At 39.1% G+C, this 57,671-nt stretch carries 49 protein-coding genes (1 of these 49 running past the window's edge); 21 read left to right on the top strand and 28 right to left on the bottom strand.

All coding sequences use genetic code 11. The annotated features are described in order from the left end of the window. The 3 genes from alaS to XEN7305_RS19335 form a co-directional block, all read right to left on the bottom strand. Positions 1–264 carry the 5' end (the start) of an alanine--tRNA ligase gene (alaS, locus tag XEN7305_RS19345; protein ID WP_006511192.1) on the bottom strand. It extends 2,370 nt beyond the left edge of the window, so the window shows 264 of its 2,634 coding nt (coding positions 1–264); the start codon lies at positions 262–264; the stop codon falls past the left edge of the window. 155 nt (positions 265–419) lie between these two features. Continuing rightward, positions 420–869 carry a transposase gene (locus tag XEN7305_RS19340; protein ID WP_006511191.1) on the bottom strand — a complete coding sequence of 150 codons (450 nt, stop codon included), beginning with the start codon at positions 867–869 and terminating at the stop codon, positions 420–422. 175 nt (positions 870–1,044) lie between these two features. Further along, positions 1,045–2,250 carry a glycosyltransferase family 4 protein gene (locus XEN7305_RS19335; protein ID WP_006511190.1) on the bottom strand — a complete coding sequence of 402 codons (1,206 nt, stop codon included), beginning with the start codon at positions 2,248–2,250 and terminating at the stop codon, positions 1,045–1,047. 150 nt (positions 2,251–2,400) lie between these two features. Here XEN7305_RS19335 and XEN7305_RS19330 point away from each other — a divergent pair, with 150 nt between their 5' ends. Beyond that, positions 2,401–2,739 carry a P-II family nitrogen regulator gene (locus tag XEN7305_RS19330; RefSeq protein ID WP_006511189.1) on the top strand — a complete coding sequence of 113 codons (339 nt, stop codon included), beginning with the start codon at positions 2,401–2,403 and terminating at the stop codon, positions 2,737–2,739. A gap of 286 nt (positions 2,740–3,025) precedes the next feature. Here the strand turns inward: XEN7305_RS19330 and XEN7305_RS19325 are convergent, their stop codons facing one another. Then, positions 3,026–3,754 carry an SIMPL domain-containing protein gene (locus XEN7305_RS19325; protein ID WP_158500424.1) on the bottom strand — a complete coding sequence of 243 codons (729 nt, stop codon included), beginning with the start codon at positions 3,752–3,754 and terminating at the stop codon, positions 3,026–3,028. 298 nt (positions 3,755–4,052) lie between these two features. Here XEN7305_RS19325 and XEN7305_RS19320 point away from each other — a divergent pair, with 298 nt between their 5' ends. Beyond that, positions 4,053–7,883, top strand: a complete 3,831-nt coding sequence (locus XEN7305_RS19320; protein ID WP_006511187.1) for a DUF4347 domain-containing protein — start codon at positions 4,053–4,055, stop codon at positions 7,881–7,883. Between the two features lie 126 nt (positions 7,884–8,009). Here the strand turns inward: XEN7305_RS19320 and XEN7305_RS19315 are convergent, their stop codons facing one another. Continuing rightward, a complete protein-coding gene (locus tag XEN7305_RS19315) occupies positions 8,010–9,170 on the bottom strand; it encodes an MltA domain-containing protein (protein WP_040898679.1) in 1,161 nt (386 codons plus the stop codon). 200 nt (positions 9,171–9,370) lie between these two features. On the opposite strand from XEN7305_RS19315, the gene XEN7305_RS19310 reads away from it, so the two are divergent. Next, the gene (locus tag XEN7305_RS19310; RefSeq protein WP_006511185.1) at positions 9,371–10,153 is read left to right on the top strand and encodes a hypothetical protein; all 783 of its coding nucleotides are present in this window, start codon (positions 9,371–9,373) and stop codon (positions 10,151–10,153) included. A 77-nt stretch (positions 10,154–10,230) separates the two neighbouring features. Here the strand turns inward: XEN7305_RS19310 and XEN7305_RS19305 are convergent, their stop codons facing one another. After that, entirely contained in the window at positions 10,231–11,193 is a 963-nt protein-coding gene (locus XEN7305_RS19305; protein ID WP_006511184.1) for a zinc metalloprotease, read from the bottom strand. A gap of 421 nt (positions 11,194–11,614) precedes the next feature. Here XEN7305_RS19305 and XEN7305_RS19300 point away from each other — a divergent pair, with 421 nt between their 5' ends. After that, positions 11,615–11,929, top strand: a complete 315-nt coding sequence (locus XEN7305_RS19300) for a hypothetical protein (RefSeq protein WP_006511183.1) — start codon at positions 11,615–11,617, stop codon at positions 11,927–11,929. A gap of 74 nt (positions 11,930–12,003) precedes the next feature. Here the strand turns inward: XEN7305_RS19300 and glmU are convergent, their stop codons facing one another. The 4 genes from glmU to XEN7305_RS19280 all read right to left on the bottom strand — a co-directional run bounded on the left by glmU (position 12,004) and on the right by XEN7305_RS19280 (position 16,202). After that, positions 12,004–13,353, bottom strand: coding sequence for a bifunctional UDP-N-acetylglucosamine diphosphorylase/glucosamine-1-phosphate N-acetyltransferase GlmU (gene glmU, locus XEN7305_RS19295; protein WP_006511182.1), 1,350 nt, complete (start codon positions 13,351–13,353; stop codon positions 12,004–12,006). 155 nt (positions 13,354–13,508) lie between these two features. Next, positions 13,509–14,540, bottom strand: coding sequence for an HD-GYP domain-containing protein (locus tag XEN7305_RS19290; protein ID WP_006511181.1), 1,032 nt, complete (start codon positions 14,538–14,540; stop codon positions 13,509–13,511). Between the two features lie 306 nt (positions 14,541–14,846). Next, the gene (locus XEN7305_RS19285) at positions 14,847–15,713 is read right to left on the bottom strand and encodes a tRNA (5-methylaminomethyl-2-thiouridine)(34)-methyltransferase MnmD (RefSeq protein ID WP_006511180.1); all 867 of its coding nucleotides are present in this window, start codon (positions 15,711–15,713) and stop codon (positions 14,847–14,849) included. 51 nt (positions 15,714–15,764) lie between these two features. Then, entirely contained in the window at positions 15,765–16,202 is a 438-nt protein-coding gene (locus tag XEN7305_RS19280; protein WP_238569011.1) for a hypothetical protein, read from the bottom strand. Between the two features lie 196 nt (positions 16,203–16,398). Between XEN7305_RS19280 and XEN7305_RS19275 the strand changes: the two genes are divergently transcribed. The 3 genes from XEN7305_RS19275 (at position 16,399) to XEN7305_RS19265 (ending at position 19,289) form a co-directional block, all read left to right on the top strand. Then, positions 16,399–17,478, top strand: a complete 1,080-nt coding sequence (locus XEN7305_RS19275) for a 2OG-Fe(II) oxygenase (RefSeq protein WP_006511178.1) — start codon at positions 16,399–16,401, stop codon at positions 17,476–17,478. 149 nt (positions 17,479–17,627) lie between these two features. Then, on the top strand, positions 17,628–17,918 hold the full coding sequence (locus XEN7305_RS19270) for a hypothetical protein (protein WP_006511177.1): 291 nt from the start codon (positions 17,628–17,630) through the stop codon (positions 17,916–17,918). A gap of 477 nt (positions 17,919–18,395) precedes the next feature. Next, entirely contained in the window at positions 18,396–19,289 is an 894-nt protein-coding gene (locus XEN7305_RS19265) for a DUF3365 domain-containing protein (protein ID WP_006511176.1), read from the top strand. Positions 19,290–19,535: 246 nt separating this feature from the next. Here XEN7305_RS19265 and XEN7305_RS19260 read toward each other — a convergent pair whose 3' ends face one another. Together XEN7305_RS19260 and XEN7305_RS19255 are read right to left on the bottom strand one after the other, a co-directional pair. After that, positions 19,536–21,065 (bottom strand): glycosyltransferase family 39 protein, encoded by a 1,530-nt coding sequence (locus XEN7305_RS19260; protein ID WP_006511175.1) that lies wholly within the window; start codon positions 21,063–21,065, stop codon positions 19,536–19,538. Positions 21,066–21,104: 39 nt separating this feature from the next. Then, the gene (locus tag XEN7305_RS19255; protein WP_006511174.1) at positions 21,105–22,337 is read right to left on the bottom strand and encodes an LL-diaminopimelate aminotransferase; all 1,233 of its coding nucleotides are present in this window, start codon (positions 22,335–22,337) and stop codon (positions 21,105–21,107) included. Positions 22,338–22,525: 188 nt separating this feature from the next. On the opposite strand from XEN7305_RS19255, the gene map reads away from it, so the two are divergent. Next, positions 22,526–23,290 (top strand): type I methionyl aminopeptidase, encoded by a 765-nt coding sequence (map, locus tag XEN7305_RS19250; protein WP_006511173.1) that lies wholly within the window; start codon positions 22,526–22,528, stop codon positions 23,288–23,290. A gap of 317 nt (positions 23,291–23,607) precedes the next feature. Next, positions 23,608–26,604: a bifunctional diguanylate cyclase/phosphodiesterase gene (locus XEN7305_RS19245; protein WP_238569010.1), complete on the top strand. Its 2,997-nt coding sequence runs from the start codon at positions 23,608–23,610 to the stop codon at positions 26,602–26,604. Positions 26,605–26,618: 14 nt separating this feature from the next. Here XEN7305_RS19245 and XEN7305_RS19240 read toward each other — a convergent pair whose 3' ends face one another. The 3 genes from XEN7305_RS19240 to XEN7305_RS19230 form a co-directional block, all read right to left on the bottom strand. Then, positions 26,619–27,140 (bottom strand): GNAT family N-acetyltransferase, encoded by a 522-nt coding sequence (locus tag XEN7305_RS19240; RefSeq protein WP_040898691.1) that lies wholly within the window; start codon positions 27,138–27,140, stop codon positions 26,619–26,621. 63 nt (positions 27,141–27,203) lie between these two features. Then, positions 27,204–29,087 carry a hypothetical protein gene (locus XEN7305_RS19235; RefSeq protein WP_006511170.1) on the bottom strand — a complete coding sequence of 628 codons (1,884 nt, stop codon included), beginning with the start codon at positions 29,085–29,087 and terminating at the stop codon, positions 27,204–27,206. Positions 29,088–29,383: 296 nt separating this feature from the next. Beyond that, positions 29,384–30,943, bottom strand: a complete 1,560-nt coding sequence (locus XEN7305_RS19230) for a DUF1045 domain-containing protein (protein ID WP_006511169.1) — start codon at positions 30,941–30,943, stop codon at positions 29,384–29,386. A 458-nt stretch (positions 30,944–31,401) separates the two neighbouring features. Here XEN7305_RS19230 and XEN7305_RS19225 point away from each other — a divergent pair, with 458 nt between their 5' ends. The 3 genes from XEN7305_RS19225 (at position 31,402) to XEN7305_RS19215 (ending at position 36,039) form a co-directional block, all read left to right on the top strand. Further along, the gene (locus XEN7305_RS19225) at positions 31,402–32,397 is read left to right on the top strand and encodes a hypothetical protein (RefSeq protein ID WP_006511167.1); all 996 of its coding nucleotides are present in this window, start codon (positions 31,402–31,404) and stop codon (positions 32,395–32,397) included. A gap of 224 nt (positions 32,398–32,621) precedes the next feature. Beyond that, positions 32,622–33,818, top strand: a complete 1,197-nt coding sequence (locus tag XEN7305_RS19220) for a hypothetical protein (RefSeq protein WP_006511166.1) — start codon at positions 32,622–32,624, stop codon at positions 33,816–33,818. 40 nt (positions 33,819–33,858) lie between these two features. Next, entirely contained in the window at positions 33,859–36,039 is a 2,181-nt protein-coding gene (locus XEN7305_RS19215) for a hypothetical protein (RefSeq protein ID WP_006511165.1), read from the top strand. A gap of 71 nt (positions 36,040–36,110) precedes the next feature. Here the strand turns inward: XEN7305_RS19215 and XEN7305_RS19210 are convergent, their stop codons facing one another. The 5 genes from XEN7305_RS19210 to XEN7305_RS19190 all read right to left on the bottom strand — a co-directional run bounded on the left by XEN7305_RS19210 (position 36,111) and on the right by XEN7305_RS19190 (position 41,080). Beyond that, positions 36,111–37,274, bottom strand: coding sequence for a GuaB3 family IMP dehydrogenase-related protein (locus XEN7305_RS19210; RefSeq protein ID WP_006511164.1), 1,164 nt, complete (start codon positions 37,272–37,274; stop codon positions 36,111–36,113). Positions 37,275–37,399: 125 nt separating this feature from the next. Then, positions 37,400–38,521 carry an RNA-guided endonuclease TnpB family protein gene (locus XEN7305_RS19205; protein ID WP_006511163.1) on the bottom strand — a complete coding sequence of 374 codons (1,122 nt, stop codon included), beginning with the start codon at positions 38,519–38,521 and terminating at the stop codon, positions 37,400–37,402. 352 nt (positions 38,522–38,873) lie between these two features. Continuing rightward, a complete protein-coding gene (locus XEN7305_RS19200; RefSeq protein WP_006511162.1) occupies positions 38,874–39,317 on the bottom strand; it encodes a type II toxin-antitoxin system VapC family toxin in 444 nt (147 codons plus the stop codon). After that, complete coding sequence (locus XEN7305_RS19195) at positions 39,314–39,613, bottom strand: hypothetical protein (RefSeq protein WP_006511161.1); 300 nt, start codon at positions 39,611–39,613, stop codon at positions 39,314–39,316. The genes XEN7305_RS19200 and XEN7305_RS19195 overlap by 4 nt, the downstream gene beginning before the upstream one ends. Before the next feature lie 132 nt (positions 39,614–39,745). After that, positions 39,746–41,080 (bottom strand): MFS transporter, encoded by a 1,335-nt coding sequence (locus XEN7305_RS19190; RefSeq protein WP_006511160.1) that lies wholly within the window; start codon positions 41,078–41,080, stop codon positions 39,746–39,748. A gap of 340 nt (positions 41,081–41,420) precedes the next feature. Here XEN7305_RS19190 and XEN7305_RS19185 point away from each other — a divergent pair, with 340 nt between their 5' ends. Then, entirely contained in the window at positions 41,421–42,374 is a 954-nt protein-coding gene (locus XEN7305_RS19185) for a tetratricopeptide repeat protein (RefSeq protein ID WP_006511159.1), read from the top strand. Between the two features lie 205 nt (positions 42,375–42,579). On the opposite strand, the gene XEN7305_RS19180 is transcribed toward XEN7305_RS19185, so the two are convergent. The 4 genes from XEN7305_RS19180 to XEN7305_RS19165 are packed head-to-tail and all read right to left on the bottom strand — an operon-like array spanning position 42,580 to position 45,120. Then, entirely contained in the window at positions 42,580–43,092 is a 513-nt protein-coding gene (locus XEN7305_RS19180) for an ankyrin repeat domain-containing protein (RefSeq protein ID WP_006511157.1), read from the bottom strand. Positions 43,093–43,134: 42 nt separating this feature from the next. Beyond that, entirely contained in the window at positions 43,135–43,584 is a 450-nt protein-coding gene (locus tag XEN7305_RS19175) for a hypothetical protein (RefSeq protein ID WP_006511156.1), read from the bottom strand. Positions 43,585–43,618: 34 nt separating this feature from the next. Next, on the bottom strand, positions 43,619–44,380 hold the full coding sequence (locus XEN7305_RS19170) for a hypothetical protein (RefSeq protein WP_006511155.1): 762 nt from the start codon (positions 44,378–44,380) through the stop codon (positions 43,619–43,621). 5 nt (positions 44,381–44,385) lie between these two features. Continuing rightward, entirely contained in the window at positions 44,386–45,120 is a 735-nt protein-coding gene (locus XEN7305_RS19165) for a hypothetical protein (protein ID WP_006511154.1), read from the bottom strand. Positions 45,121–45,332: 212 nt separating this feature from the next. On the opposite strand from XEN7305_RS19165, the gene XEN7305_RS19160 reads away from it, so the two are divergent. Continuing rightward, positions 45,333–45,608 carry an AbrB/MazE/SpoVT family DNA-binding domain-containing protein gene (locus XEN7305_RS19160; protein ID WP_006511153.1) on the top strand — a complete coding sequence of 92 codons (276 nt, stop codon included), beginning with the start codon at positions 45,333–45,335 and terminating at the stop codon, positions 45,606–45,608. After that, positions 45,609–45,992 carry a PIN domain-containing protein gene (locus tag XEN7305_RS19155; RefSeq protein WP_006511152.1) on the top strand — a complete coding sequence of 128 codons (384 nt, stop codon included), beginning with the start codon at positions 45,609–45,611 and terminating at the stop codon, positions 45,990–45,992. 44 nt (positions 45,993–46,036) lie between these two features. Here XEN7305_RS19155 and XEN7305_RS19150 read toward each other — a convergent pair whose 3' ends face one another. Beyond that, on the bottom strand, positions 46,037–46,924 hold the full coding sequence (locus XEN7305_RS19150; protein WP_006511151.1) for a glycosyltransferase family 2 protein: 888 nt from the start codon (positions 46,922–46,924) through the stop codon (positions 46,037–46,039). Between the two features lie 10 nt (positions 46,925–46,934). Next, positions 46,935–48,101: a glycosyltransferase gene (locus XEN7305_RS19145; RefSeq protein ID WP_006511150.1), complete on the bottom strand. Its 1,167-nt coding sequence runs from the start codon at positions 48,099–48,101 to the stop codon at positions 46,935–46,937. 703 nt (positions 48,102–48,804) lie between these two features. Between XEN7305_RS19145 and cobA the strand changes: the two genes are divergently transcribed. The 5 genes from cobA (at position 48,805) to hemW (ending at position 54,044) form a co-directional block, all read left to right on the top strand. Continuing rightward, positions 48,805–50,322 (top strand): uroporphyrinogen-III C-methyltransferase, encoded by a 1,518-nt coding sequence (cobA, locus tag XEN7305_RS19140; protein ID WP_006511149.1) that lies wholly within the window; start codon positions 48,805–48,807, stop codon positions 50,320–50,322. Between the two features lie 63 nt (positions 50,323–50,385). Next, the gene (locus XEN7305_RS19135) at positions 50,386–50,889 is read left to right on the top strand and encodes a hypothetical protein (RefSeq protein ID WP_006511148.1); all 504 of its coding nucleotides are present in this window, start codon (positions 50,386–50,388) and stop codon (positions 50,887–50,889) included. 129 nt (positions 50,890–51,018) lie between these two features. Next, on the top strand, positions 51,019–51,798 hold the full coding sequence (locus XEN7305_RS19130; protein ID WP_006511147.1) for a photosystem II S4 domain protein: 780 nt from the start codon (positions 51,019–51,021) through the stop codon (positions 51,796–51,798). A gap of 162 nt (positions 51,799–51,960) precedes the next feature. Beyond that, positions 51,961–52,857 (top strand): glycosyltransferase family 2 protein, encoded by an 897-nt coding sequence (locus XEN7305_RS19125; RefSeq protein WP_006511146.1) that lies wholly within the window; start codon positions 51,961–51,963, stop codon positions 52,855–52,857. Beyond that, positions 52,857–54,044, top strand: coding sequence for a radical SAM family heme chaperone HemW (gene hemW / locus XEN7305_RS19120; RefSeq protein ID WP_006511145.1), 1,188 nt, complete (start codon positions 52,857–52,859; stop codon positions 54,042–54,044). Before XEN7305_RS19125 ends, hemW begins: the two co-directional genes overlap by 1 nt. A gap of 74 nt (positions 54,045–54,118) precedes the next feature. Here the strand turns inward: hemW and gnd are convergent, their stop codons facing one another. Beyond that, positions 54,119–55,540 (bottom strand): decarboxylating NADP(+)-dependent phosphogluconate dehydrogenase, encoded by a 1,422-nt coding sequence (gnd, locus tag XEN7305_RS19115; protein ID WP_006511144.1) that lies wholly within the window; start codon positions 55,538–55,540, stop codon positions 54,119–54,121. Positions 55,541–55,834: 294 nt separating this feature from the next. On the opposite strand from gnd, the gene ggpS reads away from it, so the two are divergent. Then, on the top strand, positions 55,835–57,325 hold the full coding sequence (gene ggpS, locus XEN7305_RS19110; RefSeq protein WP_006511143.1) for a glucosylglycerol-phosphate synthase: 1,491 nt from the start codon (positions 55,835–55,837) through the stop codon (positions 57,323–57,325). A 50-nt stretch (positions 57,326–57,375) separates the two neighbouring features. Here ggpS and XEN7305_RS19105 read toward each other — a convergent pair. Beyond that, the coding region (locus XEN7305_RS19105) for a transposase (protein WP_006511142.1) at positions 57,376–57,671 on the bottom strand (296 nt) is incomplete at its 5' end.

Raw genomic sequence — 57,671 nt, 5'->3', positions numbered from 1 at the left:
ATGATGTCTGGCAGTCCGCCCTACATTTTCGATGTCGTTGGTACGGATACATTTTTGGGATGTGGTGGCGCGAGGTTGAGGTGCTTTTTCCTGTCCCAAAAAGATTGGTTTGAAGGGTAACATACCCGCGATCGTTAAGAGGACAGTGGGATCTTCGGGGACTAAGGATGCACTGGGTAGAATTTTATGTTGTCTGGTTTCAAAGAATTTGAGAAATTTATCACGGATCTCGCTTCCGCTAAGATAGGGTAGAGATTCAGCCATAGTAGTTTATGTAATGCAAATCGTTGTATGTATTCATTTTTGCATTTTTAGGGATCTATTCGTTTCGTGCAAAAACGAAAAAGTAGGGGCGATTCGCGAATCGCCCCTACAGCAATATATTAGGTCAAAATCATAATCGTAAAAAATGATCCAATTCACCATTTTGATGGATTATTAGGGTGTAATTGATCGTCTTGCCAAGATAAGGGATTATGAACAACGTATTCTCTAATTTTATTTAACGATTTTTCGTTACGGATAATATGCTCATAATAATTACGTTGCCAAACAGGCATTCCTGGCGCTTTACGAATTAAATTAATTTGTTTGGTGGAAATGGTTTTGAATACACCAATTAAACGTCCCAAGGTTTTAGGTTTCAATTCCGGGTTAATTGGTAAATTTTGTTCGGTTAAAACAACGTCTTTCCTGGTTAATGTAGGGGCGATTCGCGAATCGCCCCTACGGTGTTTATTAGATATAACCATAATTCCATGAAAATGATTAGGCATAATTATCCATTCATCTAAAATTAAATATGGGTAGCGTTGAGATAACCATTGATAAGTTTCCGCGACAATTTCACCATATTGATTAAATTGCATTATGCCATTGCTAATTTCGCCAAATAAACATTGCCTTTGGTAACAACAAAATTGTGACAAAATAAAATCCTGCTTGGGAATAATCGTATCCTTTTAATCGAATAGATCTTCTGTGATGCTTTGCTGGATTGTATTTCATGTGAAAAGGAAAACATCTAAAAATGAGATAAAATTTTCAATTCCCCTTAATCCAATCCAAATGTTGAGGTAATAACTTAGCAAGGTCATATTTATCAACAATAGTTTCTCTGGCTCTTTTCCTGATTCTCGCCATGCGATCGGGATTATCCAAGGCTTCTATAACTCTGGCTGCTATTTGTTTAGGTTTAAAGAAATCGACGAGTAAACCATTAACCCCATCTTGAATTAATTCTTTAACCGGCGGAGTGTCGGAGGCCACAATTAAACAACCAGTACATAAGGCTTCGAGCATTGACCAAGAAAGGACAAAAGGACGAGTCAAATATACATGTACAGTCGAGGCTTGCAATACCTTTAAATACTCGTCATAGGGAAGTAAACCGGTAAAATGTATCCGATTCGTATCGAGAGGAAATTTCTCTAACATGGCTTCCTTGTAGGTTTTGCCATCAGGTAGAGATTTCCCATAGGCAACACGATTTTTGCCGACAATCACAAAATGACATTTAGGTCGTTTTTTTTGCAGAATTGAAATCGTTTCAATCAATTGGGGAAACCCGCGATAGGGTTCCATTCCTCGGGCAACATAGGTGACTAATTCATCAACTCCTGATAAGTCCAAATTCATTCGCGGTAGAACTAATTTCGCATTGGGAATCGGTTGAAAATAGTCGATATCAATACCATCATGATGGACTTTGATTTTATCGTGAAATTCTTTGGGAAACTGTTGTCGTTGCCAATTAGTGGGGGATAGTCCGCGATCGCAACTGTACAAATCGATTAAAATCGGGGCATTTTTAATTCTAATTCTCGCCTCATCATCGGCATTTAGTGGATCACTCGGGTCAAAATCAGCATCTGAACCGTGAGCACGGTAAAACCATTCAAAATAGCATAAAAGCTTGGCCTTAGGAAAGATATCCTTGACGAATAAAGTAGGCCCCCAACCGGAATGACCATAGACAATATCGGGGGAAAATCTTTTTTCTCTTAAAGTTTGCGCTAAGCGATATACAGCCTGACCTTCTAAAACGGCATTTTCTAAAGGTCTTACATAATGATGAGTTTCGGCTCTGGCAGTGCGAGATTTTTCATACAGGACTTTGGTGACGCCCTCAATCTGACCTTCGCGGCGATTGGTACCAAACATCACTTGGTTTTTTTTGTTTTTACCTAAAGTAGCGGCTAAATGTCTAAATTGTGCTGGGAAGTTGGGGTGCAGAAATAAAATTCGCATATCTTTAAGTCAAAAGCCAAAATAGTGAGCATGGCAAAAAGTCAACTTAAACTAAAGTAATATTTATTTTGATGATTGCCATGAGTAGAAATACTATAGTGGTGATCAATTATAGGCCATCAATTTTTATATAATTTCGGGAGAAAAACTTTGAAGAAAGTAGAAGCTGTAATTCGTTCTCATAAATTAGAAGATGTCAAATTAGCTCTAGTAGGTGCTGGGGTAATTGGCATGACGGTCTCAGAGGTGCGGGGATTTGGCCGCCAAAAGGGGCAAACTACTCGATATCGAGGAAAAGAGTATAAGATTGATTTTTTTGCTAAGGTCAGAATTGAAGTTGTGATTGATGATGAGTTGGTGGAACAAGTTGTGCAAGAAGTTTCCTTGGCTGCCCGGAGTGGGGAAATTGGCGATGGGAAAATTTTTGTCTCCCCTGTTGATGACATTATTAGAATTAGAACAGGTGAAAAGGGAATTACGGCGATTTAAATGAGTAATTAGTAATAAGTAATGAGTAATTAGTAAGATTTAAGCCAAAGGACAGTGTGTTTTTTGCAATTGAGAAAAGAGGACAGTATTAAATAATGTTCACAACATATTATAGTAGGGGCGAATGGCCATTCGCCAGCAATTCCAAATTCAAAAATTAAGAAGTATTTGCAGAGATGAAAGGTTCTGGTTCTGCATCGCCGAGCATAAAGTCGAGGAGCCAATTAATATATATTATATTAACAAAAAGCGATCGCAATTACCAAGATTAACCATAAATAAATATCTACAACGGGGCATAATTAATATCCAGCGCAACGTTGGCAATCACTTCTTGCTCTCCACCGATGATAGGAGTAGATGCCGAAAAAGCCAGAGCATCAAACTCCAAAAAAGGAGCATTTGATGGAGGATTGCTAACCCCTAAAATATCAATATCAACAATATCAACAATTTGGAACCCAAGAGTGTCAAAGACAGAACCAGCCTGAATCTGAGCATCTTGAATTGCTAATTCCAGTGCATCAATCCGCGCTTGATTGATATCAGCCTCTGGGGCAGTAAAGCTAATATCTTGGATTAAGTTAGCGCCTGCTTGTATAGCTGCATCAATTGTCGCTCCTGCCTGCTCTGTCGGGACTTCAAACTGTAGGATATTAGTGCCAGTGAATCCAACCACTGTGCTTTGACCTTGATCAAATTGCAGATTTGGGTTTAAGCTAATCCTGATTGTTTGTAGGTCATTTACTCCCAGTTGAGTGAGCTGATCAACAACAGCTGATGACAGTTGAGCCACTTCCTGTTGAACTTCCGAGGCCGCATCCCCTTCAACTCTTATTCCCACTTGGATCACAGCTGTATTAGTGGGAACAGAAATAATTCCTTGACCAGTAACCTCCAAAGTTCCAGACGCATCTGTGGGACTTCCTGTCAGCGGATCTCCTGACCCATAAAGTAGAAAATCTTGAGTAGTAGCACCAGTAAGGGGGTCCAAATTACCTATTACTTCATTCATGAGAATTGAGAGTTGATTCAGAACTCTTAACATTGGGCTTCCCCAAATTAACTAAAACTATTGGAATTTAATCCAAGAATTAATAATTCCTTAAAGTTAGTTCAGTCTTTTAGTGGTGGTAAAGCCAAGTTTAGCGATCGCCAATAACCAAAATCAGACTATTGCATTCATTGGCAAACAAGAATCTACCGTATGTTGAGGACATGATTACATTATGTTGAGAAGATGATTACATTGTTTGGAACAAAGATAACGGTTTTGATATCTTAAATACTCTACAGTTCTATGTCTAAACGTAATGAGTAACCTACTTGTAATCATCGATCCTCATGTTACTAATCCTCACCAACTTGCCACAGGAATTGTTTCGGGAGCAAAAGTAGCAATTCTGGACGGCGATCGCGATGGGATTGCTCAAATTACCGAGATTCTACAAGCCAATCCTCACATTGATACCCTTCATCTAGTTAGTCATGGTTCCCCAGGTTGTATTTACTTAGGCAATAGCGAATTAAGTCTCGATAATCTACCCCAATACGCAACAGAACTGACAACCTGGTTTTCCCAATCTGCTAATCTTCTTCTCTATGGCTGCAATATCGCCCAAACAGATACGGGAAAAGAATTTCTGACGAAATTACAACAACTAACCCATACCCAGATCCAGGCTTCGAGCACTCCGGTCGGCAATACTGACCAAGGTGGCAACTGGGAACTAGATTTTGCCAGAGGCAAGTTTGCAAAGTCAACTCGTCCGAAAATTGCTTTTAGCTGCGCAACTCAAAATACCTATGAAGGAATATTTGCTGCTCCTGTGGCCAATGATGACCCCTTTCCCAGAGAAATCGATCTTGCGACGCTTAATGGCCGTAATGGTTTTATTCTCAATGGTATTGACGCTGACGACAATTTAAATGAAGGAACTAATGTCGGAGATATCAATGGAGATGGCATCGATGATTTGCTAGTGAGCGCCATAAATGCCGACCCCAATGGCAATAGTGGAGCAGGAGAAAGCTATATTATCTTTGGTGGTAGTAATTTAATAAGTAATTTTGGGGTTGTTGAGCTTTCTGATCTCAATGGCAGCAATGGTTTTGTGATTAACGGCATTGCCGCAGGCGATCGCTCAGGAGCCATCAGTGGTCTAGGAGATTTTAATGGCGATGGCATCGATGACCTGATTATTGGTGCTTGGGGTGCTGAACCCAATGATTATGATTCAGGGGCGAGTTATGTCATCTTTGGGGAAAATAATATCGGAATCTCTGGTAGTTTGGAGCTTTCTAATCTCAATGGCAGCAATGGTTTTGTGATTAACGGGGTCGCAGCCTTTGATAGCGCAGGATATTCTGTCAGCGATGCGGGAGATCTCAACGGTGATGGCATAGCCGATCTGATTATTGGCGCACCTGTTACCTCACCTGATAGCAATCCCGGAAAAAGTTATGTTGTCTTTGGTGGTGGCAACGTGGGGAATTCTGGAACATTAGAACTATCTGCTCTCAATGGCAGTAATGGTCTAGTGCTGAATGGTGGTGCCTCGGTTAGCAAGGGGGGTGATATCAATGGGGATGGTCTCGATGATCTAATTATTGGGGCATCTAGAGATTCCCGTGTGCCTCTAGGGTTAGCCTCAGAAACCTATGTGGTCTTTGGTGATCCTAATATCAGCAGTGTTGACACATTAGAACTATCAGAACTTGATGGCAACAATGGGTTTATCCTCAACGGCATTGATATAGAAGACAATGCAGATCGCGTTAGCAATGCAGGAGATTTCAATAATGATGGCATCGACGACCTAATTATTGGCGCACCCAATGCAGATCCTAATGGCAAGTTAGATGCAGGAGAAAGTTATCTGGTCTTTGGCAGCAACGAGATTGGTACTTCGGGTAATTTTGAGCTTTCTAATCTCAATGGCAGCAATGGTTTTATTATTAACGGCATCGATGCGGGGGATTATTCTGGGACTTCTGTAAGTAATGGGGGAGACCTTAATGGGGATGGCATTGAGGATCTGCTTATTGGCGCATCTGGGGCTGACCCCAATGGCAATTATTCCTCTTCAGGAGAAAGTTATGTCGTCTTTGGTGGTGGTAATGTTGGTACATCTGGGGTCTTTGAATTATCTGATCTCAACGGTAGCAATGGTTTAATTCTGAGCGGGATTGACGATAACGATCGCTCAGGTTCCTCGGTGAACAGTATAGGAGATCTTAATCAAGACGGCGTTGATGATCTAATTATCGGTGCACCAAACGCTGATGCTGGGGGCAATAATTCGGGAAGAAGTTATGTGGTACTAGGGGGTATAAATATTGGGAGTTCTGGCAGTTTTGAGCTATCGGGGCTTGATGGCAGCAATGGCTTTGTGATTAACGGCATTGACTTAGGCGATCGCGCGGGGATTGCCGTTAGCAATGGGGGAGATCTTAATGGAGATGGTCTTGACGACCTAATTATTGGAGCTTCTGAAGCTGCTCCAAATGGCAATAACTCAGCAGGGGAGAGTTACGTTGTTTTTGGTAGTAATACTATTAATAGTTCAAGCATATTGGAACTATCAGATCTCAATGGTAGTAATGGTTTTGTGATCAATGGCATTGACCTATTCGATCGCTCTGGAAATGCTATTAGCAATGCGGGAGATGTGAATGCAGATGGCATTGATGACCTGATTATCGGAGCATCGGTCGCAGACCCCAATGGCAATAGTTCTGGAGCAAGCTACCTGGTGTTTGGGGGGATTAATATCGGTGCGACAGGAGCATTAGAGCTATCGGAACTTAATGGTAGTAATGGCCTTGTCTTCAATGGCATCAATAACTTTGATAATTCAGGAAATTCAGTCAGTAATGCGGGAGATGTCAATGGTGATGGGATCGACGACCTAATTATTGGCGCATTTAAAGCCGATTCTAATGGCAATGGTGAAGCAGGAGTCAGTTATTTAGTTTTTGGCAGCGCGAATATAGGTAATCTGGGAAGCTTCGAACTTTCTGAGCTTAATGGAAATAATGGTTTTGTGATTAACGGCATTGTTGATGATGACAATTCAGGAATTTCCGTTGGCAATGCAGGAGATGTGAATGCGGACGGCATCGACGACTTGATTATTGGTGCTTTTAAGGCCGACCCCAACGGGAATAATTCAGCAGGGGCAAGTTATGTTGTATTTGGCAATGGTAATCTTGGCAATTCCGGAACATTAGAGTTATCTGATCTTAATGGCAGCAATGGTTTTGTGATTAATGGGGTTGATTCTTTCGATGGTTCAGGTGTTTCTGTCAGTAATGCCGGAGATTTGAATGCTGATGGCATTGAGGATCTAATTATCGGTGCCGAAGAAGCTAGTCCCAATGGGGATTTTTCGGGGGCTAGTTATGTGGTTTTTGGCGGTATTGGTCTTGGCAGTTTAGGAACATTAGAGCTATCTGATCTTAATGGCAGTAATGGTTTTGTGATTAATGGCATTAATGAAGGCGATCGCACAGGAGCTTCGGTGAGCAGTGCCGGAGATCTCAATGGTGATGGTATTGCCGATCTGATTATTATGGCTCCTGAAGCAGCCCCCAACGGTAATATTTCAGCAGGGGCTAGTTATGTCGTATTTGGCAATGGCAATCTTGGCATTTCAGGAATCTTGGAATTATCTGATCTAGATGGCAATAATGGCTTTGTTCTTAACGGTTTTGATGCCAATGATTTTTCAGGAGATTCAGCATTAGTGAGTAATGCAGGAGATCTCAATGGTGATGGTATTGCCGATATAGTTATCGGCGCACCTGGAGAAGATCTTAGTGGCAGCAATTCGGGAGAAAATTATGTTGTGTTTGGCAGAGATTTTAACACCGATGAAAATACTGCTTTTATTACCACCAATGTTCTGAGCAATGATACCGATCTTGATGGGGATACTCTCACGGTTACAGCAATTGACACCACCATTACTCTAGGGCTTGTTACCAATAATGGAGATGGTACTTTCGGCTATGATCCCAATGGACAATTTGAGACTTTAATTGCCGGGGAATCAGCTACAGATAGCTTTGGTTACACGATTACCGATGGCAATGGCGGGTTTGACACTGCGATCGCAACTATTACCATTACAGGGGTTTGACAGGCTTTGCCTTTGAATGCAGATGGCAGCGGTGCGACCCCGCGCCTTTGTAAGGCGCTAGGGAACGCGCACCAAGAGAGATGGCAGATGGATTGAAACTGTTCCCCGTTCCCTATTCCCCATTCCCTAATCTTTTAACAACAAATAATAAAGTTTTCCCGGACCATTTAATAAGCCTGCGCGATCGCCTGCGAGCTCTCCGCTCCCCAGAAAAATATCAACTCTGCCGGCACCTTTAATAGCACTTCCCGTATCTTGATCCAAAACATAGCGTGTCACCGAACTAGTTTCTAAAGTTCTGCGGGAACTTACCTGGGGAATCGGTGCTTGGATTAAAGCTAAAGCTCCAGGAGGCATCAGAGATTTATCTGTGGCAATAGAACGCTCTGCGGTTACAGGAACACTTAAACTCCCATTGGGCGGGACATCGTCCGTCTGATAAAAGAAAATAAACCGATTATTACGAGGAATATAAGTATCTAAAGCTTGAGGATTAGCCTCAAAATGTGCTAGGAGTCTCGGTAAAGTTAATTCTTCTTTGGGAAAAACCCCATCTTTGACCAATTCCCCTCCGATGCTGGTGTAGGGATAATTGGTGCTGCCCCCATAGGTGATACTCATCTGAGTGCCATCAGTCATTTGTAATTTTGCCGAGCCTTGGACTTGTACCAAAAAAGCCTCAAGGCGATCGCTTAACCAGACCAATTCATATCCAGCCAAAACATTTTTATGACCTTGCAAACCATCTTTGCCTTCTAGTTGGGCTCTGGTGGGATGGGGTTTGCGCCAATTGTCAAAGTTTGCAGGTCGGCGATACAAAGGGTAGCGATATTCAGCAGTCGGTACAGGGCTCGCTTTATAAGTAGGAACAAAATAGCCAGTAAACTCTACCGTACCCTGATTATCTTTGCCTACCGACTGATAAAATTCAAATTCCGACTCTACTGCTTGTTGCAATTGTTGGGGAGAATTGGCCGTGACGAGTAGCTGACGAAAACGAACCAAAGAACGACGCACCCGATCCAAAGAAAATGCGGTTCCTGAATAGCGACGATAATCCTTAGCTGCCTTCGGGGTTGCTAAATATTTGAGACTTTGATCAACAGCATCAATTAAAGACTGTAAATCACCAGGATTACTGAGGTTGCCCCATAATTGTTCATCGAAACCAAAATTATGTTCTTGAGTCGCATTCACTCTTTGCAACGGCAAGCTCAGAGCAACTTCTGGCCCCAAGCCGATAACTAAACTCCATCCTAAAACTAAACCTGCGATCGCTTTAAACATTGACGAGCGACCCCGCGCCGCCGACAGGCGCAAGGGAACGCGCGAGTTTAAACATTGAACATTAAACATTGAATATTTGTCAGTACTAACTTAGGTTACTGGGACAATATCACCTCAATACTCTACAAAGATCACGGTTATTTCCTAGCAGGTTTTTCATGATCAATGCATACAACATCAAATAGACAAATTTGAGCATCATGAGCACACTAGGTCTCCCGAAGATTAGCATAGGTCTAGCAACATTGGCAGTAGTTGTCGGTGCAGTTTCCTCAGCAGAGGCTTTCACCTTGACGACTTTTAACGATCGCGAATCTTGGGAGTCAGCAGTAGCAGGTGATTTCAACGAAGAGAATTTTAACTCTTTTACCATCGATAGCTCATTCAATGGTGTAAATCTCGATGTTGGTGATTTTACTCTCAATGGGACTGGCAATAGACAAAAAATTGATGCTCCAGCTATGGATGTTCCTGCATTCAGCGTTGATGGATCTCCCATGATCTTGGGGCAAACAGATAGTGATTCTTCTTTTATGGTCAAGTTTGATTTGCCAGTTACTGCTTTTGGTGCAGATTTTGATGACATCACTAGTCAAGGAGTCACTCAATTAATTGCCGATTCCGATGTTGTCGGGAGCATTCCCCTGAATGGACGATTTTTTGGATTTACGGTTGACAGCAATATTACTACCATTACATTAAATAGTGCCAATGGTGGTTTCGATGGTTTTGGGATGGATAACTTTGTTTATGTCTCCAGTAACGATATTCCAGTGAGTGAGTCCCCGACTCGGGCAATGCAAATGCCTTCTGATATTGCTAACCCATTCGTGCCTGTTGAATTTTCCCCAACACGTGGCATTCCCCTAACTTTTGAAAATATCCGAGCAACACCTTTCACCTTTTCTCCTGCACTGGGATTACTTGGAGTTGGCGGAATTTGGGTTTTATTTCGTTTGCGCAAGATGGTCGGCAAAAAATAAATACAGAGAGAAAAGAGAGTAAAAAGATATAGTTTACCCCCTTATCTAGAATGACCATTGGAGAGTATCAATTTTCTTTAGCCACAAGGAGCCGTCAGTCCGTCCGACGTTGTGAGCGATGCTCTAGGCCCTTCCAAAGCAGCTTGCATTCTTACCACTTGTCCTTTTGAGAACATGAACATACCAGCATCATCAGTATAATCCATATAGTTCATGAACATATCAGGACTACCACAACTTCGACGAGGATGTGTCGGAATTCCGCCACTGGGATATTCCTGGTTCGGCGTATCATTTACCAGATCGGAGCCACTGCAAGGATCTGCCGAATTTTGATCGTCCCCCCAAATATGACGCAAGTTTAAATAATGTCCCACCTCATGGGTTGCGGTTCTTCCTTTATCGAAAGGAGGTGTTGCTGTTCCTATATCGCCAAAATACTGATAATCCATAACAACCCCATCAGTTTCAGCAGGCCCACCAGGAAATTGAGCATAACCCAACAGCCCACCACGCAAATTACAAACCCACATGTTCAAATATTTATCGCTGGGCCAAGCATCTTTGCCACCACTAGAATCAAACTTCACTGGTTCGATAAATCCTGTAGCCAGAAATTCGTCTGGGGGAAAGCTACTGCGAGTTGTTTGGGTTCTAGTAATGCCATTGGTTGAGCTGCCATCTGGAGCTCGTTTGGCTAACTTAAATTGAATGCTAGACTTACCTATTAGTGATTTAAAAAAATTTGGTACATCGGAAATGTCAGGATTAGTTGCACTAAAATCCTCGTTCAAAATCCGAATCTGACTGGCAATTTGCTCATCCGAAATATTTTCTACTGCGGCATTGTAAACAACATGAACTACTACAGGAATTGTCACTGTTACAAAGGCCCCACGAGCAGTGCCCCCTAAATCGGATTCAATTATCCGACAAGCTTGTTCAACTTCAATTCTTCGTTCTCTATATCCTTCAACCATTTCCATCAAGATCTGATCTTGGATGATGCAACCACAAGTTCGATGATGTGAATTATTCATTCTCTACTCTAATTAAATAGTAAATACTCATACTTCCCGTATATCTTGCAACAGAAAAGCTATCGGAAAACCAGCTTACTCTTTTAGGATAAATTGATTATTTTTACTAATTCAGGTCAATTAAGACCAAGGGAGAGTTCTTGAGAATTACTAGATTTCCGGAGCTTCATCACATATGATTCTTTTATATTTCTCTCGCAATAACAAGTTCTTGAGCTCCTCATTAGAATGATATTGTAAATTCTTAATATCAATTCTTAAATTTCATAATCTGTAATATTTTGCTGGTGTAGAATTGAGGCACTAGTAGAACTATTTACTAACAATGCTACTCTTTACCCACCTTCGAAAATATTTTGTCGGCAGTATAATTGTCATTTCAATTTTCTGTTATGGTTGCACAGAAGGAGTTCAAAGTTTTATGTCACCTGATATTTATCAACATTGGGTTCACTCCTATGAAGAAGATGGCAATGGGATGCAAGTCTATCGGCCTGAGGATTATGATTTTCCTCCGTCCCGAGGGCGTGGGGGATTTGAGCTAAAAGAAAATAAGCAATTTATTCTTTACACTATTGGCCCAACTGATCGACCTCAAGCCCTACTAGGCAACTGGCGGATAATAGATTCAAATAAGCTCAAAGTCTATTTTGAAAGCAAAGCAGATCAGTCCTTTAACTTAGAGATTGTCGAAATCGATAAACAATATCTTAAAATTATTAGGACTTTTGATTAGGATTTTCTCAAGAAAAACGTCTAACTATACATTTGACCATCGACTGATAGACCCTAATCAGTAAACTTTTATTTTTAAATATTTTTTTGCCAGTCAGAAATTTCTTTTTGCCTGGCACGGGCGATGACTAAGGCATCGGGAGGAACATCTTTAGTCACGACAGAACCCGCTGCTACGGTAACATTTTCCCCTAGGGTCAGCGGCGCTACCATCACACTATTAGAACCAGTCTTGGTTCCGCTACCAATAATGGTTTGATGTTTTCTGACTCCGTCATAGTTAGCTGTAATTGTTCCGGCTCCGATATTCACGCGATCGCCGAGAGTAGCATCCCCAAGATAGGAGAGATGAGCGGCATTGATATCATTTCCTAAACTACTTTTCTTAATTTCTACAAAATTACCAATACGGCAATTAGTCCCAATTTTGGCTGCGCCTCTTAGGTGAGCATAGGGGCCAATAGTTGTATTAGCCGCAACTTCCGAGTCAGTCACAACCGAATAAAGAACAGTGACATTCTCTGCAATCTTACTATTATTAATCAGACTTCCAGGGCCAATCCGACTTCCTGCGGCGATCGCACTATTGCCTCGAATATGAGTTTGGGGTTCGATAACCACATCGGGTTCTAACTGTGCTGTTTCGTCGATGGTAATGGTTTCGGGCTGGATCATCATCACTCCAGCTTTCATCCAATAGTCCTTAATTCTGTTTTGGAGAATATTATAGGCATTAGATAATTGTTTGCGATCGTTGATGCCTGTGATTTCCAAATAGTCAGCAGCATCAACTGCCATGACCTGATCAAGATAATCAACTACTTCGGTTAGATAATATTCCTGTTGATCGTTATCTGTCGAAAGTTTCGGTAAGGCTTGAGCTAATTTTGGCCAGTTAAAACAATAAATGCCGGCATTGACTCGACTATTTTTTCTTTGTGCGGGGGTACAATCTCGATCTTCAATGATTTGACTAACTAGGTTGTTGCGATCGCAAAATACCCGACCGTAGCCTTGAGGATTCGGCAAATTAGCAGTCAGTAAAGTGGCCGCATTGCCGTTTTCTTGATGGGTTTTCACTAACTGTTGCAAAGTCACCTTGCGCAGTAGAGGGGCATCCCCATTTAAGACCAGCAAATCTCCCTGATAATCTTGTAACTGGGGAAGTAACTGCTGTACTGCATGGCCTGTACCCAATTGCTCGGATTGAGTAACAAATTTTAGCTCGTCAAGGTGACTCAATTCCTGTTGAATTTTCGCGCCCTGATAACCAATAATGACAATTTTGTGCTCTGGTTCTAATAATTGACAGCTATCAATGACCCGTTCCACAAGCGATCGCCCTGCAAGAGTATGTAAAACCTTGGGGAGATCGGATTTCATGCGAGTGCCACGCCCTGCCGCTAAAATTGCTACCGCTACCATATCTGTTCAGATTGCTTATTGCTTAGGGTTAATCCGCTCGGAGTATAACGCGACTTAGTCTTAAACCGCAAAATTTTTAGAATAAACGAAGGAAGAAAAGATTTAAGCCTTCTGCCTTCTGCCTTCTGCCTTCAAGGGCAAAGCCCAATAAGTACCTAGTTATGATTTTCCGACTTCTGGACAAAAATAGTAAATTCTGAAACCAATTCCGGATTTCGCCAACCCTTGGTGGTTTCCTCGGCGATAATGTCCAAAGCTTGAGAGGGAGTATAAGCTTGCTTATGAGGGCGATCGCTAGTCAAAGCATCAAAAATATCGATAATCTGAAATACTTGCGCTAAAAAAGGTATTTCTGTCTTCGAAAGTCCATCGGGATAGCCAGAACCATCCCAGCGTTCATGATGATGACGAATAATCGGTAAAACACCCCAACGATTGCGTAATGGCTGACAAATCTTTTCCCCAATCAACACATGCTGTTTGACGAGTTCCGTTTCCTCCGGAGTCAGTTCTCCTTCTTTGAGCATGACAGAATCAGGAATGGCGATCGTGCCGATATCATGGAGATGGGCTGCAAATACTAGGTTTTCGATCTCTTCGGGGGCAACCCGCAGATATTCGCCAAATTCCTTGACCAAATCGGCAACTCTAGCACAGGAACCACCGCGATCGGTCGAACGACTTTCGACTGCTCTGGCGATCAGAAATAAAACCTGTTCAGTTTGATCTAAGTCTTCATTTAACCTTTTTTGGTGAATTAAAGTTCTGACCCTGGTGGATAATTCCAAGCGATCTAAAGGTTTGACGAGAAAATCGTCCGCTCCGGCTTCCATAACCTGCAAACGATGCTCTCTGCGATCGCCGACTGTCATCAAGACAACAGGAATATCCTTAGTTCTAATATTGGTTTTGAGCTGTCGACAAACTTCAAAGCCATTACTTTCAGGAACAGCAACATCTAATAGCACTAAATCAGGTTGTTCTTCAGCAATTGATTCTAAAATTGCTGATTCCGCATCCAACTCTAAAACGCTGTAGCCATCGACAGACAACAAATCAACCACCGTCATTCGACTGAGAGGGCGATCATCAATTACTGCGACTGTAGCTGGCATTTGAGGAGAATGATTCACAGCAGGAAAGTTATGTTTAGCGGTTAAAGAGTAACCAGACAGTGAGTCAATCATTATTGTTTTTCAAAGAAGTTTTCCAATCCTACTTCTCAAGAATTCCAACCTCTATCCCTCGCCTGATGATGGTGAAAGAGCGATGGTTGTTCCAAGGTTTAATTAAGGTTTAATGCCATTGGATAAAAATTCTATCGATCGCTATACTATCTTAATTTTACAAGGGTTATTCTTATTATTATGAGCTTTCTGAGAATTTTTGAAATCCGCATTTTTACTGACATTCCGAGGCTGCTTTGCTATTTTGATTGATTATCCTAATTCCAAAAACAGTAATTTTACGTAATTCAATTTATTATTTTTTAATTATCTAAATCTCGACCAACGCTTTTTCCATTGGCTTGTAGATTCTAGGGCACTAGCTTGTTGTTCCTGGCATCTCAGCTCGTGGATAATCTCCGAGGAATCACGTAAGTGTAAATCCCGATAGGGAATAGAAGCTCGACTTTGCAAATGTTCATATTCTTGTAGAGAAAGAGCTCGAAAATCATGTTCGGCATAGGCTGCAACTGTCCCAGGAGATTTTCGGCCCACTCCCTTTGTCGAACCAATTTTTAGCCCCGCTAAAAGCAATGCCCTACGAACTGCGGCAGCACAGGAATAAGTGGCAATTATTCCTTGAGGGGCAAGACATTGAGCTACTTTTGCGATAAATTCTACCGTCCATAATTGAGGGCACTTTGGAGGCGAGAACGGATCAAGAAAAATTGCATCAGCTTGCCAAGAGCCGATTTGTTGAACAGTCTGCCTGGCATCTCCGAGTAATAGTTTGCCTTGAAAGTAATCTTGGTTTACAGAATTAGTTTGAGCTAATTTGGTTAACAATTGGGGGACTGGCGATCGCCATTGGTCTAATAAGTTGTTCGCGATCGCTTGTTGAGGAACCACCGCCGATATTTCAAGAGCTATCAAATCAACATAGCACTGAGGATTAACTTGCCAAATTGCCTCCATCGCTGCGGCACTGTTATAGCCTAAGCCATAGCAAATATCGAGAATTCGAATTGAATTGCGATTTCGAGCAATTTCTTTGAGCAATGTCGGCTGCACAAATTTGGTTTCCGCTTCCTGTTTAGCTCCATGAAAAGAATGAAAGGCTTCTTGGAATTCATCAGAAAAGAACGTATAAGAGCCATCCTTTGTTGATTGAGGAACAAATTTGTGATCAGTCATAAAAGCAAGTTGAATCAACCTAAATCAAAAAAAATACGTTAACAACGAACTTTAAAATGCACAATTTTTCGGTAGAGGTTCCACAGAAGCTAAAGAATCCGCAAATGAAGAAGGCAAAGACATAGGAGAAAAACCGGATTCTACAGTTCCTGCTTGAGCGATCGCGCTATAGCCATCGGGAAACATATGAACTCGAACAATTACTTTTTGTTGAGGTTGAATCTTGACTGTTCCCCCTTGGCGGCGAAAAGGTTGTTCTGTAACATGAGAATGCAAGAGAACTCGACGATATAACAGTTCTCCTTCGGGAGTAATCACTTCCCACCAATCAGCATAGCGATCGCATCCCGTGTCAGGACTCTGAACTGTCACCGCAAAACTATACTCATTTGCTTTCCCCGTGGCTTCAACTTTCAAAACCTCAGCAATGATGCTATTTTCTAGTGGAGAGTCAACATTTCTCTTCTGTGGTGCTTGTGATTCATTCATGGTTATACATCCATTCAACATCATAGTTAAGGCTAACAATGGAATCTTAAAAAACATAATTTGGGGTTAGTGCTCATGACTCAAAGATTGACTTTTAATCTCTTGTTGCCGAATTCTACATCAAGATAGACAGCGAATTAAAGTTAATTTTGGCCGCTACAATTGACCAAATCCTAACAAAAACTTCAGTTAAGTAATGTTTCATTTAATAGGACAATCAGCCCCTTGGTTTAAAGCAAATTCCACCACAAATCCTCGCTTTTGTTTTGACACAGTAGCCGGAAGATATGTATTACTTTGTTTTCTCAAATCATCCAATGATAAGGCCAGTCAAATAGTACTCAAAAATTTGGCAACTTACCGAAAAGTCTTCGACGATAAGCTATGCAGTTTTTTCGGTGTCAGCATTGATCCAGAAGACCAAAAATTATCCAGATTAAAAGAACAAATACCTGGGATACGTTTCTTTTGGGACTTTGATCAAGCTATAAGTCGCAAATTTGGAGTGGTAGAGCAAGATAATACGTACCATCTATGTACTTATATTCTGGATGAACGTCTAAGAGTTCTTTCCGTTTTGCCTTTTGCCAATCATCCGGAAAATCATGTTTTGCAATTGATAAGTATTCTTTCCAAGCTGCCGAAATTGTCGGCACCGACAATGGCATCAGTACAAGCTCCTATTTTGGTTGTTCCTCGCATCTTTGAGCCCAAACTTTGCCAAGCATTAATTGCATACTACGATCAGCATGGAGGAGAAGAATCGGGTTTTATGCGCGAGTCTCAAGGCCGAACTAAATTGATGAATGATGAGCGCTTCAAACGCCGCCGAGATCAAGAAATTCTCGATGAAGAATTACGCAACGCTGCAATGTTTCGCATTCATGATCGTTTGGCTCCCGAAATATACAAGGCATTTCAGTTTCAGGCAACATATATTGAACGGCATATCATTGCTTGTTATGAGAGTGAGAATCAGGGTTTTTTTACTGCCCATCGAGACAATACGACTAAAGGTACAGCCCATCGCAAGTTTGCTGTTTCCGTCAATCTCAACACTGGGGAATATGAGGGCGGATGTCTGAAATTTCCTGAGTTTGGTCGTCAAACCTATACTGTTCCAGCAGGAGGCGCTATCGTCTTTTCCTGCTCACTTCTGCATGAGGCAACTCCTGTGACTAAAGGTTCTCGTTATGCCTATTTGCCATTTTTATATGATGATGCGGCGGCCAAGGTTCGCGAAATGAATCAAAAATTTGTTGACTATAAAGCTTAGTTATTTAATCCTGGATTAGGAACTGTTTTTATTAATGTCCAACGAGATGATGAATCGCGATCAAAAAAAAATAATCCAAACTATCAAATTTTTTACTTTTTGTTTCTACTATAAAAATTGTAAAGAAAAGCCAAAAAAAATTAACAATCATGAAAAAACTATTTTTGTTTGCAAGTCTTGGTCTAATGACTCTTGTCGGTGCTTTAACTCCTGTAAATGCTAATCCTCAAGGTGACGCTGTAGATGCTTCCGAGCAAAACTATGTTATCGACCCTGCAACTGGAGATAAAATTGATCCTGAAACTGGAGCAATCATCGAAGAAACTGAAGAAGTTGTTGGCGAAGGCGACATCGAAGTAATCGAAGGCGATGCAGTAATCGTTGAGCCCGATGCGGAATCTGCTTCTGAAGCTGGACTAGAAGAAGCTCCTGCTGAATAAAAAAACTGACACTGATAAAGTCATCAATAGGTGCCAGAACTTAGTGTTTGTTTAAGTATTGTTTGAAGTGTTGTTTGAAGATGTCTTCCCCTTGGGGAGGGCATTTTTATTGCCAAAAAAAATCAATCACATTTGTAATGGTAGCAGATTATTCCATTTTAAAGACTGAGCGATTCATTTAGTTATATTTCTTGACATTTGCATTTAAGATACGTTTGAGAAAAATGCGATCACGCAGTGCCAGCCTTCGGCTGATCTCAATAGCAGAGATCGCGATCGCCACAAATCACCAAATTAGATTTAACCAGATTTAACGATGGTTGTGCTTTGTTGAATTAAAGATAAAGAGAGTTAATAAGATTAGCATCCCCATCTATAATCAAAAAAACTGTCATTATCAAATTTAAGTTCAACACTTATTACTTATTCCCTACTACTTATTACTTACTTGTTTACGCTCCTCACCCTTTAGAATTCATGTTTAAAAATTGGAAATTAAGAAAAAAATTTACTGCCATTCTTGTTGGTATCTTAATTGTAGGACTCAGCACCCTCGCAATTACGATGGGATTGATTCTCAAGATCGCTACTGAAAACCAAATAGCTTCCAAAGCCCAAATTTTAATGGAGACTATGAACTCAGTAAGAGACTATACTAATAGCCAAATTCGACCGGAGCTTATAGAGCGTTCTCAAGAAGAATTTTTACCCGAAACTCTACCCACTTATTCGGCAAGAGAAATTTTTGAGTCTCTTAGGAACAACAATCCAGAATACCGCGATTTTTTCTATAAAGCGGCCACCCTCAACCCCACAAACTTGCGCGATCGCGCTGACAAATTTGAAGCAGAAATTGTCGAAAGATTTATTAGCGACCCCGATTTGAAAGAAGTTTCTGACTTTCGCAACATTTCTGGAGGTCAGTTATTTTTTATTGCGCGTCCAATTCAAATCAAAAAAGAAAGCTGTTTAGAATGTCATAGTACTCCTGAAAATGCTCCTCCCAGTGTTGTTGAGCGTTATGGAACCACTAATGGTTTTGGTTGGCAACTCAATGAAATTGTCGGGGCTCAGATGATTTCTGTGCCAGCACATACAGTAGTGTCTCAGTCTCGCCAGCTATTTGTTGTAATCATGGCCATTGTCTCTAGCATAATCGTATCAATCATTTTACTGGTTAATTATTTGCTGAACCAAAATGTTATCAGGCCATTAAAAAAGATTTCCAGAGTAGCAGAAGAAGTAAGTGTGGGGAATATGGAGGTTGATTTTGAAGAACTGGGAAAAGATGAAATTGGCAACTTAGCCGACGCTTTTCGCCGCATGAAATTGAGTTTAGCAATGGCAATGAATCGATTAAATAAACGTTGATTAAGATGAAGGCAGAGGGCAGAGGGCAGAGGGCAGAAGGATTATAGCTGTTTCCAAAGTCATGAGGTACATTTCCTCGCACTCTTAATCCTTTCCTTATCACCTCTTAGTCTACGTCAGTTCGACGAATTTTCTTTTTGGTTCAATTTCCCAAGTTGAACAACGAGGTAATAGGCTTTTCCCTAAATCCCTAAATCCCTAAATCCTTATTTATAACTAGTGAATTTGATACTCATCGAACCCAGGTTATTCTAAATTGTATAGTTGGACAAATGCTCCTTTAGCTTCAAAAAAATCTATTTGATTGCCAATAGTATTCAGATAGTCTCTGAGCGGAAAATATTCTGAATTACGAGTGACATGGGAAAATAGAAACCAAACACGAGGATTACCTCTTAATTGATTAAAATCATTTTGGTACCTTTGCAATTCGGCTTCTGACAATTTACGACCGTCATAATTATCGAGATCCTCTACCCCTAAAATATAATCTTCCGGTTGATAACCATATTTCTCGGCATAATATAAAAACTGATAAATTCCCCTTTGGTAAATATATAAAATATCTTGGGGCTGCTCATTTTTTCTAATATATTCAATTACCTCTTTGATTTCTTCTCTTTGCTGGGGTTTGATGTAAATAGTGCTCGATTCCACCACAGGGGCAGCAATAGTCAGCATAATTAAAAAAGCCAAGAAAATTGCGACGATAGGATGTAGTTTTCTAGTAAATATCCAGTTTATGCCTTCGGCGATCGCGATTAGAAAAAAGGGCACCAGAAATAAAACAACCCGATTTCTAAAGGGATATAGCTGCAAAGCTGCGCTCACAAAAGTTGTCAACAGAGGAAATAGTAGAGTAAAAAATACAATTTTGTTTTTATGAAAATAGGAAAAACACCCGAAGATAAATAGGGCGATCGCGATCGCATCTAAGCTAAAGGAAAAACCCCCGATTTTATAATATTCAAACCCCAAAGGCTTATAGAAAAACTTACCAAAAGCGTCTAGATACCAAATAATATTTAAGGGGTGATTGGGAAACGCATCTCCCCAGGAATTAAATAGATTTTGATTGTCATTTGCTTGGTTGAGAAATCCCCAATAAAGAATCGCAAAACTAAGCAGGCCACTAATATATACAACAAGTTTGTGCTTTAATTGCTCAGTGTTTTTATTCAGAAAAATATTGACTAATTCGGTCAATGCGATCGCCGAGAAAACAAAGATCGCAGGATGGGAAAACCATAACAAGATTGCGACCAAGAAACTGTTGATAATTATCGAAGACGAGGTTAATTTTCTTTTGCCATAGGGTGCGAGGAAATACCAAAGCAATAAGCCAACTAAAATATCTGTGGAATATTGCTTAACTTCCGAGGAGTAGTAAACAACAGGAGATAATGTAGAGAATAATAAAATCGCGATTATCCGACCTGGATTATCGAGATAACGACGAGCAATCATCGCAAATATAAATAAACTGAGAATACCTGCGATTAAAGGAAATAATCTCAGCATATATTCATTATTGCCGCCAAGATTAACCAAGAATTTTTCAACCCATAAAAAACCAATGGGGGCAACCTGGTCGTAATCTAAAGGTTGAGTTAATTGGCTATAGGAACGATTAACTATATTGAGTGCTAGCACCGCTTCATCAGCCCAGAGCGATCGATTAGAAGCATATTGAATTAGTCTAATTGCGATCGCAAAAACGATGATTATCCAAGATAATTTAATCGTTGTTTTATCATCGAAAAATTTTGAAATCAATCTTGACGCTCCACCTTCTCCATTTATTTAATTGAAAACCTAATAAGGATTTGCTGTAATTCTGCTCATTGCTTCATTGACATTTTCCCGACTATTGAAAGCCGAAATCCGAAAATAACCTTCTCCTGCGGCGCCAAAACCGGAACCAGGAGTCCCAACTACATTGGCATTTTGGAGTAATTTATCAAAGAAATCCCAGCTAGATAGACCATTGGGAGTTTTGACCCAGACATAGGGGGCATTAACCCCTCCGTAAACCTTTAACCCAGCAGCAGTTAGTTGTTCTCGGATAATTTTGGCATTTTCCAAATAAAAACTAATCAAAGCCTTAGTTTGTGCCTGCCCAGCTTCTGAGTAAACCGCTTCAGCACCTCTTTGTACAATATAGGATACACCGTTAAATTTAGTAGATTGACGACGATTCCATAGTTTCCAGATTTCGACATCAGAGCCATCTTTTGCTTTACCCATCAAAGTTTTGGGCACCACAGTCAAAGCACAACGGGTTCCCGTAAACCCGGCATTTTTCGAGAAAGAGCGAAACTCGATCGCACAGTTTTTTGCTCCCTCAATTTCGTAGATGGAATGGGGAATCTCAGGATCTGTGATAAAAGCTTCATAGGCCGCATCAAATAAAATCAAAGAATTATTTTCCTGAGCATAATTAACCCAAGCTTGTAGATATTCTTTAGTCGCCGTAGCGCCTGTAGGATTATTAGGAAAACAAAGATAGATTAAATCAACTTTTTCGGAAGGAATCTGCGCTATGAAATCATTATCAGCACTAATGGGCAGATAAACTAGGCCGTCATATTCACCCTTGTCATTAGCCTCTCCAGTCCTTCCTGCCATCACATTAGTATCAACATAAACAGGATAAACAGGATCGGTAACTGCGATTTTGTTATCATCACCCAAAATATCTAGGATATTGCCGCAATCACATTTAGAACCATCAGAAACAAAAATCTCCGAGGCATCAATATCACAGCCTCTAGCTTGAAAATCATGTTGGGCGATTTTCTCCCGTAACCACAGATAACCTTGTTCTGGGCCATAACCTTTAAAGGTAGAGCGATCGCCCATATCTTCAACGGCTTGAATCATGGCACTGCGACAAGCTTCAGGTAACGGCTCGGTGACATCGCCAATGCCTAATTTAATGATAGGAGCATCAGGATTGACCTCCGCAAAAGCTTTGACTCTTCTCGCTATTTCCGGAAATAAATATCCCGCTTTGAGTTTTAAATAATTATCGTTGATAGTTGCCATAACATTTTTCTAGATACAAACACCATCTATAAAGCTTACGTTGTCATTGTCCCTTTGTTGATCGCAAATTTTAATGGGTGTTTTCTTCTGCCATCTGCCTTCGTTTAATAGTAACCAACTGTTAAAATGTTCTTGCTATTAGGAAAAACTTTAATTAATCAGAGCATAAAATCCAGAATAATACTGTTATGGGAAGCGAACGAATCACCTTACTTTCTAGTCGAGAAATTGATAAAATGCGCCAAGCAGGGCATTTGGCAGCAGAACTGTTAGACCATTTAGCACCTATGGTTAAACCAGGAGTTAGCACCCTAGAACTCAATGATGAAGCAGAAAGATGGACTCAGAAAAGAGGAGCTAGAAGTGCTCCTTTAGGTTATCACGGCTTTCCGAAATCTATTTGCACTAGCGTTAATGAAGTTATTTGCCACGGAATTCCCAACGAGAAAGAGATTCTTCAAGATGGAGATATCGTTAATATTGATGTTACTCCGATTTTAAATGGCTACCATGGTGATAGTTCTCGCACTTTCTTAGTAGGTAACCCATCTCCTGAAGCGAAAAGATTAGTAGAAGTTACTGAAAAATGTTTGAATCTAGCTATTGCTGAGGTTAAGCCTGGAGCCAAAATGGGTGATCTTGGCGCAGCAATTCAAGAATACGCGGAAGCTCAAGGTTTTTCTGTCGTCAGAGATTTTGTGGGACATGGCATTAGCCATATCTTTCACACAGCACCCCAAGTTCCCCATTATGGGGTGAGAGGAAAAGGTAAAAAGTTGAAACCAGGAATGGTCTTCACTATTGAACCGATGATTAATGAAGGCACTCACGAAGCAGTAGTCATGGAAGATGGCTGGACAGCGTTGACGGTGGATAGAAAATTATCCGCACAATTTGAACATACGATCGCGGTTACAAAAGATGGAGTCGAAATTCTTACACTACGAGGTTAAATAAGGAAAGCGGCAGAAGTTAGCCCCCAGTTATTTGTTTGATAGATAACTAAAAAATCTCAGTAAGTTTAGATGGCTTTTCTTTGTTGTCCCCAACAATTTCGGTATTATCCCTCATGACTACAGTATGTAATATTGTGTATTTTTATACGGTATGGGGGATACTTGCCTTACGTATCATCTGCCGATATTTCCATTCCGAGCAAAGAGTGAAATTGTTTGACTAAAGGTATTACGCAAGAATAAGTTAAGCACTTTTATCTCAATATAATATTTAAAAAACATTTATATATTTAATTTGTATGACTTATTTTTGCATGACTTCTAACTTTACTGAAAACAAGTTTTCTGAATCTTTAGCTGAAGCTACTCTTGATGCAACCAATAATGGAATCCTAATTCTTGACAGGAATAGAAGAGTTATCAATTACAATTCACGTTTTGCTCAATTATGGCAAATCCCCTCGGCATCGCTGAGGTCAGATCAAGGTGAAGAAGTACTAGATTTTGTTCTAGATCAATTAACGAATCCGCAACAATTTCTGGATAAAGTTATTGAACTATGCAGTCGACCGAAAGTTGAAAGCTTAGATAAAATTTTTTTAAAAGATGGACGTGTTTTTGAGCGTTTTTCCAAGCAGATTCGCCTAAATAGTCAAATAATGGCCAGGGTCTGGAGTTTTCGGGACATTACCGCTACGGAACAAATCAAACGAGAACTTCGCAGGGAAATTGGATTTCGCAACACAATGATTCATACACTGCCGGATCTCATTTGTCTCAAAGATCCTGACGGTATTTATCTCGCCTGTAATGATCGCTTTGAAGATTTTTTCGGTGCCTCCGAACAAGAGATAATCGGCAAAACTGATTACGATTTCGTAGATGTTGAGTTAGCAAACTTTTCCCGGGAACACGACAAAAATGCAATCACCGCAGGCTACCCATTAACCTACGAAGAATGGATAACCTTTGCTACTGATGGACATCGCGAATTCCTCGAAACAACCAAGATTCCCATGTACGAAGACAATGGGGAACTGATAGGCGTACTAGGCATTGGACATAATATTACTGAACGTAGAGAATCAGAGAAAAAACTTAGACAAAGTGAAGAAAGATTTTCTTTGGCGATGCGTGGCGCGAATGATGGGCTGTGGGACTGGAATTTGGAAACAGACGAAATCTATTATTCACCTCGTTGGAAAAGCATGCTTGGTTATGAGAATGATGAGCTAGATGATAATTTTAGCACCTGGGAAAGCCTGGTTCATCCAAATGATAAAGACATTGTTTTGACAAAAGTTCAAGATTACTTAATTGGGAAAACAGATTCATTTGAAGTCGAAATGCGGATGTTGCATAAGGATGGTCACGAAGTTTTTGTTCTATCCCGGGCATTTCTAGTAAATCGCGAGTCTGACCGCAAAGCTGTTCGTCTAGTGGGGACTCACGTCGACATCACAGAAAGAAAAAAAGCAGAAGCATTTGACAATAAAAATGCCGAAATCATGGAGATGATTGCCACAGGTCAACCAGCATCAGCTATCTATAATGAGATAGCCTTGATGTATGAGAAACTTCACCCTGGATTGCGATGCTCAATGCTCGAATTACAGGATGGGAAGCTTATGCATGGAGGTGCGCCAAGTTTGCCCAAGGAATATTGTAATGCTGTACATGGTCTACAAAATGGACCTAATGTTGGCTCCTGTGGTACATCAACGTATACCGGAAAGCGTGTTCTTGTCGAGAATATCGACACAGATCCCAAATGGGCCAAAATTAAACATGTGGCTCTTCCTCATGGAATGCGTTGCTGTTGGTCTGAACCAATTAAAAGTTCTGCTGGCAAAGTATTAGGTGCCTTTGGTATGTATTACAATCATCCCGCACTGCCTAATGAAGAGGAGTCAAATAGTCTTAAATCTGCGGCCAGACTGGCCGGAATTGTTATGGAGCGGGATCATGCTCAAAAGCGGATACGTCAGTTAGCTTATACTGATGAACTGACAGGGCTGGCCAGTCGCGCTCACTTTTATCAAAACCTTGAAGAATTAATCAAAGTATGTGATCGACATCAAGGTCGTTTTGGTCTTTTGTATATCGACTTAGATGATTTTAAGAGTGTTAATGACAGCCTTGGACATGATATTGGTGATGTGCTGCTCAAGGAGATCGCCAAGCGACTAGACAATGTCAGTCGTGACATTGATCTTGTGACCCGTCTCAGCGGTGACGAATTTTCTATTCTTGTTAGAGATGTAGATGATGATTATGCTGCTGCTCATGTTGCTCAACGTTGTCTCGAAACGATCTCAGAACCAATCGAGCTGTCGGGCAGAAAATTTACCCCAGCTTGCAGTATTGGAATTGCCCATTACCCTGACGACGGTACAGATCTCTCAACATTATTAAAAGCTGCTGACACTTCACTTTATGCGGCAAAGAAACGAGGGAAAAATCAGTATGCCTTCTACAAACCTGAGTTAACTCATAAGGCAGAATATCGTTTTCGAGTGGAGCAAAATTTAAGAGAAGCAGTCGAAAAACAACAATTATCCCTTGTATATCAACCTCAAGTTAAGATCAGTACTGGTGAAATTATTGGTGTCGAAGCATTATGCCGCTGGAATCATCCACAGCTAGGCCAGGTTCCACCACCTGAATTTATTGCCACAGCCGAAAGAATCGGCATGATCAAGCCACTCACCGAATGGGTATTAAGAACCGCCTGCCATCAAGCTGTTACCTGGAAGAATGCCGGTTTTCCTGAACTTCGTATGGCTGTAAATATTTCTCCAAGCCATTTTCTCGATAATAATTTTGTGTCACTGGTTAAGCATGTTATCGATGAGACAGGAATGGTACCAGGGGAACTAGAGCTGGAGGTTACCGAGAATGTTGTCCAGACCAACCAAGAAAATCTTGCAATTTTTCAAGACTTGAAGGATCTTGGTGTTTTATTAGCGATCGATGATTTTGGTACAGGTTATTCATCTTTTGCTTCTCTCAAACATCTTACGGTTGATTACCTAAAAATCGATAAATACTTTATTCATGACATGTTTGTTAATCATAAATCACAACTTTTGATTGGCTCGATGATAGAAATGGGTCATAATCTTGAGCATGCAATTATCGCTGAAGGCGTTGAGACAATAGAACAATATCATATGCTGCGAAAACTTGGTTGTGAGATTGCCCAAGGATATCTGTTTAGCAAACCAGTTAGTGCTGATGAAATGTCTAAGTTTCTGAATAGTAACATTGAGAATGACAAGAGCATTTGGACCAATGATATAACTACCTAATACCAAGTATTTCTCTATTGATACTTCTCAAGCCAGACCGAGCGATCGCGTTTCCCAGGATTTGCCGACAAATACTTCACAAATAAAACTCTATGCTCTCCTAGACCATCGTAGTTCAAAAAAGATGGGACATCGTTTTCTTTAGTTTCGCTAGGTTCAATCTTAAATCCCAGACTGAGATGATAAGCGATTGAACTAGTATTAATAGGGGATGTCACAGATTTAATTCTAATTCGACCAAAGTCTTGAATCGTCCTGAAAAACTCTTCATACAATTGAGTGCCAACTCCTTGTTTTCTAAAGTCAGGATGCACACCGGCAAAGTGAATATAAGCCTCCTCAGGATAAGTTTGGGATAAAAAGCCGATTAAAAAACCTATTATTTGACAATTTTCTTCTGCAATGAAGCTTGTTTGAGAAAAATGCACAAAGAATAGCTTAGGAAGCATTTCATGCATTCTTCTCCCTCCCCACCAATCATTTAGAACATGAATAATGGGATTATAATCACTCGGTTGAATATGACGAATTTTGATCGACTTTTGCACTAAAAAAATATTGGGAACTAAACGACAAATCTAAATTCCTTTTAGTCTAAATTAAAGAATCTCAGCTTCAAAAGCAATCCCCTCATCAATGTAAAGGTCACTAAGATTAGTCTGAATATTAGCTGCTTCATCTCCAGTAGCATACATATAGACACCGATCATGTCTAAACGGCGGAAACGATTAAAAGGAGTCGCTTTCCCTTCCCCAACACCATAAACAGAGAATGCTCGACCTTCTTCGGTATATTCTCCAGAGTAATTAACATCGTTGTTAATATTATCCCGTTCATCTGCCCCCACATAAAGATAAGTTCCCTGGTTGCTACGAAAACGATATAAATCAATCAGCTGATCCTTCGGCTCGGAAGATGCTCTAAATGCAAAACCCTCTTCGACAAATGTGTCTCCAAAGTCGCTTTTAACTGTCTCCCGTTCTGCCTCGCCAACGTATAGATGAGTCCCGGGAATTACGACATTCTGGAACCGATAAATGTCAATATCGAAAGGACTAGGCGCTCTAGTTCCTGGGGGAATAGTGAGTAATAATTGACCATCACTAGCTAAATTTCCTCCGGTATCGATCGTAATCGAAGAACCTCTAGTATCGACATTGGATAAATAGGCACTTAAGCCACTATCTTGATAGTCAATATCGACTTCTGTAATCCCCTCAGATTGCCAAGGAAGAACGGCATCTGGGGCAAGCACGGCTTCATTAGTTCCAGAAATAGTCACTAAGTTATCACTTGCGATGTCATAGAGAAATGTGCCACCATCATTATCTTCTAAGATCAAGTTGCCATTATTGTCTACCGTAATACTGTCATAACCATTGGTTTCTTGACCTTCATTTTGCAGTAACAATTCGATAGTGCCTTCCCCTGTCGGACTATCTTCTGCGAAAGTCAAACTATAAATGCTTCCTGCACTGCTGCCAGTTGTAAAGTAAAAAGTACCAGTATTGTTCGGATCTTCAGCTAAAGCTCCAAGATTATTAAAGTTAGTTGAACGAGGAACTCCATTGTCATTGCCATTGACCCAATTGGCAAGAGCATCGCCATTAAGAGTGTTAATCGCCTTGCCATCAGGAACTGCATTAGGATCAGCTAAAGGATTACCATCAACTAAGACCCATTCGTACTCAAATGTAGTTGTATCGTTGAGCAAAAATTCATCGCTCAGGATATTGCCTTGCCCATTTTTGACTCTTAATACATAGAGCGTATCTTCTACATCTGTTAAGCCTTGATCTCCTTTGAATAAGTAAATCTCTCCATCATCAAAAGCTTCTAGAGACAAGAGGACTGTTTCTCCAATTGATACTCCATTAACAAATGTCGCCTGACGAAAATCTTGGGGCGAATAGACTTGGGATTTCCGAAAAGCACCTAGTCCTAAGATGGGGATTGTAGTCGTCCCATCACTAGAATTGGCATAAGCAATGCCATCATTAGTATCTTCTAGGTTGCGTTCTCCATTGAATAAATAGGGTAAGGCTTGACCCGCTGAATTGCGGAAACCTGTTTCGGCAATAGTTAGACTACTGAGTGAATTTAAAGTAAGGGTATTATCATTGATAAGATTGCGACCACCAATCACATCCCAATATTCATCGAAAGCAAGGAGTGACAATCTCGAACCATTGATAGGATTACCATTAAGATCGGTTGCTGTATTTGCTGCTAAATTGTGATTGATAAAAACATAGTTAACGCCATCAATTGCGATATGTTCAACTCCATCTAAACCGCCAGGAAGATCATAGGTCTCTGTATCACTAGCAAGAGGCGATTCTTGGTTAAGTCCGGGGAAAGGCAATTCTCCTTCTAATAGAGGTATTGATTCGCCTACTGTTAATAGCGGGATTGTTGTGTAATCATTTTCTGCAATGAGATATGATTGGGCATTGGTTTTGCCGTCTGCAATAAATTCCATAATATTTTGCTCTCTCTGTAAAAATTTTTGTAGAAATTGACTTAGAAATTTTGAATATACAAATAAGTTACATTCAAATTATACTGGCGCTGATAATCTTTAGATATTCAACTTTTAAGAAGTTTTTGTGTCGAAAATGTATCGAATAGCAAAGGCACTGCTCTCTTGTTGCGATCGCAACAATTGCTTGCTTGAAGTCAGTGAGAATTAAGCCTTTTTCAGCCAAAAACAGCCTTAAGCTGATATAAAGCAAAGGCTTTTTTAATTTATTCAGGATTTAGGGATCTTTGAGCAAGTTATTTTTTGAGTTGATATTCTTCGGTAATCTTCCATCTATTTTCTTGATCATCTCTCTCAAGAAGACAGATCTTCCCAACTTGAATTTGATTAGTATGGACTTTTTCCTCAAAAAGATTATTTAGGTTTTGCAAGAGTTGATTTCTGGTGATAGAGTTAGCTGGAGGCGCAGAACAAAGGGTAAAATGAAGATTAAATTCTTTGAGAATATAAGGAGCCCCATATCTATTAATCATTAACTCTGAACGTTTTTTGTCCTTTGGTGGAGTTCTTTTTTTCGTTGTACCAGCTACATATGTAGAGGATATGGCAAGACGATAAAAACGACTTACTAATTCATGATGGAGTGCTTCTGTGACTCCCGATTCGTCCTCACAACTTACAACAATATCGCCTTCCTCATCGGTTCTGTCTACAATTTGTAATTTGGAAAGTTTAAAGATAGGAAAGTCTTTCACCAAAATCGAAAGTTCTGCTTTAATTCTTTCAATGTCTGCTTGGGTTGCAAAAAACATAGCATCTGCAATTGTGGCATGGAATCCATATTCAACTCCTTCTCCTACATGTGGACGGATATCATTAATCATATTTTCCTCTTTAATTGCAATAGGTTTTTGCCGACGAATATCATACCCTAATACAGAAGATCCGAGATTATAAAATGGATCATCTTCATCTGGGATGATATAAACTGCTGCGGCAATCCAATCTTGGGAAAAATATTTTTTATTCCTTTCTTTATAGATTAAATCTCTTGCAGGAAAAGCTTCTTTAACAATACGATCTGCATTATCTATAAAAAATTTAGCCTCCTCACTGTTATTACTTTTTAAATGAATAATTGGGCTATAATTTCCCAAGGTTTTATAAGCATAGGAATACAGAAAAATATCTTCGTCAAATATCAAGGTTGCAAAAGTAAGATAATGCTCGAATAATTTAACAGAAAAAGAATTTGTGTCTGGTTGCGAATCTGAAATTTCTACTAAAGATTCTATATGATCTAAAATTAGAGATCTTCCTTTTGGATACGGATTATCGCCCATTTTTTCTTCAATTAATCGCTCCTCAACGTGAGGATTAAAAGGATTACTTAAACAGATTGAGACTTTGGTCTTCCCCAGTTTTGAACATTCAACTAAGCTATCAAGTAGAGGTCTTTCCCAAATCAAGTTTAATCCTGTTGCAATTAAGATTATTTTTTTCGACTTTGGTATTAAATTTTTGACCTCAGCAAAAAACTTGTCGTGTTGACTGTAGGGATACCCAGGTAAAAATAATATTTTAGGGTCTATATTATTTTCAGTTTGATTTGCCGCTTCCTCACTGTTTTCGTTTTGATCTAGTTCACTTTTTATAATTGGCGTAACTCCATTTTTTTTCAGCTTATGTCCAATCTTAGGCGGCCAGAATGATATTGGTCTACCCTGTATAAAAGCCACAACATAAATAAATGCAATAGCTATGGTTAAAAATTCAGAGGTGAATATTATAGTTTTTAGGATATTAGGATCGCTTAGCAATATATTAATTGGATCCACCATACTTTGATTTTCCATGCTTGCTCCTCAAAAGTTCATTACTGATTCAAATCATCTGTTCTTGTAAATAAACTCTGATTCTATAAATGTCCTAAATATGATAGACTGAATTCAGTCCTAGGGACATAAGCTGCTCAGTCATGTCTATTCTGGTTATTCTTTTTGTATTTGAATCCTCAGGTTGCTTATTTGTAAATTCATTAGGTTTAGAAGTAGAAGTAACATAAGATTTTCTAGATTTTTTTTCAACAGTATATGTGTTATTCATTTTTTTACCTCGCGTAAAGAACTAAATCACTTTTAATGTGTTTTCAGAAGTCTTGTTAATCTAATGTTGCTCCTTGGGGTAGACCCTAAAGCAAGTAACATATCGCAAAGCTGTTAAGAATTGTTGGTAGGTGTATTAGAATAGTTTGGGGTATGTAGGATAATTAGGTGCACCCCAAACTTTTTTGTACGATAATCTAGTTAAACTTATGCCTAGAGCAACCTATGGACCCATCGTCAGACAGAGAGTAAAGCGCTTATTGCAAGCAATATTGGATTTTGTAAATTATGAACTGGATGGATGTGAAAATATTGACCTTAAGTTTGATTGGAGGAACAAAGACAGTAATTTTCCTATGCTCGTTGTAAAGACAAAGTTGAGATCCTTGGAAAAACTGACTGAAAATGATAAATATGAGGGGAAGTTAACTAAGCGTCAAATTCGAGAATCACTTCGGAGAATGAAAGACTTTTTAAAAATTTTGACTGATAACCGTATTCAAGAGCGTGGTTCTGAAACTTGGGATTTCAGTTTATTGTTATGGTCATCAGATACATCAACAAATCTTAATAAATTTGAGCAAAAGTGGGAAGATAATCGCCCCATCATATCAAAACAACCTAATAGTAAAGCTCCGAAGCAACCAACTAAAATCACTACAGACAATTCATTTATCAAGGCAATTGTATTTCCAAGATGCGATCATCATACAACTACTGAATATCTGGAGCATAGTCTAAAAACTGCGCAAGAACTTAATTTTTACTCTATAAGTCTTAACTTTTTATGGACAGAAGAACATTTTCAAACTTTAAAGCAACGTGTTCTTTCTGGGGGACTTTCTATGGTGAGGATCTGTTTGGCAGATTTTTCTAGTAAGCAAATACTTCTCCGTTTTAATCATGAGGAAGAACATCCATTTGGGATAGAAAGTTCCGAATTTCGGATCAAGGAAAAATTTCTCCCCCTCGAATTCCAATGTCCTGATACTTTTAAAGTACGACTATTTAAACATTATCCAACCTATTCTATGCTTGGTTTTGATAGCGACATTTATGTATATCCATATCCTTTCAAAAAGTTAGGCAACTCTGCTCCAACTTTTTATTGGAAAGATGCGGAATCAGAAGCAAGCAGGTTTTTTTATCAACAGTTTGAAAGAATTTGGGCTGAGGCAAAACCAGCATCACAAGTATATAAATGAGTCAAATACAGAGTGGGTTTATAAACCTTATTTGAAATTTTTTTTAGTTTTGTAATTATCATGATTACTTGATATTGTTGCTTTACATTACGCCTGATTGCTTTATATTACATTTTGACATTAAGCACATGAGATAAGATATACAATTTAGAAAGTTCAATAATTTAAATTGTTTAATAAATTATCTAATCTCTAGGCAATGGGGGGAAGCCTCAAGTTATTAAATGGTAGACAAAAAAGAATCAAGTAACAAGTCTCCTTCAGACAATCTACAGAAGGATAACTCAGAGGAATCTGAAACTCAAACTCAGCCTTCTAAGGTTAAAAAAATAAAAACTAATGCAAAGGGAACGGAAGAAAGAGATACTAGTGATATTCCAAAACCTGATAACGGCAAAATGATACATCCTATTATTATTTATCCATTTAGCCAGCCAGAAAATTATGATGACTTAGATAAGCTATACAAATTTGTAAAAAAATTAGAAGTTAAGGATGAATACTCACATCCGATTACCATTTTGAATTGGCAAACGTATGACAAAACTGTGTCATACAATATGAATAATAAGAAAAAAGAAGAGTTTTTAACGTTTCTTAGAGAAACAGTTTCTAAGTGTTCTAATGTTCATTATGCTTGGTGTGTTGATTCTTGTCAGATGTGGCTTCACGGGTTAGGGAAAGCCTTTAAAAAGGGATATAGCGAAGAGAATCATGAAGAAAATCATGAAGAAAATCATGAAGGCGATGTTTATTGGCTAATTCCAGGAGATTTTGATTACAGTTCTAAACGTGGTCATGAAATGTTATATGGTATTGATCAAGAATATGAAACGTTATTTGGAATTAAGAAAGAAACTAAAACAGAACAACCTAGAGAAGATAAGCCTAAAGGATTACTAGAGGATATACCCAAAGCAGTGAGAGATCATCAACAAGATCTTTGCATTGGTGAAATTGAGGTTAAACCAAACAGTTCAAAACAATTAATCGACACATATGGAACATATGGTTTACTTTACAATTGGTTTCCTTACGAAGCACAAAAAATTCGGAATAAAACGGATAAACCTCGAACAGAATTCTGGGCAATTAACCATAGTTTTCTTAAAGAAATCTTGCGACAACGCTGGTACGCTTATGAACAGACAATTGTAATACTTTTGCACGCTATTATTAGGCAAAAACAAATCCATACGATAAACCTTGGTGCGGTTTCTGATCTTCCTCAAGGTCGAGATAGTCTTGCCGCAGCGATGCAACAGGTTGAAAGAACCGAACGAGTATTAAAATTGTTTTGGCGAGAACAAAATGCAGAAAATCGTAACACTGAATGGACTGAAATGTTTCGAAAATTAGACATGCAATCAGAACAGATTCGCGGAGCAGCTCTAGTTATTTTACAGAATCTGTTAGGTTAAGAATTCACGCTTCCTGCTTTTTAACTACATAACATTATAGATGCAAAATAATGACTTCTCCTCACTTTGGATACAAGGCACAACTCGCACGGGAAAAACAACTCGCTTAGTCCAAGAATTTAGTAAATGGGTCAGACAGCAGCTAATCCAAAAACAGTCAAAAAATTACCCCCAAGATACTTTAACTTCTGCGGTTTTAGTCCTCGCCGCAAATAACAACAATCGCAGGAAACTTGCCGATATCCTAGCTTCAGCAGTCGAAGGGACTTATCCTGTAATTTGTAAAACTCCTGTGGGTTTTATCACAGATGAGGTTGTCTTATTTTTGCCGCTGCTTTTTGATCGCCTGAAGATAAAAGCCCAATTTCCCCTTAGATTACGACCCGAAACCGAACAAGAATTAGCGACTCAGTTATGGCGCGAGGAACCAGATTGGGAAACTTTGATTACAGCTACTGGAGAAAATCGGTTTGTCCGTCAGACTCTAGATTTGTTGCAATTAGCAGGAGCAAGTGGGGTTACAGCTGAGGTTATCCCAAATATTTTAGAGCAGGGAATGAGTTCTCATGCGGGAGAGAGTGAGATCTATTATCGCATGGGAGAATTAATCCTTAACTGGCGTCAATGGTGCTTAGAAAGAGGATTTTTGACCTATGGAATTATTTACGAACTTTACTGGCGTTATTTATTACCAGATCCTAAATATCGGCAACATTTAATTAATCGTCACCAAGCAATTTTTGCTGATGATACCGACGATTATCCTGCGATCGCCAGAGACCTATTTGACTTATTGTTAGACCAAAATACCTATGGGGTCTTTACCTACAACAGAGATGGCAAAATTCGCTTAGGTTTAAATGCCGATCCTGATTACTTACAAGGGTTAGCGAAAAAATGTTTAGTCATTGACAAAAACGAAGAAAATAACCATTACCCATTACCCATTACCCATTACCCAAATATTACCCATTCCCCAAAAACCATTGATGCAATAGTAAATTTAGTCACAGAGACCGCCTATGGAATACAAATCCCTAGCTTTATCCAATCAATTCAAACAATTTCTCGTGCGGAATTGTTGAGGTCGGTTGCCGATACTGTGATTAAGACAGTCAAAGAAGAAGCTATTAGGCCAGAAGAAATTGCCATTATTGCTCCTGGTTTAGATGAAATTGCTCGTTATACCCTGATAGAAATTTTATCCGCTAGTGGCATCGCGATCTCACCTGTTAATGAACAACGCCCCTTGATTAGTTCTCCTCTGGTCAGGGCCTTACTCACCCTCATGGCATTAGTCTATCCTGGCATTGGCAGATTGGTAGACCGAGATGCGATCGCAGAAATGCTAACTATTTTCTCCCACAAAAAAGAATTAGGAAAATCCATTGCCCAAATCGATCCTGTGCGGGCAGGTTTAATAGCAGACTACTGTTACAAGATAGATCGCGAAGAGCAGGCCAATTTATTACCAGTTGAATCCTTTCCTCGTTGGGATAGATTAGGGCATCAAGCGACCAATGCTTATTTAGAGATTGCTCAATGGATCTCCAATGGGAAAATTCAACAACGGAAACAATGTTATCTCACCCCAGCAATTCTTATTAGCAAGGCGATCGCACATTTCTACGAAACCAATTACGACCTTGATTATCAAACCATTTCTGCTTTAAGAGAACTAATTGAAACCGCCCAACATTTTTGGGAAGTAGATCGCAGAATGCGCCAAAACGAACCAAGTCTGCAAACTCAAGCAGTCACCGTTGCTCAATTTATCAAATTACTCCGGCGAGGGACAATTTCCGCTAATCCTCGCCCCACAAGGCAGTTTAGGCCCCAAGAAAACTCGATTGCTCTGGCAACCATTTTCCAATATAGATCTCTGCGAACCTCCCATCGTTGGCAATTTTGGCTGGATGCAGGTTCTCCTCTTTGGGACAAAGGCGGTGCCGCAACTCTTTTGGGGGCTCCCTTATTTCTGAAAAACTGGTCAGGAGAAGCCTGGACGCCTGAAGACGAATATGAAATGGACAAACAACGTTTACAGCGTATTTTACGGGATTTATTAAATAGAGTTACCGAAAAAGTGATCCTTTGTCACAGTGATTTAGGAGTCAATGGCACAGAACAAATGGGGCCTTTACTACCCTTAGTTCAATCTTCAGTACAAGTTAGCAACACAAAAAAAGGAGGTGAGACTCACTCACTCTCCTCAAAATAAACAGAATTAAAGTTTATTGGCAATAAATGTGATTTTCCCACACCCAAAACCTAAAACCTAAAACCTAAAACCTATTTACCCATACCCAACTGTTGAGCTTTCTGGTAAACCTTGCCCTCAGTCAACAGTGAAGGTGCAATTACGACTTCCACTTGTTGCATATCCTTGATATCCTTCGCTCCCAAGGTCCCCATACTGGTTTTGATTGCACCCAGAAGATTGTGAGTCCCATCATCAAGCTTGGCAGGCCCGACCAGAATTTCTTTAATCGTTCCTGTTGTACCAACTTTAATCCGGGTTCCTCTAGGTAATACCGGGCTAGGAGTTGCCATGCCCCAATGAAAATCGCCCCCAGGAGCTTCCGCCGCACGAGCGATCGGCGAACCAATCATAACCGCATCAGCACCACAGGCCAAGCATTTACAGATGTCACCACCAGTAATAATTCCTCCATCAGCAATCACAGGAATATATTTGCCAGTTTCGGCATAAAAGTCATCCCGTGCCGCAGCACAATCAGCCGTTGCTGTAGCTTGAGGAACTCCGACACCCAATACACCGCGAGATGTACATGCCGCGCCAGGGCCAATCCCAACCAATACTCCTGCAGCTCCAGCCTTCATTAATTCCAGAGTTACTTCGTAGGTCACACAATTGCCTAAAACTACTGGAATCGGCATTTCCTGGCAGAAAGCCGCCAAATCAAGAGGAGTGATTGATTCAGGAGAAAGATGGTCGGTCGAAACTACTGTTGCTTGGACAAACAACATATCAGCACCAGCTTCTGCAACTACTTTGCCATATTTGCCGGCTCCTGCGGGAGTTAAACTAACCGCAGCAATGCCATTTTGTTGTTTAATTTGTACGATTCTTTGTTTTATAAGTTCAGGCTTAATCGGCTCAGCATAAAGTTCTTGCATTAAACCGACAAACTCTTCTTTGCCTACGGAAGCTATACGCTCAAGAATTGGCTCAGGATCTTCATAACGAGTTTGTATTCCCTCTAAATTAAGAACTCCCATAGAACCTAATTCTGATAGCAAGGCTGCCATTTTGACATCTACCACTCCATCCATTGCACTAGCAATGATGGGAATTTCTCGCTTGATACCGCCGATTTCCCAGGTAGTATCTGCCAGACTAGGGTCTAGAGTCCGCACTCCAGGAGTGAGTGCAATTTCATCAAATCCATAAGCTCTACGAGCCTTTTTACCACGACCAATTGATATTTCCACGCTTAATTAATCTTCCGCTCCCAAAGCTATTTGCATAGAGTATCAAATTTTTGAACCGTTTGGAAATGGGTTAAATTAATTAATTTTGACCTACTCCCACGCATAAATGACGTGGAATTCGAGGCTCAGACAGAGATTGCAACCCGAGGTTGACTGACATCTCCTACCCTCAGAGTTGAAGCCCCAACTCTCAGTATATTTAGCGCTGCATTAGAATCTCTACCATGCTTACATCCACAAGAAGGACAATTCCAATAACGCTTATCAAGTGGCAGCTCTTTTAAAACATGCTCACAACTAGAGCACGTCTTAGAGGATGGATACCATTGATCGATATAGCTAACAATCTTCCCTTTCTTTTCCGCAACACATTCCAAAATCTTGAGAAATTCACTAAAAGCTAAATCTCCTATTTTTCTACCCCATAGCCGCTGCATTCCTTTTAGGTTAAGAGTCTCAAAATAAAGATAATCATATTTGTCTGTCAATTGATGAGCCAATTTCCAGAACCAATCACGTCTGCGATTGCTTACTTTTTCGTGGACTCTAACCAAGTTCTTTCTAGCTTTTTCTCTGGAACTAGAACGCTTTTGCTTTCTGGATAGATTACGGCTAGCCAATCTTAATTGCCTCAAAGACTGCTTAAGGAACAGTGGGGAATCAATATTGTTTTCATCAGAACAAGTCAAAAATGTCTTCAGTCCAAAATCAAAGCCTGCGCTTTTACTTGTCATGACATTGATTTGGTTGTCCACATAATCTGTGACTACAAAAATAAATAATTCTCCTAATGGATTTCTTTTGATAGTTACAGTTTTAACTTTTCCTTGGACTTCTCTACTTTTCCAATATCGATAAATTTTGTTGCCAATTTTAAGTTGATTGTTTTCTAAAAGCTTATATCCTGATTGCTTAAGCGTAAATGATTTATATTTAATTCTTTTTCTAAAATTAGGTGGTCTGACTCCTCTTTGATTATGTTTAAAAAATAGCTGATAAGCTCTATCAATTCGCTGCACAATATCTTGTACTGCTTGAGAGCCTACTAATTGCCAATACTCATTTTTTCTTCTGAGCTTCGCAATATGCTTCATTAGTCTGTTATTTTTTAAGTGCTTACCAAACATAGAATAATAGCGTTTATGCAAAGCTATACAGTGGTTATAAACATTTCCTGCTGCATTAATTGAACGATGCAAATGCTTATTTCTTTTGTGTTGATATAACTTAAACTTGTAGGTCTTCATGTGTCTATGATAGGATTATATAGACATTATGTATAGATAAAAAGGTTTTCTAGATTCAAAGCTGCCATTATCTTTTATCGTTTGAGGTGAATTAATTATATTTCTTTTAGCTCTGAGTTTATCTTAAAAAACTGAGTCAATAACTTTCCTTTACTTGACGCCAAATCTCCCTCTGTTGTTGAGATTCAAGCTTAATTAACTCAAGATTTTTTCAGTAGCATTTTATTGGCATGTACATTGCGATCAGGCAATTCTGTTTCCAAATTAAGCAAACAAGGTTCTTGAAATGCGATCTCGCTAAGGGCGAGGTGCTACGCGAGAGGTTCACTCGTTCCTCACGATCGCAAACGACTTAGGGAACAGTAAAATCTACAAACGATCTCAGGTTCAACGAAGAACCAACTAAAGCCTTAATTAATTTTTTATCCAATGTTAACAAAGGTGCATTAACTCGGCGAGATAGGGCAACATAGCAAGCATCATATGCAGAAATACCAAAATTGATTGCCAGATTAACAGCTTCGCCCATCAATTCTGATGTCGAAATAACTTTAAAAGGAAACCTTTTCAAAATATCTAAATCTATTTGTACTTGATCAGCAGAATACAGTTCAGCACGGACGTATTTCCAGAAGATATTCGCAATTTCAATGTAAAACAAATCGGGAATGAAAATTTCTGTTTGAGGATTGCTAAGAGTATCCAGAAGTTGCTTAGTTTTCGCAGAAAGAGGATCTGCTATAAATCTTTTAATTCCCACATTCGCATCGATTACACAGCGCAAAGGGTCACTCATCGCTCTCGATCCTCTCTAATTAATTCTGTGCTATCAGGTAGCCCAAAATAAGCTGGATTAACGCGATGATGCCGATCTATTTCTGCTTGTAGCTGGGGAACAGCTTTACGTCTTTCTTCCCAAGTCGGATCGGTTTCGGGAGAAATGAGAAATTTTAATTTCTCTTGCGACTGATTTAAAGATTGTTTGAGCAATGAGATCGCCTGTTCTGTGACACTACAATTATTTTTGATCGCAAGTTGTTCGATTTGAGTTAGCATTCCATCAGGAAGGTTTTCTAGATTCAAAGCTGTCATTATCTTTTATCGTTTGAGGTGAATTAATTATATTTCTTTTAGCTCTGAGTTTATCTTAAAAAACTGAGTCAATAACTTTCCCTTGCTTGACGCCAAATCTCCCTCTGTTGTTGAGATTCAAGCTTAATTAACTTAAGATTTTTTCAGTAGCATTTTATTGGCATGTACATTGCGATCAGGCAATTCTGTTTCCAAATTAAGTAAACGAGGTTCGCGAAATGCGATCGCAACTAATATTAAATTAAATATTCCCAGCAATACCAACAACAGAGAAATACCTCCGTTTTGACCTATTTGCCCCCCAATAAATGGCGCTAGATAATGATTCAACAGCCCTCCTTCTGCCATCAAAGGATTCAAAATATTATCAACCAAAGGGCCAGCCAATAAATAGGCAAAAATAGCCAAAGATCTTTCTAAACTCTGCTGTAGCGCGAAAATTCTTCCCTGAAGATTCGTCGGTACTTTGCTCTGCCAGATTGTTTGATTAGAACTAATAATAATCGGGTGAGAAAATAAATATAAGAAAATCCCGATCGCTAACACGACGACTGATATCTTTAACCCAGCAACTAAGGTCACAATACCCTGTAATCCCACACAACCCATAATAGTGATCACCCGATATTTGCTACTACCCCAAATGCTCATCAGCAAACTGCCCACAAGTACGCCACATCCGCCGATAGAAAGAATAGTTCCGAGTTCTTGGGTAGAGCCAGGCTTGTATAGTAAAGGCCACAGAATCACTTCTAGCATGCCTGTTGTGAAATAACTAATAGCAACAAAGCTCAATAGTCGGAGTAAGCCTGGTCTAGTCGCAATATAATTCCAACCTGAAATTGTGTCCTGCAAAAAGCGTCCTGTAGCAGATTTACTGCGACTTCTGCGTCTTTTGACATTGGGGAATCGGACAATCGATAGGGTAAATAAAGCAAAGACAAAAGTTCCTAAATCAATTGTTAAAACTCCCTCTAAACCAATGAACTTCATCAAAATCCCGGCAATAAAAGGAGAGACGATTTTCGCTACTCCGTTTGAAACCTGCACCATGCCATTGGCACGACTAAAATGTTGGGGTGGCACAACTTGCGCGATCGCAGCCGTCGAAGCTGGAGTCTGAAAAGCATTGAAAGTAGAGGTAATAGTAATAGCAAGATAAATATGCCAAACTTCTAATTGGTTAGACAATGCTAATAGCATCACGATAATGGTGATCAAAGTCGTCACCAAATCGCTCATAATCATAGCATAACGACGATTCCACCGATCAATCAAAACTCCAGCAAAAGGAGAAATAATCACTTTTGGTAAATAGATCAAGAGAATGGTCATCGCAAAGGCCGTAATAGTCCCAGTGTCTCGGTACGTTTGTTCAAGAATCCAAAAACCCAGGGCAAATTCTGTGAGTTTAGAACCCAACAGAGAAATTAATTGTCCAAACCAGACGATTAAGAAAGTACGCATGAAAGAGGGAAACTAGTACTATAAATTACAATAATAGATCAAAATGATTAATTTGAGCTAGATTTTATCAAAAGCTTAAGTTCAGCTACACAGGTGTTTTTACTGATTTTCACTAGAGAAAGCTCCACGTATCTTAACCTCAGTTTATAAAAAAAATCTATAATTGTTCAGAGAATTTGCTTAGCAAAGCTGGTTAGAAGGCTCGATAAGCGAAGGAATAGCAGCTGTCACCACTCTTAAATTGATTAGTTTAAGAAGGCAGCAATTAAGCAAACTCAATTTTGTGTTGTAATGTGGAAAATCACAGTTGTTTATATAGGTCAAAATAAAGGGCATATAGATGGTGACACAAAGGGATTATTACCTGACTCTCAAAATATCCCCTGATGCGACGACAGACGAAATCAAGGCTTCTTTTCGCAGCCTGGCTCGTAAATATCATCCCGATCTCAATCCTGATAACCCTGAAGCAGCAGAGTATTTCAAAGAAATTTCTGAGGCCTATGACACTTTATCTGATCCTCTAAAACGTCGTCGTTATGATGTTGATCGCAATTTAGCCAACAGCAAGTACAGCATTAGTTCCAATGCCCCAGAGCCGATTCTCAAAAAGCAAAAAGCTCGTGATGCCCAATACTTTTATGATCGCGGAATAGCAAAAACTAAAGCGAAACAATATCAAAAGGCGATCACTGAATACAGCAGGGCGATCGCCTTAGACAGAAATTTTATTGAGGCTTATCTTCAAAGATCCCAAATCCGCCATAAATTGGGAGATAACCAAGGAGTACTGGATGATTGCTACCGTGTTATTACAATCAACCCTACAGTTGTTAAAGCCTATTATTATCAAGGAAGAGCGCGCTATAGCCTGGGCTATGTGCAAGCTTCTATTGAATCCTATAGTGAAGCGATTCGGCAAGACAAAGATTATGCTCAGGCTTATTATTATCGAGGACTTGCCTATGGAGATCTCAAGGCAAAAACTCTAGCGATTCAAGACCTCCTAATGGGCGCAGAATTATTTCGTCTTGAAGGAAACTATGAGGCTTATAACATTGCCAAAAATAAGGTCAAAAACTTAGAACAAGTTGATCTACTTTTTATTCGCCAAATAAAATATTTTCTAGAGCAGAATATCCTGATCAAGTTAATTTTTCCTGTGCTTGTACTCAGTGTTTTGGTATTCTGTCTAGCTCAGATTTTCGCGATTGAATCGCTGTTTTTCTGGTTGTTATCTTTTATTTTGCTATTATTATTATTTGTTTTTTTGTGGAGTAAATATTATATATAGCAGTCCTTAAACTGAAAAGCTGAGTTTTAGGGAAATAGGGTGTAACTTTCAGAATTATTTGGCGTAACATATATTAACTATTTCTGACTTCTGGCGATCGAGATGTGGCAAAACTTGTAATATTGATTCCTAGATTGCTATTGATATAGTAGTTTTGTAGAGCGTCAATTATACCTACATAAGAAATTCTCATAATCAGCTAGCGCTAATTTAAGCTTTCTTTTGCTCCATGATCTAATAGTAATCTAACAATATCTATGTTGTTTTGAGCAACTGCTAGATGAAGTGGGCTTTCTTCGTTAAAGTTTTTGACATTGACATTGGCACCTCTTAAAACAAGGGCTTTAACTGTCCTGTCGCCACCTGATTTTTGAAACGCACGCAGAAGAGGAGTCCACCCTTGGTTGTCTGTTATATTAACTGTTGCATTATGCGATAACAGTAGATCAACTACTAAAAATTGATGACATCTTGAGGCTTCAAATAAAGGTGTTTGATTATTGATGTTTACAGCATTAACATTCGCTTCATTCTTAATAAGTAGTTTAAATATATCTAAGTGTCCTTTTACAGATGCTTTATGTAAAGGAGTCTCTCCCGAATTATCTAAAGCGTTAATATTGGCGCCATTTGCAATTAAGATTTCAGCAATATCATATGCCTCACGATAACAAGCAATAAATAATGCAGAACAAGGTTTCCCTTCAAAGTAAAACATATCACGTTCAGGTTATTTCAAATCACTACTCTAGCCAGAGGATTAGTAATATTTATCAATCATTTGTTCAATTATTCTTTCCATATCTTGATAAGAAGTAGTATCTTTTATCCATTCTTGTATCAGTTGTTGTGCTATTAATGCAGCTTCCTTAGAAAGCTCACAAGTAATGACTAATTCCTCAACCGAATCATTATTAACTGTAATAGCCCCAAATACCTCCATATATGCACTTATTTTAATGTTATTTGTGGTTGGTTGATCTTGATAAATAGCAATGCCTTTTTTTCTATTTGATGATATTAAACTGTATATAGGACTACCATCTAGAAAGGGTGTTCCATCAACGTAGTAAGTGTTTAACCAAATTGTCCAAGTTTGCTCAGTTAATAAATTGTTAATCAGAGAATCACAAAGATCACGCCAAAAAATTTCAGATTTTTCATATTCTTCGAGATTTGACAAGAAATTACCATACAGATGTTCTACCATATTATAAATATTCTTTGCCCTGCAATATTTATTATTAATTTTCATACCAATTAGATATCTTTTGATACCATTCTCTTGCTTGTTTTTTCTGTTCAATCAAGTCTGAAGATTCATTACTTTGTTCAATATTTTTATCAATTTCTACTAATTCAACTTGATAACTTACTGCATATCCACAAGGAAGAGTTTTCCAATACACAGGATGCCAAGGAGTAAATTTTTCCCATATTATTGAATTCTTGATTGGATAAGATATGAATTCAGGATCATCTAACAAATGTTCAATAGAAATTATCTTCTCTCCGAACTTTTTATTAGCACAACAAAATATACTTCCATAAGGAGGAATCGAATTATTCAAGAGATTTTCAGACACAGATTCCCAATCCAAAATACATCGACGAAAGAATTGATTCCATTTAGGTTTGGCAACAGATTTCCATTTTTTGGCTCCTTCTTCAGTCAAAAAGTAATATAGTTCTTTGTCATCATAATTATTATCTAAATTTTCTCTATCTAAAGCTGCTTTTATTTGTTTGCGAGATGGAATAAATGCTTTGGTTAAAATTTCATCTACTAACTTCGTGTCTAGAGAGTCTAAATCTGCTGGGGTAATTGTTGACAAAAAGCCATCTTGAAAAAGATTAAATAGAGAATCTACAATTTGATTCGTACTTAATTTAAATGGAGTTAGATATGGATCAGGTACTATACATTGGTCATAAGGAAAAACTGTCAAAAAACTTATAGGCGTACGCACTGCAAGATTCAAAAACCAGAAGTCAACTTTACTCATTATATTTATTGATAGTATTTAGTTCCTTGATTGTCTTTAATATTTAAAATAATAGCTGCTGAAACTTTTTGAGGTTTAATACCCTCTTTACAGAATTCATAAGTTAAAGCAATATGCTCTCCATCAAGAACGTATCTTTCCACCTCAGCTACAGCCGAACCATCTCCATCAGCATCAACAGATTTGACAATTCTCTTGTTGAAAACATCATAGGTATATTCAGATTGTTTAATAACATTACCATCACTATCAGTAACCGATACAGCAATTAAGCGATCGCGATAATCCCAAAGATACTCAGTAACTTCTCCCGTCGCAATCTCAATTCTTTTAGTGCGATTACCATTATCGTCGTAACTATAGCTCTCATCAGCTTGGTAATCATAATCAGCATCAATTATTTGACCTAGATCATCATATTCATAGTTAGCAACTCCATCATTGGAAGTAAAACTAGTAATGCGATTACCTTGATCATGAACCCAACTATAAGCAGCTATAACAGCAGATTGAGATTGGTGAACTAGATCTGTTAAGCGACCAAAATCATCGAAAGCATAATCACTTTGGGCCACTAATCTGGTACCTGCTAGATCGCTATAGCGAGTCATCTCAGTCATTCGATGAGTCGGATCATAGGCAAAATCTACTCGTTTATCTGTTACTCCATTACCAGATTGAGTAATAGTTTGAACTCGATTCAATTCATCATGGATAAACGCTTCAACTCCTGAAACCATGCCATCAATAGTGTCAGTAACGGAGGTTAAATTGCTAACAGGATCATAGGTATACCCTAAATCGACATTTATGTACTTGCTAAAAAATAATACATAAATATAAATTGTCTATTTATCTTCTTTATTCATTTAAAGAAAAATAGTATCTTTATTCTTAAATCAAGAAATACCGATAAATTATAATTAAAAGCTAATAAGATAATTTTGATAAAATGGATTATAAAGCAGAAGTACATAAAGCTGGTCGGATAACAATCCCTATCGAACTGCGGAAAAAGCTGGATATTGCCGAAGGGGATATTTTGACTATTCGTCAAGAAAATAACGAGTTGAAAATTATTACTCAAAAGCAAGCTTTGGCTCACGCTCGCTCTTTGGTTCAACCTTATCTATCGTCATCAGAATCCTCAGTGGATGATTTTCTTAATTGGCGCAGAGAGGAAGGCCAACAAGAACAGCAAGAACTAGAACAAGGTGAGATTTCTTAAATGTCAGCAATAGTTTTTGATAGCTCCGTTGTCATTGCCATCCTCAAACAGGAGCGAGGTTTTGAATCAGCAGAAAGCTCTTTGAGTGATGCTCTTATTTCTACAGTTAATTTATCGGAAGTATCGACATATCTTGCCAGAAACTCTGTCCCCAGTGATACGATTCAAGAGGTTTTGGCGAATTTTCCGATTCAAGTTGTGCCTTTTGATGAATCTTTGGCTATCCAAGCTGGATGTCTTTACTCTTCATGTAAGCATTTGGGATTATCTTTGGGAGATCGAGCTTGTTTAGCTTTGGCTATGAGTAGAAAACGAACTGTACTAACAGCAGACAAAGTTTGGTCAAAACTGGATCTTGGCATTACGATTCAAGTTCTTCGCTAAAGCGGTAGTGCTAATAATTTAGATCATTACTTCTACATGACTACCTATTTTTTTCTATGTCGCCAGGCATAATAAAAAGATACGAGAGAATCACTAAGTGTTTTCTTTAAAATAAACTTAGCTGCTGTGATCATATAAAAAGAAACACAAATCCACAAATTATGAAGTAGCCATAGGTTATTCTTTCTGATTTGAAAATGTTCTTGGCATCTAATCCAGATACTAGAAAATTGTTCAGAAACTCCTCCTAATTTCATATTGGCAATCTCTTGTTGGGTAAAAACAAACTGAACTAGAGAACTATGATATAGTCGAAAAACCAGATCGTAATCACCACAAATGCGGTATTTTGTCTTAAATAATCCCAGCTTTTCATAAGTATCTTTAGTGATGAATGTTGCAGGATGATTAATCGGCATTCCTCGATTTATCTTGGAATCTAGTATATTCTGACTTTTTGCTATTCTGAATCTGTGATTCTTCTCCGGATCAAACCGATACATTGCCCCAGTAATAACCAATAGTGGATTATCTTGAATATTTTTATTATATATATTTACTACTTCTGATATGGCATTTTCTAGATAGGTATCCCCACAATTTATTAAGCCAATAAGTTGCCCTTGAGCAACTTTAATGCCCTTATTCATCGCATCATAAATACCTTCATCTTTCTCACTACACCAAAAACTTATTTGAGGTTCATAACGACGAATAATATCCAAAGTTTTATCATTAGAAGCCCCATCAATAATTATATATTCAATATTATTATAAGACTGTCTAATAACAGATTGAATCGTCTCTTCTAGTTCGGATTCTCCATTGAAAACGACCGTAATTATCGAAACTAATGGCAAATTATGGGGATCTTGTTTGGTAATATCTTGAACTCCCATTTTTTCTTGATTTGCTTGATTAACATCAGACATAGCAATTTTTTTAAAAAATATTTATTTTATTGAGTAGACTATGCCAAGCTAAAGCCATATATCTTTTAATGCCTGCATATTGATGTAAATTAATATATTGTGCTAATTTTTTCCTAGGTGCGATCGCCTGACAATTGGTTACTTTCGTCAAGTGAAAAAAGTCTCCTTTTAATTCAAAAGCAATATTTAATTCTGAGGGCATTAATTCCAACGCATAGGAGGAAATAGGACTTGAAGAATCTCGAATTGTTATAAGATATTCCGATTCAACTTTAGTCAAATTTTTTGTGCCATAAAAATCGAATTCTACATCATATTTTGCCAACCACGGAAGATATTTATACAACGATCGCGGTTCTAGTTCGTAATAAGCATCATAGATCGACTGCGATACAGACAAATCACTAAAATTAAATTTTTTGCTGCTCAATAAAAGAGGCGCATGATAATTTCCCTGTTTTTTTAGAATATTAGCCCCCGGTTCACTACAGTTAGTAGTCAAAGAAATGCGAGGAATTACAAAATATTTGTCAGTTGAGATCATATATTTAATAAAATATTTTTTCCAAGACTTATCTGGCCAATTAGCCACTTGATCAGGAATTTTATCTTGTTGTGTAAGAGGAATTTTGTAATTAATTTCATACCAATCTTTAAAATTTTGCCATTGATTCTTGCTCCATGCCTGCCCCCAAGAAGTGGCGCTTTGCAAAAAGTAATTATCAAACCCATCATCAATAGGAGTGAATCTTACTTGAGCATATTCATTGTAGAAATAAGAATATAAGGAAATACCGCTAATAACTTTCTGGTCTTGATAATAATTAAGAGCTTGACAAGCATAATTATAGAATGCAGGAGAAACAATTAAATCATCTTCCAAAATTATTACATACTGGTATTTTTGGGTGAGGTCTCCACAAAAAAGAATATGTTTTTTTAAACCTAAATTCTCCTGGTGCCGAATAATTTCTTTGTCTCCAAATTTCCATGTAAAACTTTTGGCAACTGAAACTACTTCCTGGTAATTACTATAGTCAATACTGATAATTAAAGTAATTGAATTATGCTTAGCATAATCTGCTCTTGCGAGAGAGTCTAATAATCTTTGTAGTGAATCAGCTCTATTATAAGCTGCAACTATAATCACCGGTCTAATTATAGTATTTGCGGGCATTTATCGCTTTTCTCATTCTTGAATATACTGCAGAGATGCAAAACACTTACATCCCTACAAAATTTTTCACTCAGAAATATAGGGAAGGAAATAATCCCACAGACTTCTAATTACAAAAATTATCGCTAAACAAATAACAATAGTAGTCATGCAGACGACCTCCATTGAGTTATTATTTATAACTCTCACACCACCCAAACACCTTGCTAAGAAAGAAGGTCTTACTTTACCCTAAGAATCTATTCAGCTGAACTAGAAAGAAAATAAGATTAATGGAATTCAATTGATCTTTTATCTCAATTTAGATGGCATAATCTATTCTTATCTATCTTCTAATCAAATCTAATAAATAAGGCATCAGGGATTACACAGATCTTTGAAACTTTTCTTTCGGCAATCTCAGTGCTTCCACGTTCATCATAACAATCTCTATCTAAATTAGTTGCACCAATTTCAGAATTCACCTAATACCTAACACCCAACACCTAAAACCTTTCCTCAATTGCGATCGCAGATTTTGTAGTGAACTGGAACGCTCTCAATGTTTTTTTTGTAATTAGTTATTAAGCATGACTTTAACTCCAAAGCAACAGCGAAGACATGATATCGAGCATTTTGAGGTTGTATATTTTTTTCAGAAATTAAGACTAGATATGATTACTTAAGTAGTGATGGTGATTAAAAATTTAGCAAGATAAAAAATATGCAGATTAAAGGCAAAGTTTATTTTGTGGGCGCAGGAGTTGGGGAGCGCGCATATCTAACCCTAAGAGCAGAAGAATTATTATCTCGTGCCGAAGTATTGGTTTACGATGCCTTAGTTGATCCGCAATTAGCAGATTTAGTACCCGATGAATGCCTAAAACTCTATGTTGGTAAGCGTGGCGGAAAAGTTAGTACGCCTCAAGATAAAATTAATCAACTATTAGTCGCCTATTGTTGCCAAGGGAAGCAGGTAGTACGACTCAAAAGTGGTGATCCTTTGGTTTTTGGCCGTTCCAGAGGGGAAATAGCGGCCCTGCAAAGGGAAAATTGTAATTTTGAATTAATTCCTGGCATTTCTTCTGTTTTAGCTGCTCCTTTATTAGCAGGAATTCCTTTGACCGATCGCGAGTTGAGTAGCTGTTTCGCGGTTTGTAGTGGACATGAAATTAAACAGCTCAATTGGCAGGCATTAGCCAAAATAGACACTTTAGTGATTCTCATGGGGACTCGTTCTTTGCCTGAGATTGTGACAGAATTAATCGACCAAGGTAAAGATGCCCATGAACCAGTTGCTATCATTCGTAATTGCTCTCAAATAGGACAAGAGATTTTTTGGGGTACGTTAACCGATATAGTAAGTAAAACTAGAGGTATTTCACTATCTCCAGCAGTTATTGTAATAGGTAAAGTCGTGACATTAGGCGATCGCATTAATCAAACTTCTTTAAGCTCCAACCATTTGCCATTGGCGAACAAGACTATTTTGGTCACTCGCGCTGCCGAACAGTCGAGTAAGTTTACGACTTTGCTCGAAAGCCAGGGTGCCACAGTCAGAGAAATGCCAGCTTTGGTGATTACAGCTCCTTCTAGTTGGCAGGACCTGGATAATGCGATCGCAAATCTTCCGAATTTTGATTGGTTAATCCTCACTTCTGCTAATGGGGTTAAATATTTTTGGTCACGATTGAAAGATGTCCGCGCTTTAGCTGGAGTAAAAATTGCGGTGGTGGGCAAGAAAACCGCAGCAACTTTGGAGCAATATAATATTCAACCAGATTTTATTCCGCCGAATTTTGTCGCCGATTCTTTGGTCGAAACTTTTCCCGAATCTTTGCCAGGGAAAAAAATTCTCTTTCCTAGAGTGGAAAATGGTGGTAGGGCAGTATTGGTTAAAGAATTAACTTCTAAGGGTGCATCGGTGATCGAGGTTGCAGCTTATGAGTCTAAATGTCCTGAGAAAATTGATATTCATGTCTGGAATGCTTTGCAACATCAAAAAATAGATATTGTGACTTTTGCTAGTTCGAAAACAGTCAGTAATTTCTGTCAACTTGTGGAGCAAGAATTGAAGGGAGAAACTAGTCTTAATGATGTTTTGCAAGGTGTCGCGATCGCCTCTATCGGACCGCAAACGTCAAAAACCTGTCATGAATTACTGGGTAGAGTGGATATTGAAGCGGAAATTTACACTTTAGAAGGATTAACCAAAGCAATTAGCGATTCTTGTACTGCGTAATCGTAAAATAATCTATGGGGAAATAGTGACCCGTTCAAGAATAGCCTATTTTTATAAATTAAAATGAATTATTTAATTGCTGTATTACCCGATCGCATCGTCGCAGAGGAAGCTTATACTGCTTTGGAAAAAGCTCAAATTCCCCAGTCCCAGATGGGTATTGTCGGTCGAGGTTACAAAACTGCCGATGAGTTTGGCTTAATAGATCCTGGCAAGCAAGCTAAAAAACGAGCGATCGCAATGGCCTATTGGTTAGTGCCCTTTGGTTTTGCTGCTGGTTATGGTTTCGATGTCATAACTGGATTGGATACTTTTAGTTGGGCTGGTACTCCCGGAAATCATATTGTCGGGGGTATTGCCGGGGCGATCGGCGGTGCAATGGGTAGTTTTTTTGTTGGTGGTGGTGTCGGTTTGAGTATTGGCAGTGGTGATGCTTTACCCTATCGTAATCGTTTGGATGCTGGAAAGTATTTAGTGGTAGTAAAAGGTTCAGAAATTTTTCTTTCTAAGTCAGTAGATATTTTGCGTAAATTTAAACCTGAAATGCTCCAAGGATATGAACAATAGTTAAAGGATGAGGGATAAGGGATGAGGGATGAGAAAACTTGAGTAGAAAACAATTTTCCCCCATTCGAGGACGACACGAAGCTAGTGCTTTAGTGCAAGTAATTTTTAATTTTTAATTTTCAATTATTTATGTTGCCAAGAGAAGATTTATTAAAAGGAGTTGAGAATCGCGAGGAGGTTGCTCGCGTTATTGATAAGGCAGAGCAGGCAGTTAGGACTTGGGAAATAGTTTTAACCGATTTTTTGTCTCCTCCTGTGCTGTTTGAAGTTCAGAGAATTTTTGGGAAATTAACAGATATTGAATTACTTGCTTGGGGTGGTTATCCTCAAGCCGAAAGGCAGAGATTGGGGCTAGCTCGTTTGGAAATGCCCTTAGATAATTCACATATTGAGTTAGCAGCTTTAGATATTGCAGGAAATTTCTTGTTTGATACAGCAACTCATCGAGATTTTTTGGGCTCAATTTTGGGAACGGGGATTGTTCGGGAAAAAGTGGGAGATATTATCGTTTTGGGCGAAAGAGGTGCCCAAGTGATTGTAGTTCCTGAAATGGTGGAGTTTCTGACAACTTCTCTAACTCAAGTGCGATCTGTGGCGGTTAAAACTCGGCAAATTGATTTTAGTGAGCTAAAAATACGCCCTCCCAAAAAGAAGGAAATGACAACTGTCGAAGCTTCTCTCCGATTAGATGCGATCGCCTCTGCTGGTTTTGGCATGTCTCGGAGCAAAATGGCTAATGTCATTACTGCTGGAGATGTCCGCATTAATTGGAAGGATATTACCCAGGCGAGCTATAACGTAAAAGCTGGAGATTTAATTTCGGTCAGAGGTAAAGGGAGATTAGAAATCGGAGAAGTTTCTGTGACGAAAAAGCAGCGCTATCGGGTTAATTTAGTAAGGTATAAATAATTGCTCTTCTTTAATTAGTGAGATACATAAGACTCTGCTTTAGGGAACAGGGAACAGGGAACAGGGAAATGTATCTTATTAATCTGAGAAACGCTATCTTACTTTCCCCTAACACCTAACACCTAAAACCTAAAACCTAACCCCTAACACCTAAACGTGTAAGTGAAAACATCAGTTATTATCCCGACTCATAATCGCTTATTGCAATTACAAAGAGCTTATAACAGCGTTTGCAGTCAAACTCGTCTTCCCGAGGAAATTATCATTATAGATGACGCTTCAGACAATATTGTTGCAGCAAGTTTGAAATATCACAAAGATCACGAAATCACGACAATTATCAAAAGATTTGTCACTTCTCAAGGTGCTTGTAAAGCAAGGAACCAAGGGGTTGCGATCGCGACTGGAGATATTGTGATGTTTCTCGATGATGATGATACTTGGGAGCCCCAAAAAATCAATGATCAATTAAAAATATTTGCTAGCAATCCTCAGATTGGCTTAGTATATTCTGGCAAATTAATTGTCAAAGAAACAGATAGAGAAAATATACTGTATCGAGTAAGAACAAAAGCAAAAGGTAATCTCTACCCAGAAATTTTATATGATAATCTCATCGGCTCAACCTCTTCTGTAGCTATGAGGAAAAGCCTGTTTCAACAAGTGGGAGGTTTTGATGAGGACATGCCAGCATTGCAAGATTATGACCTATGGATCAGATGCTGTCAAAAAACCATGATCGAACATGATAATTCCTTTAATTTGAGATATACCATTGCTGAAAAACCTGATCATCAAATTAGTGGACAAGTCCCTCGTCAAATAGCTGCTGTCAAGATAATTTCCCAAAAATATCATACTGAAATTGCGGCACAAGGTTTTATTAATTCCCGTAAAATATATGCAGCTAAGAATTTTTATATTAGTAAATCACTGCGTTCTCGGAGTTTGCTCGCCGCCATCCCCTGGATAATTAAAAGTTTTTGGCAATATCCCAATCTAAAAATTATTGCTTTGTTCTTACCTTTAAGCATTACTCAAAAGTTAAGGAATATTTGATGAGCCAAAAATCTCCCTTAGCAGCCTATATTCATATTCCTTTTTGTCGTCGTCGTTGCTACTATTGCGACTTTGCGATTACGGTAACAGGAGATCGCCCTTTATCTGATAATTCCACAATGGTAGGAGATTACGTTAATTATCTTCAGCAAGAAATCAGAGCAACTTCTCCGACTAATAGTTCTTTGCAAACCATATTTTTTGGTGGAGGAACGCCATCAGTGCTTCCTGTGGCAAAGTTAGGGGAAATTTTAACGACAATTGATCGATATTTGGGGATTGCCCCAAATGCTGAGATTTCCATGGAAATAGATCCTGGTACTTTTAATCGACAACAGTTACAGGAATATCTTAATTTAGGAGTCAATCGTTTTAGCTTGGGGGTGCAAACTTTCGATGAGCAGTTATTAAAAATTTGTGGCAGATCTCACAATAGACAGGATATTTTCGCGGCAATTGAGGCGATAAAAGAATTAAATGTCGATAACTGGAGTCTTGACTTGATAACTGGTTTACCTCATCAAACCTTACAACAAGTAGAAAGTTCCTTGGAAACTGCGATCGCGATCGCGCCCAAGCATCTATCTTGTTACGATCTTGTCTTGGAACCTGTCACGGCTTTTGGCAAACAATTTCGCCCAGGAGAACAACCTCTGCCCACAGAAGAAAATAGTGCGGCGATGTATGGATTGACGCAACAGATGCTCACAGATAATGGTTACCAACATTATGAAATATCAAATTATGCCCAGCCAGGATATCAATGTCGTCACAATAGAGTTTATTGGCAAAACCAATCCTATTATGGTTTTGGCATGAGTGCAGCTAGTTATGTAGATTTTCAGAGATATACTCGTCCGCGCACAAGAAAAGATTATTATTCCTGGGTAGAAGCTGGTTCGGTAATTGACGTTGCCGCTACCACAAAATGCGATCTCCTACTGGAAACTTTGATGTTAGGGTTGCGTTTAGCAGAAGGAGTGAATTTATCGCGAATTGGGAAGGAATTTGGGGAAGGGACTATTGCCAGAATTCTGTCTAGTTTGCAAAGTTATCTAGAACAAAATTTGGTAGAAATTTCGACAGTTAACCATGAGCAAAGATTGAGACTAGTAGATCCTCAAGGTTTCTTGCTATCCAATACTATTATCACAAGTCTCTTTGAAACTTTTGATGATGATTCTTGATGAATTTACGTGATCCAGAAGATAAGCGATCGCAATTATGTAGGCGATCGCCCTCAACTATTAGTAATTAATGATTAACCATTAGCCCATTCTGTGTGGAAAAATTCACCTCTGGGCTTATCAAGTCTTTCATAGGTATGGGCCCCAAAATAATCTCTTTGAGCTTGAGTGAGATTCTGGGGTAGGCGATCGCGTCGGTAGCTATCAAAATAGTCTAGTGAAGCACTAAAAGCAGGGACAGGAATACCCAAACTGTTAGAGGTTGCTAACACTTCGCGCCAAGCATCCTGGCGATCGAGAATTGTCTGCTTGAATTCTGGAGCCAACAAAAGATTCGGCAAACTAGGATTGTCGTTAAAAGCCTTTTTGATTTTATCAAGGAAACCGGCTCGGATAATACAACCACCTTTCCAGATCCGCGCCGTTTCAGCTAAATCTAGATTGTAGTTAAACTCAGTAGAAGCTTTGCTCAAAAGAGCCATGCCCTGGGCATAGGAGCACATTTTGGAACAATATAGTGCATCTCGCACTTTATCGACAAAAGCTTGCGTATCTCCATCAAATGAGGCAGTAGGACCTTGCAAATCCTTAGCAGCAGCTACTCGTTGATCTTTGTAAGCAGACATCACACGGGCATTGACCGCAGCATAAATAGTAGGAATGGGAACACCCAATTCTAAAGAGCTGACCACTGTCCATCTCCCAGTACCTTTTTGTCCTGCGGCATCTAGAATTAGCTCGACCAAAGGCTTATCAGTTTCGCGATCGCGATTGGTAAAGATATCAGCAGTAATCTCAATCAGGAAAGAATTAAGTTCATCAGTAGTATTCCATTCAGCAAATACTTTATGGAGTTGCTCACTGGTTAAGCCCAAACCATTTTTCAGCAAATCATAGGCTTCAGCAATTAGCTGCATATCTCCATATTCAATGCCATTATGAACCATTTTGACATAGTGCCCAGCACCGCGAGGCCCCACATAGGTAACACAAGCACCATCATCAACTTGAGCGGCAATTTTTAGTAGAATCGGCTCTAGTTCACGGTAAGCGGCCTCTGTGCCTCCTGGCATGAGACTAGGGCCGTTTAAGGCTCCTTCCTCGCCACCACTGACTCCCATACCCACAAAACCAAGTCCTGTAGATTCGAGATCATTAGTTCGTCTTTCTGTATCGTCATAGAGGGAGTTCCCACCATCGATAATCATATCTCCTTCATCTAGGAGTGGTTTAAGCTGTTCGATTACCGCGTCAACTGGTTTCCCCGCTTTTACCATCACCAATATTTTGCGGGGACGCTCTAGGGTTTTTACAAATTCTTCTATCGAATAGGTAGGAACCACATCTTTGTCTCCGGCTCGTTTTGCCATAAAGGATTCGGTTTTCGCGGCAGTACGATTGTATACAGCGACAGGAAACCCGCGGCTCTCTACATTAAGAGCGAGATTTTCTCCCATTACGGCTAGACCAATTACACCAAAAGTTCTCTTTGTCATACGGAATGAATTATAAGGATGAGTTTGCTCAAATATTTTTCCCCTATAGGCTAACGCGGAGCTCGGGTAATCATCCGTAAAGATGATCTTAAAATTTCTAGGTATAAGGGTTGAATAAAGCAGATGTTATAGAGGTTATTAGCTAACGCTGTAGGGGAAGATCACACAAAAATCAGACCCCATGGATACCAATAGTTCAATATAAAATTATGTTCATGGGTAACTTTGCGTGATAATGAAACCCAGATAAAGAACATTTTTCTTTATCACAAGCAGACACTAACAACAATAAAAATGAAATCTTCCCTAGTCATTCTCTACCATCGCGAACCCCATGACGAAGTAGTAATAGATGGCAAAATACATTATGTTCCGAAAAAAAGCCCTAATGGAATTGTTCCTACCCTCAAAAGCTTCTTTGCCGATGTCAATCAGGGAACCTGGGTCGCCTGGAAAGAAGTAACTGCTAAGAAAAAAGCAAGTTTTGAACCCAAAGTCAGCATTGAAGGAGAAGGAAATTATAATGTTCTACGCATTCCCCTAAATAACCAACAAGTTAAACATTTTTATCATATAACCTCGAAAGAGGCTTTTTGGCCCATTCTCCATTCTTTTCCCGATCACTTTACCTCCGAAACTACTGATTGGGAAAACTTTAAAGAGATCAACCGTCTATTTGCCGAGGCAGCCTGCGAAGAAGCCGCAGATGATGCTGTGATCTGGATTCATGACTATAATTTGTGGCTGGTACCGCAATATATCAGAGAACTCAAACCCGATGCGAGGATTGCTTTTTTCCATCACACGCCCTTTCCTTCGGTAGATGTCTTTAATATTTTGCCTTGGCGCGATGCGATCGTGGAAAGTCTGCTCTGTTGCGATATTGTAGGATTCCATGTGCCTCGTTATTCAGAGAATTTTGTCAATGTTGCTCGCAGTCTGAAGCCTGTCAAAATTCTCAAAAAACAACCGGTAGAAGGACATATGACTCCTGTGGGAATTGCTTTGGCTGAACCTGAGATGACTAGTCAGTTGAGCTACAAAGGACAAGTCGTGAATATTGATGCTTTCCCTGTTGGAACTAATCCACAACATATTCTTAATGTTTTAGAACAGCCAGAAACCAAAGATCGACTAGCCCAAATCAAAGAAGAACTTCAGGGTCGCAAACTGATTATTGCCGCAGGAAGAATTGACTATGTCAAAGGTAATCAGGAAAAACTAGAAGCCTATGGTCGTCTACTAGAACGTCGTCCTGATTTACATGGCAAAGTTAATTTTGTGATGACCTGTGTCCAAGCTGCTGCAGGAATGCGGATTTACAAGACTGCTCAAAGTACCATCGAACAGTTGGTGGGTAAAATTAATGGTCGTTATGGGAAATTGGACTGGATGCCCATTCTGCTGTTTACGCAACCAATCCCGATTCATCACTTGTTGGCTTATTACAAAGCGGCAGATGTTTGCTGGACTACTCCTTTGCGAGATGGGTTAAATTTAGTCGCCAAAGAATATGTGGTGGCCCATGGAGGAAAAGATGGGGTTTTGGTTTTATCTGAGTTTGTTGGTGCGGCGGTGGAGTTGCCTGAAGCAGTCTTAACTAACCCTTATTCTCTGGCTCGTATGGATCATGCGATCGAAGAAGCTTTAGCAATGCCACCAGAAGAGCAAGAGCAACGGATGTCGAAAATGTATCAAACTGTCACCAACTACGATGTGAAATATTGGGCCGATCGCCTGTTGGATCAATTTAAGAACCTCAAACATGAAACAGTTAGTGATTAGTTTTTTTTGGTGGGATAATTCTTCCCACCTTCTGGCCCTATAATATCAATTTAGAAAATACCCGAGACACATAAGGCCTGTAAAATTGAATCCCGCCCAGTAAGAGAGGCGACAATGGGTCGAGTTAATTGGCGGATCTGAAATTCAATTGCGCTAGTCAATTCCTCTAAATCAGTCCACAATTGCCAAGCAAGTTGATCTTTAATAAATTTCCACAAACGTTCAATAGGATTTAATTCTGGAGCATAAGGAGGTTGAAACAATAATTGAATATTGCCAGGAACTGTGATGTCTCCGGCAGTGTGAGCTCCTGAATTGTCTAATTGAATAATGTGCATTTGCTGAG

The organism is Xenococcus sp. PCC 7305, from assembly GCF_000332055.1.
GTDB lineage: Bacteria > Cyanobacteriota > Cyanobacteriia > Cyanobacteriales > Xenococcaceae > Xenococcus.
This window is presented reverse-complemented; position numbering and strand designations above follow the sequence as displayed.

Bases quoted from the DNA above. Each gene is read 5' to 3' on its own strand.
- XEN7305_RS19340 (WP_006511191.1), bottom strand. From the start codon at position 869: ATGCAATTTAATCAATATGGTGAAATTGTCGCGGAAACTTATCAATGG.
- XEN7305_RS19335 (WP_006511190.1), bottom strand. From the start codon at position 2,250: ATGCGAATTTTATTTCTGCACCCCAACTTCCCAGCACAATTTAGACAT.
- XEN7305_RS19325 (WP_158500424.1), bottom strand. From the start codon at position 3,754: ATGAATGAAGTAATAGGTAATTTGGACCCCCTTACTGGTGCTACTACT.
- XEN7305_RS19320 (WP_006511187.1), top strand. From the start codon at position 4,053: ATGAGTAACCTACTTGTAATCATCGATCCTCATGTTACTAATCCTCAC.
- XEN7305_RS19315 (WP_040898679.1), bottom strand. From the start codon at position 9,170: ATGTTTAAAGCGATCGCAGGTTTAGTTTTAGGATGGAGTTTAGTTATC.
- XEN7305_RS19310 (WP_006511185.1), top strand. From the start codon at position 9,371: ATGAGCACACTAGGTCTCCCGAAGATTAGCATAGGTCTAGCAACATTG.
- XEN7305_RS19305 (WP_006511184.1), bottom strand. From the start codon at position 11,193: ATGAATAATTCACATCATCGAACTTGTGGTTGCATCATCCAAGATCAG.
- XEN7305_RS19300 (WP_006511183.1), top strand. From the start codon at position 11,615: ATGTCACCTGATATTTATCAACATTGGGTTCACTCCTATGAAGAAGAT.
- glmU (WP_006511182.1), bottom strand. From the start codon at position 13,353: ATGGTAGCGGTAGCAATTTTAGCGGCAGGGCGTGGCACTCGCATGAAA.
- XEN7305_RS19290 (WP_006511181.1), bottom strand. From the start codon at position 14,540: ATGATTGACTCACTGTCTGGTTACTCTTTAACCGCTAAACATAACTTT.
- XEN7305_RS19285 (WP_006511180.1), bottom strand. From the start codon at position 15,713: ATGACTGATCACAAATTTGTTCCTCAATCAACAAAGGATGGCTCTTAT.
- XEN7305_RS19280 (WP_238569011.1), bottom strand. From the start codon at position 16,202: ATGAATGAATCACAAGCACCACAGAAGAGAAATGTTGACTCTCCACTA.
- XEN7305_RS19275 (WP_006511178.1), top strand. From the start codon at position 16,399: ATGTTTCATTTAATAGGACAATCAGCCCCTTGGTTTAAAGCAAATTCC.
- XEN7305_RS19270 (WP_006511177.1), top strand. From the start codon at position 17,628: ATGAAAAAACTATTTTTGTTTGCAAGTCTTGGTCTAATGACTCTTGTC.
- XEN7305_RS19265 (WP_006511176.1), top strand. From the start codon at position 18,396: ATGTTTAAAAATTGGAAATTAAGAAAAAAATTTACTGCCATTCTTGTT.
- XEN7305_RS19255 (WP_006511174.1), bottom strand. From the start codon at position 22,337: ATGGCAACTATCAACGATAATTATTTAAAACTCAAAGCGGGATATTTA.
- map (WP_006511173.1), top strand. From the start codon at position 22,526: ATGGGAAGCGAACGAATCACCTTACTTTCTAGTCGAGAAATTGATAAA.
- XEN7305_RS19245 (WP_238569010.1), top strand. From the start codon at position 23,608: ATGACTTCTAACTTTACTGAAAACAAGTTTTCTGAATCTTTAGCTGAA.
- XEN7305_RS19235 (WP_006511170.1), bottom strand. From the start codon at position 29,087: ATGGAATTTATTGCAGACGGCAAAACCAATGCCCAATCATATCTCATT.
- XEN7305_RS19230 (WP_006511169.1), bottom strand. From the start codon at position 30,943: ATGGAAAATCAAAGTATGGTGGATCCAATTAATATATTGCTAAGCGAT.
- XEN7305_RS19225 (WP_006511167.1), top strand. From the start codon at position 31,402: ATGCCTAGAGCAACCTATGGACCCATCGTCAGACAGAGAGTAAAGCGC.
- XEN7305_RS19220 (WP_006511166.1), top strand. From the start codon at position 32,622: ATGGTAGACAAAAAAGAATCAAGTAACAAGTCTCCTTCAGACAATCTA.
- XEN7305_RS19215 (WP_006511165.1), top strand. From the start codon at position 33,859: ATGCAAAATAATGACTTCTCCTCACTTTGGATACAAGGCACAACTCGC.
- XEN7305_RS19205 (WP_006511163.1), bottom strand. From the start codon at position 38,521: ATGAAGACCTACAAGTTTAAGTTATATCAACACAAAAGAAATAAGCAT.
- XEN7305_RS19200 (WP_006511162.1), bottom strand. From the start codon at position 39,317: ATGAGTGACCCTTTGCGCTGTGTAATCGATGCGAATGTGGGAATTAAA.
- XEN7305_RS19195 (WP_006511161.1), bottom strand. From the start codon at position 39,613: ATGACAGCTTTGAATCTAGAAAACCTTCCTGATGGAATGCTAACTCAA.
- XEN7305_RS19190 (WP_006511160.1), bottom strand. From the start codon at position 41,080: ATGCGTACTTTCTTAATCGTCTGGTTTGGACAATTAATTTCTCTGTTG.
- XEN7305_RS19185 (WP_006511159.1), top strand. From the start codon at position 41,421: ATGGTGACACAAAGGGATTATTACCTGACTCTCAAAATATCCCCTGAT.
- XEN7305_RS19180 (WP_006511157.1), bottom strand. From the start codon at position 43,092: ATGTTTTACTTTGAAGGGAAACCTTGTTCTGCATTATTTATTGCTTGT.
- XEN7305_RS19175 (WP_006511156.1), bottom strand. From the start codon at position 43,584: ATGGTAGAACATCTGTATGGTAATTTCTTGTCAAATCTCGAAGAATAT.
- XEN7305_RS19170 (WP_006511155.1), bottom strand. From the start codon at position 44,380: ATGAGTAAAGTTGACTTCTGGTTTTTGAATCTTGCAGTGCGTACGCCT.
- XEN7305_RS19165 (WP_006511154.1), bottom strand. From the start codon at position 45,120: ATGGTTTCAGGAGTTGAAGCGTTTATCCATGATGAATTGAATCGAGTT.
- XEN7305_RS19160 (WP_006511153.1), top strand. From the start codon at position 45,333: ATGGATTATAAAGCAGAAGTACATAAAGCTGGTCGGATAACAATCCCT.
- XEN7305_RS19155 (WP_006511152.1), top strand. From the start codon at position 45,609: ATGTCAGCAATAGTTTTTGATAGCTCCGTTGTCATTGCCATCCTCAAA.
- XEN7305_RS19150 (WP_006511151.1), bottom strand. From the start codon at position 46,924: ATGTCTGATGTTAATCAAGCAAATCAAGAAAAAATGGGAGTTCAAGAT.
- XEN7305_RS19145 (WP_006511150.1), bottom strand. From the start codon at position 48,101: ATGCCCGCAAATACTATAATTAGACCGGTGATTATAGTTGCAGCTTAT.
- cobA (WP_006511149.1), top strand. From the start codon at position 48,805: ATGCAGATTAAAGGCAAAGTTTATTTTGTGGGCGCAGGAGTTGGGGAG.
- XEN7305_RS19135 (WP_006511148.1), top strand. From the start codon at position 50,386: ATGAATTATTTAATTGCTGTATTACCCGATCGCATCGTCGCAGAGGAA.
- XEN7305_RS19130 (WP_006511147.1), top strand. From the start codon at position 51,019: ATGTTGCCAAGAGAAGATTTATTAAAAGGAGTTGAGAATCGCGAGGAG.
- hemW (WP_006511145.1), top strand. From the start codon at position 52,857: ATGAGCCAAAAATCTCCCTTAGCAGCCTATATTCATATTCCTTTTTGT.
- gnd (WP_006511144.1), bottom strand. From the start codon at position 55,540: ATGACAAAGAGAACTTTTGGTGTAATTGGTCTAGCCGTAATGGGAGAA.
- ggpS (WP_006511143.1), top strand. From the start codon at position 55,835: ATGAAATCTTCCCTAGTCATTCTCTACCATCGCGAACCCCATGACGAA.